This is a genomic window from Rhodoferax sp. GW822-FHT02D07 (assembly GCF_058802405.1).
Map to the genome: position 1 here is coordinate 222751 of NZ_JBXAOD010000001.1, position 57671 is coordinate 280421.

The 57671-nt window shown below is 59.3% G+C and carries 48 protein-coding genes, 1 tRNA gene and 2 pseudogenes (2 of these 51 only partly in view); 24 read left to right on the plus strand and 27 right to left on the minus strand.

What is annotated here, in order from left to right:
• Nucleotides 1-807, plus strand: partial view of an XdhC family protein gene (locus tag AC1RNN_RS01100; protein WP_493086714.1) — the 3' portion only. Its footprint begins 186 nt before the window's first position; 807 of the gene's 993 nt are visible here — the last part of the coding sequence; its start codon lies off the left edge, out of view; the stop codon is at nt 805-807.
• Here AC1RNN_RS01100 and AC1RNN_RS01105 read toward each other — a convergent pair.
• Genes AC1RNN_RS01105 through AC1RNN_RS01115 form a run of 3 tightly spaced genes read right to left on the minus strand, consistent with a single transcriptional unit; the run spans nt 804 to nt 3883 of the window.
• Nucleotides 804-1448: a Smr/MutS family protein gene (locus AC1RNN_RS01105; RefSeq protein ID WP_493086713.1), complete on the minus strand. Its 645-nt coding sequence runs from the start codon at nt 1446-1448 to the stop codon at nt 804-806. The two genes, AC1RNN_RS01100 and AC1RNN_RS01105, sit on opposite strands and share 4 nt — an antisense overlap.
• A gap of 9 nt (nt 1449-1457) precedes the next feature.
• Nucleotides 1458-2177 carry a RadC family protein gene (gene radC, locus AC1RNN_RS01110; RefSeq protein ID WP_493086712.1) on the minus strand — a complete coding sequence of 240 codons (720 nt, stop codon included), beginning with the start codon at nt 2175-2177 and terminating at the stop codon, nt 1458-1460.
• Nucleotides 2178-2182: 5 nt separating this feature from the next.
• A complete protein-coding gene (locus AC1RNN_RS01115) occupies nt 2183-3883 on the minus strand; it encodes an ankyrin repeat domain-containing protein (RefSeq protein ID WP_493086711.1) in 1701 nt (566 codons plus the stop codon).
• Nucleotides 3884-3928: 45 nt separating this feature from the next.
• On the opposite strand from AC1RNN_RS01115, the gene AC1RNN_RS01120 reads away from it, so the two are divergent.
• The 11 genes and pseudogenes from AC1RNN_RS01120 to AC1RNN_RS01170 all read left to right on the plus strand — a co-directional run bounded on the left by AC1RNN_RS01120 (nt 3929) and on the right by AC1RNN_RS01170 (nt 18384).
• Entirely contained in the window at nt 3929-4384 is a 456-nt protein-coding gene (locus AC1RNN_RS01120; RefSeq protein ID WP_493086709.1) for an FKBP-type peptidyl-prolyl cis-trans isomerase, read from the plus strand.
• Nucleotides 4384-5325, plus strand: coding sequence for a 4-hydroxy-3-methylbut-2-enyl diphosphate reductase (ispH, locus tag AC1RNN_RS01125; protein WP_493086707.1), 942 nt, complete (start codon nt 4384-4386; stop codon nt 5323-5325). Before AC1RNN_RS01120 ends, ispH begins: the two co-directional genes overlap by 1 nt.
• Nucleotides 5326-5396: 71 nt before the next feature.
• Nucleotides 5397-6707 (plus strand): serine--tRNA ligase, encoded by a 1311-nt coding sequence (gene serS, locus AC1RNN_RS01130; protein ID WP_493086705.1) that lies wholly within the window; start codon nt 5397-5399, stop codon nt 6705-6707.
• A gap of 72 nt (nt 6708-6779) precedes the next feature.
• Nucleotides 6780-6867: transfer RNA gene (locus AC1RNN_RS01135), tRNA-Ser, on the plus strand.
• A gap of 891 nt (nt 6868-7758) precedes the next feature.
• Nucleotides 7759-8022: pseudogene (locus AC1RNN_RS01140) on the plus strand (IS21 family transposase); the annotation flags it as partial.
• A 341-nt stretch (nt 8023-8363) separates the two neighbouring features.
• Nucleotides 8364-10109, plus strand: coding sequence for a ShlB/FhaC/HecB family hemolysin secretion/activation protein (locus AC1RNN_RS01145; RefSeq protein ID WP_493086703.1), 1746 nt, complete (start codon nt 8364-8366; stop codon nt 10107-10109).
• A 17-nt stretch (nt 10110-10126) separates the two neighbouring features.
• The gene (locus AC1RNN_RS01150) at nt 10127-10657 is read left to right on the plus strand and encodes a toxin-activating lysine-acyltransferase (RefSeq protein WP_493086701.1); all 531 of its coding nucleotides are present in this window, start codon (nt 10127-10129) and stop codon (nt 10655-10657) included.
• 38 nt (nt 10658-10695) lie between these two features.
• Nucleotides 10696-11322: an outer membrane beta-barrel protein gene (locus AC1RNN_RS01155; RefSeq protein WP_493086699.1), complete on the plus strand. Its 627-nt coding sequence runs from the start codon at nt 10696-10698 to the stop codon at nt 11320-11322.
• A 59-nt stretch (nt 11323-11381) separates the two neighbouring features.
• Nucleotides 11382-17423, plus strand: a complete 6042-nt coding sequence (locus tag AC1RNN_RS01160; RefSeq protein WP_493086698.1) for a two-partner secretion domain-containing protein — start codon at nt 11382-11384, stop codon at nt 17421-17423.
• A gap of 6 nt (nt 17424-17429) precedes the next feature.
• Entirely contained in the window at nt 17430-17837 is a 408-nt protein-coding gene (locus tag AC1RNN_RS01165; RefSeq protein ID WP_493086696.1) for a hypothetical protein, read from the plus strand.
• Between the two features lie 88 nt (nt 17838-17925).
• Nucleotides 17926-18384: a hypothetical protein gene (locus AC1RNN_RS01170; RefSeq protein WP_493086694.1), complete on the plus strand. Its 459-nt coding sequence runs from the start codon at nt 17926-17928 to the stop codon at nt 18382-18384.
• A gap of 194 nt (nt 18385-18578) precedes the next feature.
• Here AC1RNN_RS01170 and AC1RNN_RS01175 read toward each other — a convergent pair whose 3' ends face one another.
• Nucleotides 18579-19634: an alpha/beta fold hydrolase gene (locus AC1RNN_RS01175; protein WP_493086692.1), complete on the minus strand. Its 1056-nt coding sequence runs from the start codon at nt 19632-19634 to the stop codon at nt 18579-18581.
• An 86-nt stretch (nt 19635-19720) separates the two neighbouring features.
• On the opposite strand from AC1RNN_RS01175, the gene AC1RNN_RS01180 reads away from it, so the two are divergent.
• The 3 genes from AC1RNN_RS01180 (at nt 19721) to AC1RNN_RS01190 (ending at nt 21056) form a co-directional block, all read left to right on the plus strand.
• On the plus strand, nt 19721-20167 hold the full coding sequence (locus AC1RNN_RS01180) for an RrF2 family transcriptional regulator (RefSeq protein ID WP_493086690.1): 447 nt from the start codon (nt 19721-19723) through the stop codon (nt 20165-20167).
• 69 nt (nt 20168-20236) lie between these two features.
• A complete protein-coding gene (locus tag AC1RNN_RS01185; RefSeq protein WP_493086688.1) occupies nt 20237-20518 on the plus strand; it encodes an HU family DNA-binding protein in 282 nt (93 codons plus the stop codon).
• A gap of 94 nt (nt 20519-20612) precedes the next feature.
• Entirely contained in the window at nt 20613-21056 is a 444-nt protein-coding gene (locus tag AC1RNN_RS01190; protein ID WP_493086686.1) for a helix-turn-helix domain-containing protein, read from the plus strand.
• A gap of 135 nt (nt 21057-21191) precedes the next feature.
• Here AC1RNN_RS01190 and AC1RNN_RS01195 read toward each other — a convergent pair whose 3' ends face one another.
• The 8 genes from AC1RNN_RS01195 to AC1RNN_RS01230 form a co-directional block, all read right to left on the minus strand.
• Complete coding sequence (locus AC1RNN_RS01195; RefSeq protein ID WP_493086685.1) at nt 21192-22343, minus strand: hypothetical protein; 1152 nt, start codon at nt 22341-22343, stop codon at nt 21192-21194.
• Nucleotides 22340-25990 carry an SbcC/MukB-like Walker B domain-containing protein gene (locus AC1RNN_RS01200; protein WP_493086683.1) on the minus strand — a complete coding sequence of 1217 codons (3651 nt, stop codon included), beginning with the start codon at nt 25988-25990 and terminating at the stop codon, nt 22340-22342. Before AC1RNN_RS01200 ends, AC1RNN_RS01195 begins: the two co-directional genes overlap by 4 nt.
• Nucleotides 25987-26658 (minus strand): DUF4194 domain-containing protein, encoded by a 672-nt coding sequence (locus tag AC1RNN_RS01205; RefSeq protein ID WP_493086681.1) that lies wholly within the window; start codon nt 26656-26658, stop codon nt 25987-25989. Before AC1RNN_RS01205 ends, AC1RNN_RS01200 begins: the two co-directional genes overlap by 4 nt.
• On the minus strand, nt 26655-27953 hold the full coding sequence (locus tag AC1RNN_RS01210; RefSeq protein WP_493086679.1) for a Wadjet anti-phage system protein JetA family protein: 1299 nt from the start codon (nt 27951-27953) through the stop codon (nt 26655-26657). Before AC1RNN_RS01210 ends, AC1RNN_RS01205 begins: the two co-directional genes overlap by 4 nt.
• A 244-nt stretch (nt 27954-28197) precedes the next feature.
• On the minus strand, nt 28198-29010 hold the full coding sequence (locus AC1RNN_RS01215; RefSeq protein ID WP_493086677.1) for an ion transporter: 813 nt from the start codon (nt 29008-29010) through the stop codon (nt 28198-28200).
• Between the two features lie 17 nt (nt 29011-29027).
• Nucleotides 29028-31229, minus strand: coding sequence for a DEAD/DEAH box helicase (locus tag AC1RNN_RS01220; protein WP_493086675.1), 2202 nt, complete (start codon nt 31227-31229; stop codon nt 29028-29030).
• Nucleotides 31230-31251: 22 nt separating this feature from the next.
• Nucleotides 31252-32556, minus strand: coding sequence for an ATP-binding protein (locus tag AC1RNN_RS01225; protein WP_493086673.1), 1305 nt, complete (start codon nt 32554-32556; stop codon nt 31252-31254).
• The gene (locus tag AC1RNN_RS01230; protein ID WP_493086672.1) at nt 32553-34949 is read right to left on the minus strand and encodes a tellurite resistance TerB family protein; all 2397 of its coding nucleotides are present in this window, start codon (nt 34947-34949) and stop codon (nt 32553-32555) included. The genes AC1RNN_RS01225 and AC1RNN_RS01230 overlap by 4 nt, the downstream gene beginning before the upstream one ends.
• A 256-nt stretch (nt 34950-35205) precedes the next feature.
• On the opposite strand from AC1RNN_RS01230, the gene AC1RNN_RS01235 reads away from it, so the two are divergent.
• Nucleotides 35206-36408 carry a DUF1444 family protein gene (locus AC1RNN_RS01235; protein ID WP_493086671.1) on the plus strand — a complete coding sequence of 401 codons (1203 nt, stop codon included), beginning with the start codon at nt 35206-35208 and terminating at the stop codon, nt 36406-36408.
• Between the two features lie 25 nt (nt 36409-36433).
• A complete protein-coding gene (locus AC1RNN_RS01240) occupies nt 36434-37081 on the plus strand; it encodes a phospholipase D family protein (RefSeq protein ID WP_493086669.1) in 648 nt (215 codons plus the stop codon).
• 69 nt (nt 37082-37150) lie between these two features.
• Here the strand turns inward: AC1RNN_RS01240 and AC1RNN_RS01245 are convergent, their stop codons facing one another.
• Nucleotides 37151-37447, minus strand: coding sequence for a hypothetical protein (locus AC1RNN_RS01245; protein WP_493086668.1), 297 nt, complete (start codon nt 37445-37447; stop codon nt 37151-37153).
• A gap of 44 nt (nt 37448-37491) precedes the next feature.
• Here AC1RNN_RS01245 and AC1RNN_RS01250 point away from each other — a divergent pair.
• From AC1RNN_RS01250 to AC1RNN_RS01260, 3 genes and pseudogenes are all read left to right on the plus strand, one after another.
• A pseudogene (locus tag AC1RNN_RS01250) lies at nt 37492-37749 on the plus strand (IS21 family transposase); the annotation flags it as partial.
• A gap of 305 nt (nt 37750-38054) precedes the next feature.
• The gene (locus AC1RNN_RS01255) at nt 38055-38990 is read left to right on the plus strand and encodes a tripartite tricarboxylate transporter substrate binding protein (protein ID WP_493086667.1); all 936 of its coding nucleotides are present in this window, start codon (nt 38055-38057) and stop codon (nt 38988-38990) included.
• An 84-nt stretch (nt 38991-39074) separates the two neighbouring features.
• Nucleotides 39075-39677 (plus strand): hypothetical protein, encoded by a 603-nt coding sequence (locus tag AC1RNN_RS01260; RefSeq protein ID WP_493086665.1) that lies wholly within the window; start codon nt 39075-39077, stop codon nt 39675-39677.
• 24 nt (nt 39678-39701) lie between these two features.
• On the opposite strand, the gene AC1RNN_RS01265 is transcribed toward AC1RNN_RS01260, so the two are convergent.
• The 12 genes from AC1RNN_RS01265 to AC1RNN_RS01320 form a co-directional block, all read right to left on the minus strand.
• Nucleotides 39702-40334: an FABP family protein gene (locus AC1RNN_RS01265; protein ID WP_493086664.1), complete on the minus strand. Its 633-nt coding sequence runs from the start codon at nt 40332-40334 to the stop codon at nt 39702-39704.
• A 77-nt stretch (nt 40335-40411) separates the two neighbouring features.
• Complete coding sequence (locus AC1RNN_RS01270; protein ID WP_493086663.1) at nt 40412-41728, minus strand: tryptophan--tRNA ligase; 1317 nt, start codon at nt 41726-41728, stop codon at nt 40412-40414.
• Nucleotides 41729-41735: 7 nt separating this feature from the next.
• Nucleotides 41736-42404: a site-2 protease family protein gene (locus AC1RNN_RS01275; protein ID WP_493086662.1), complete on the minus strand. Its 669-nt coding sequence runs from the start codon at nt 42402-42404 to the stop codon at nt 41736-41738.
• A gap of 25 nt (nt 42405-42429) precedes the next feature.
• Nucleotides 42430-43053, minus strand: coding sequence for an L-threonylcarbamoyladenylate synthase (locus tag AC1RNN_RS01280; RefSeq protein WP_493086661.1), 624 nt, complete (start codon nt 43051-43053; stop codon nt 42430-42432).
• A gap of 35 nt (nt 43054-43088) precedes the next feature.
• Nucleotides 43089-43943 carry a 3',5'-nucleoside bisphosphate phosphatase gene (locus AC1RNN_RS01285; RefSeq protein ID WP_493086659.1) on the minus strand — a complete coding sequence of 285 codons (855 nt, stop codon included), beginning with the start codon at nt 43941-43943 and terminating at the stop codon, nt 43089-43091.
• Nucleotides 43944-43966: 23 nt separating this feature from the next.
• Nucleotides 43967-44641, minus strand: coding sequence for an RluA family pseudouridine synthase (locus AC1RNN_RS01290; protein ID WP_493086657.1), 675 nt, complete (start codon nt 44639-44641; stop codon nt 43967-43969).
• Nucleotides 44625-46745 (minus strand): hybrid sensor histidine kinase/response regulator, encoded by a 2121-nt coding sequence (locus AC1RNN_RS01295; RefSeq protein ID WP_493087087.1) that lies wholly within the window; start codon nt 46743-46745, stop codon nt 44625-44627. The genes AC1RNN_RS01290 and AC1RNN_RS01295 overlap by 17 nt, the downstream gene beginning before the upstream one ends.
• A gap of 87 nt (nt 46746-46832) precedes the next feature.
• Nucleotides 46833-48482 carry a bifunctional UDP-sugar hydrolase/5'-nucleotidase UshA gene (gene ushA, locus AC1RNN_RS01300; RefSeq protein WP_493086656.1) on the minus strand — a complete coding sequence of 550 codons (1650 nt, stop codon included), beginning with the start codon at nt 48480-48482 and terminating at the stop codon, nt 46833-46835.
• A gap of 5 nt (nt 48483-48487) precedes the next feature.
• A complete protein-coding gene (locus AC1RNN_RS01305; RefSeq protein WP_493086654.1) occupies nt 48488-49771 on the minus strand; it encodes a c-type cytochrome in 1284 nt (427 codons plus the stop codon).
• Nucleotides 49755-50450 carry a c-type cytochrome gene (locus AC1RNN_RS01310; RefSeq protein WP_493086653.1) on the minus strand — a complete coding sequence of 232 codons (696 nt, stop codon included), beginning with the start codon at nt 50448-50450 and terminating at the stop codon, nt 49755-49757. The genes AC1RNN_RS01305 and AC1RNN_RS01310 overlap by 17 nt, the downstream gene beginning before the upstream one ends.
• A gap of 33 nt (nt 50451-50483) precedes the next feature.
• Entirely contained in the window at nt 50484-52184 is a 1701-nt protein-coding gene (locus tag AC1RNN_RS01315; RefSeq protein WP_493086651.1) for an AMP-binding protein, read from the minus strand.
• Nucleotides 52185-52294: 110 nt separating this feature from the next.
• A complete protein-coding gene (locus AC1RNN_RS01320; RefSeq protein WP_493086650.1) occupies nt 52295-52612 on the minus strand; it encodes a 2Fe-2S iron-sulfur cluster-binding protein in 318 nt (105 codons plus the stop codon).
• A 78-nt stretch (nt 52613-52690) separates the two neighbouring features.
• Between AC1RNN_RS01320 and AC1RNN_RS01325 the strand changes: the two genes are divergently transcribed.
• The gene (locus AC1RNN_RS01325) at nt 52691-53218 is read left to right on the plus strand and encodes a GNAT family N-acetyltransferase (protein ID WP_493086649.1); all 528 of its coding nucleotides are present in this window, start codon (nt 52691-52693) and stop codon (nt 53216-53218) included.
• A gap of 39 nt (nt 53219-53257) precedes the next feature.
• On the opposite strand, the gene AC1RNN_RS01330 is transcribed toward AC1RNN_RS01325, so the two are convergent.
• Nucleotides 53258-54379, minus strand: a complete 1122-nt coding sequence (locus AC1RNN_RS01330) for a beta-ketoacyl-ACP synthase III (RefSeq protein ID WP_493086647.1) — start codon at nt 54377-54379, stop codon at nt 53258-53260.
• Nucleotides 54380-54535: 156 nt separating this feature from the next.
• Between AC1RNN_RS01330 and ahr the strand changes: the two genes are divergently transcribed.
• Entirely contained in the window at nt 54536-55561 is a 1026-nt protein-coding gene (gene ahr / locus AC1RNN_RS01335) for an NADPH-dependent aldehyde reductase Ahr (protein ID WP_493086645.1), read from the plus strand.
• A gap of 232 nt (nt 55562-55793) precedes the next feature.
• Nucleotides 55794-56567 carry a substrate-binding periplasmic protein gene (locus tag AC1RNN_RS01340; protein WP_493086643.1) on the plus strand — a complete coding sequence of 258 codons (774 nt, stop codon included), beginning with the start codon at nt 55794-55796 and terminating at the stop codon, nt 56565-56567.
• A 124-nt stretch (nt 56568-56691) separates the two neighbouring features.
• Here AC1RNN_RS01340 and AC1RNN_RS01345 read toward each other — a convergent pair whose 3' ends face one another.
• On the minus strand, nt 56692-57162 hold the full coding sequence (locus AC1RNN_RS01345; protein WP_493086642.1) for an SRPBCC family protein: 471 nt from the start codon (nt 57160-57162) through the stop codon (nt 56692-56694).
• A gap of 187 nt (nt 57163-57349) precedes the next feature.
• Here AC1RNN_RS01345 and AC1RNN_RS01350 point away from each other — a divergent pair, with 187 nt between their 5' ends.
• A protein-coding gene (locus AC1RNN_RS01350; protein WP_493086641.1) for a DUF2846 domain-containing protein crosses the window boundary here: on the plus strand, nt 57350-57671 show its 5' portion. It continues 113 nt past the right edge of the window; only the first 322 of its 435 coding nucleotides appear in the window; it begins with the start codon at nt 57350-57352; its stop codon lies off the right edge, out of view.

Below are 57671 nucleotides of genomic sequence, written 5' to 3' on the forward strand. Positions count from 1 at the left end.
TTGATCTTTCGCTTCACGCGGGCCATACCGCACGGCGCACCGCAGCGTGTGAAGTACGGCGTCACCGCTGACGAGGCGCATCGATTTGGTCTGCCCTGTGGCGGCACGCTGGAGCTGCTGCTGGAGTTTGACCCCGATGCCGCCAGTCTGCTTGACCTGGTGGGGCGCCTGGAGCAGGGCCAGCTGGTGCACCGTGTGGTGCAACTGCAGGAAGGTGTGGTGTGCCTGCAGCCCACCAGTACCCCAACGGCGCTCCGCGTGTCAGACGCCGAGCTGATCAACACTTTTGGCCCGCAATACCGCATGCTCATCATAGGCGCGGGCCCGCTCAGTGAGTATGTGGCCACCATGGCGCTGTTCAGCGGCTTTGCGGTCACGGTATGCGACCCGCGTGAGGAGCACCGCGGCGCATGGTCCGTGCCCGGTGTCACCGTGAGCAGCGGCATGCCCGACGAGGTGGTGAGCGCCTTTGCCCCCGACAGCCGCAGCTGCGTGGTGGCACTGACACACGACCCCAAGCTCGACGATCTGGCGCTGTTGGAGGCATTGCAGACCGAAGCTTTTTACATCGGCGCCATTGGTTCACGCCGCAACAACGCGGCGCGTCAGCAGCGCATGGTGGAGCACCTGGGCCAGACGCCGCAAACGCTGGCGCGCCTGCGCGGCCCTATTGGCATCTACATCGGCAGCAAGACACCGCCCGAGATTGCGGTGAGCGTGATGGCGGAAATCCTGGCGGTGAAAAATGGCGTGGCCCTGCCGCGCGATGTGGATGTGTCGCACGCCAAAGGCGGCCTGCAAGACTAGGCCCGGTTCAGCGGCTGCAACAGCACGACCAATGCACCGGCGCCGCCCTGGGCTGGCTGCGCCTGCACAAAGGCCACCACCTCGCTTTTTTGCACCAGCCACTTGTGCACTTTGTCCTTCAGCACCGGCGCCTTGCCGGGTGAGCCCAGGCCCTTGCCGTGGACCACGCGCACGCAGCGTATGCCCTGCTTGTGCGCCTCGCGGATGAAGGCGCCCAGCGCCTCGCGTGCCTCGTCGCTGCGCAGGCCGTGCAGGTCGATCTGCTTCTGGATGCTCCACTTGCCCTTGCGCAGTTTTTGTGTGACGTCGGTTCCCACGCCGGGACGGCGAAAACTCAGGTGCTCGTCGGTGTCCAGCAGGGTGGTCACGTCTACCTCGTCGCTCAGTGCCTCTTGCAGCGCGGCGGCGTCATCCAACATTTGCTGCTTGGGAATGGGTTTGGGTGGCTCGGGCGCCAGCTTGGCGCGCTGCGGCGGCTCCAGTGGTTGGACCTTGCCAATAGCGGCTTGAAACAGGTTGCTGGCGGCCGCTTTGCGCTTGGCCTCCAGCGCCTTTTGTGCAGCCAGCGCAGCTTCGCGGGCCGCCTGGGCTTCAATTTCTTTCTTGACCAGCTTCAGGTCGGAGAGGGCGTTGATCTTCATGGATGCCCTTCAAATGAGTCCAGTCTCGGCCATGGACAGCGCCTGGCCGGGGCCGACGATGATGTGGTCCAGCACCCGCACATCCACCAGCGCCAGCGCGGCCTTCAGCGTCTGCGTCAGCGCTTCGTCGGCCCGGCTGGGCTGCACGGTGCCGCTGGGGTGGTTGTGCGCCAGCACCACGGCGGCGGCCTGGTGGTGCAGGGCGCGGATAACGACCTCGCGCGGGTAGACGGAGGTTTGCGTCAGCGTGCCGCGGAACAGCTCTTCCATGGCCAGCAGCTTGTTCTGTGCGTCTAGAAACAGCACCGCAAACACCTCGTGCCCCTTGGCCGCCAGGTGCAGCTGCAGGTAGTGCTTGACGGCCTGCGGGTCGGCAAACACCTCGCGCTCCTGCAGGCGCTGGGCCATGGCGCGGCGCGCCAGTTCCAGCACGGCCACGATCTCGGCACGCTTGGCCGGGCCCAGGCCCTTGACGCGCTTGAGGTCGTCCGCCGTGGCGTTCAGCAGGCCGGCTATACCGCCAAAACCGCCCTGGCCCTCGTCAACAGTGCGCGAGCTGCTATGGTTTTTGAGTTGCAGCAGTTCTTCTGCCATCTGCAGCACGCCCTTGCCGGCCATGCCGGTGCGCAGCAGGATGGCGAGCAACTCCGCGTCGCTGAGCGCGCCGGGGCCGCGTGCCAGCAGCTTTTCGCGCGGGCGGGCGTCGGGGGGCAGGTCCTTGATGGGCATGGGGCTTATTGCAGGGTCAGGGTCACAAAGCGCGGGTGGATCAGGCGCTGGCCGTCCATGCCGCCCATGTTGACGGTGGTGGTCAGCACCAGCTGCAGCGTCTTGCCGCGGAATTGTTCCAGCGGGACCGCGATGTCACGCTCGACGGACACGTCGAAGATGCGGCGCACCTCGCGCACGTACTCGTGCTTGTCGGCCCGGATGCTGTGGAAGTCCTTGCGCGCGCTGGCGTCGGTCTGCAGCAGAAATTGCGACCCTGGGCAGGCCTCGTCGGCCTTGGCATCTGCTGGGCAGGGCTGGCCCACCAACAGGTCGTAGGAGTCCTCGCTGGGTGGTTCGGCCAGCGCAGCGGCGGAGTAGGGACGGAACATGGGGTTTCGCAGTTCGCCTTGGCGCACTTCGTCAGCCCAGGCCTTCTGGAAGGAGGCACCAAAGGTCACGCCGTTGCTGGCGGTGGGGGGCAGCACCAGCACCAGACGGAAGGGCGCGGCCTTGAGCCGCAGCGCTGCGCCGTCGGCCAGCGCCTGGCGTTTGCCGTCCTGTTCCACAAAGGCCTCGAAGCGGTAGCGCGGCGAGGTGTTGATGGCGGCCATCATGGTGGCTTCGGCCCAGGCAGCAAAGTCAGCGTCTTGGGTGGACTGGGCAGCCGCCGCCAGGTGGGACACGCCGCGGTCATTCCACGGCAACACGCTGGCACCGCGGGTGATCAGCCAGCGCACGGTGTCCCAGCGGTGGTAGGTGGCGGCCTGGTACAACGGGGTGTGCAGCACCCCGGGCACGCCGTCGGGCGAGGCGCTGGCGCGCACCAAGTCTTCGGCCAGGGCCAGCCGGTCTTGCGCAATGGCGGTGGCCAGCGCGGTATCGGCGCTGCTCAGGTGGCGGCGGTCCACGGTGTCGGGTTTGGCGCCGCGCGCCAGCAGCCAGGCCAGCCACTGCGCGCCCTGGGCTGCATCTGGCATGCCCACGGCTAGGTGCAGGGCGCAGCCCAGTACGCTGCATTGCTGCAGGTCGGCACCCCGGTCCAGCAAGGCTTGGGCAACGTCCTGCCGTCCCGCGAGAATGGCGCGTGCCAGCGGGGTGAGGTAGTTGCCGTATTCCACATTGGGCGAGAGATCCGCAGGGATGGCCTGTACGGCCTGTGGCGTGAGCGCCCACCAGTAGGCGGCGCGGGCGCGCTCCTTGGCATCGGCCAGCAGAGTGTCGGGTGCGGGCAGCAGGCCACCCGCCACCCAGGCCGCAGCGGCCCGTTCGAACTCCGGCCCCTGTTGCAGCGGCGCGGCGCGGCTGGTACGCACCAGCTCCACGACCACAAAGCCCGGCGTGCCGCCGTTGGTGTAGGGCAGGGGCTGGCTTTTCTCGCCGGGGGTGTAGAGGTTGAGCAGGGCCAGGCGGATGGCCGGGGGCACGGCGACTAGATGGGGCGCGCTGCGCACCGGGGCGCTGCGCAGGCCGCTGACGCGGGCAACGCGGGCGCGGGTGATGTCGGAGAAGAAGGCCCACTTGTATTCGTAGGCCGTGGTGCCGGCGGTGTGCTGGGCCGCGCTCCACAGGGCCTGCCATTGGGCGGGGCTCCAGGCGGGCACTGCGATGGCTGGCGCCGTTGCGGTGGGGGCCGGGCTGGTCTGCGCCCAGCCGGCCGTCGCCCAGAGCGCGGTGACGAGTGCCAGCAGCCGTAGCAGCCGGTTTGGGGGGCAGGCAAAGCACATGGAGGGCAAGGTTTCTACAATAGAGGGCAGTTTATCGAGAGTTTTATGACCAGCACGCTCCCCCGCGTCCAAGCGGGTTCCTTCCTCACCTTGCATTACCGCCTCAGTGGCCCGGCCGGTGACATCATCAATACCTTCGGCGGCAAGCCCGCCACGCTGAGCCTGGGCGCCGGCGAACTGTCCCCCGCCGTGGAGTCCTGCCTGATCGACCTGGAAGAGGGCGCCCGCGCCACCTTCGAGCTGCCCGCAGGCGCCGCCTTTGGCGAGCGCAACCCCGACATGCAGCAGTGGCTGGCGCGCAAGGTGCTCACCGACATGGGTGACCCTCACGAGGTCTATGCCACGGGCGATGTGGTGCAGTTCCCCACGCCCGATGGCCAAGGCCAGTTTGCCGGCGTGGTGCTGGCGGTGCGCGACGACGGCGCCGTGCAGTTCGACTTCAACCACCCGCTGGCCGGCCAGCCGGTGACGTTTGAAGTGCAACTGATCGGCGTGCTGTGATGAACTTGCCCAACGAGATCATCCTGGCCGAGCCGCGTGGCTTTTGCGCGGGCGTAGACCGCGCCATCGAGATCGTGGAGCGCGCGCTGACCAAATTTGGCCGGCCCATCTATGTGCGCCACGAAATCGTGCACAACACCTATGTGGTCAACGACCTGAAGAACCGTGGCGCCATCTTCATTGAAGAACTGGACGAGGTGCCCCCGGGCGCCACGCTGGTGTTCTCGGCCCACGGCGTGAGCCAGGCCATCCAGCGCGAGGCCGAGCGCCGTGGCTTCCAGATCTTTGATGCCACCTGCCCACTGGTGACCAAGGTGCACGTGGAAGTAGCCAAGCTGCACAAAGAGGGCTACGAATTCATCATGATCGGCCACAAGGGTCACCCGGAGGTGGAAGGCACCATGGGGCAGCTCGACAGCGGCATCCATCTGGTGGAAGACGTGGAAGACGTGGCCAAGGTGCAGCCCGGCCAGACGGACAAGCTGGCGGTGGTGACGCAGACCACGCTGAGCGTGGACGATGCGGCGGAGATCACCGCTGCTGTGGTCGCCCGTTTTCCGCTGATCAAAAAGCCCAAGATGCAGGACATCTGCTACGCCACGCAGAACCGCCAGGACGCGGTGAAGGTGATGAGCCCGCAGGTGGACATCGTGATCGTGGTGGGCAGCCCCACCAGCTCCAACAGCAACCGTCTGCGCGAAGTGGCCAAGAAACTGGGCACCGAGAGCTATATGGTGGACAACGCGGAAGAGTTGCAGGCCGAATGGTTTGAAGGCCGATCCCGGGTCGGCCTGACGGCCGGCGCCAGTGCCCCGGAGATTCTGGTGAAGGCCGTGATCGACCGCATCAAGGCACTGGGCGCCGTGTCAGTGCGCAAGATGGACGGCATTGAGGAAACCGTGAAGTTTCCGCTGCCCAAGGGACTGAAACTGGACGCCTGATTGCTACTTAATTGATAGCTGCTTGCGCAATAGAATAGAGGGCTAGAGCCCGATTTAATAGAGATAGAACCATGCTAGACATTACCCTGCTGCGCAAAGACCTGGATTCGGTGGTCGCACGTCTGCTCACCCGCAAGAACCCGCAAGCCTTCCTCAATGTGGAGGCGTTTACGGCGCTGGAGTCTGAACGCAAGACCATCCAGATGCGCACTGAGGAAATGCAGGCCAAGCGCAATACCGTGAGCAAGCAGATTGGCATGCTCAAGGGCAAGGGCCAGCACGCCGAGGCCGACGCCGCCATGGCTGAAGTGGCCGGGCTCAAGGCCGAACTGGAGGCCTCCGCCACGCGCCTGGATGCCATCCAGGCCGAGATGGAAAAAATGCTGCTGGCCGTGCCCAACCTGCCGCACGAAAGTGTGCCCGTGGGTGCGGACGAAACCGGCAACGTGGTGGTGCGCTCGTGGGGTACACCCAAGACGTACGACTTTGAGGTCAAGGACCATGTGGATCTGGGTACGCCGCTGGGCCTGGACTTCGAGATGGGCGTCAAGCTCACCGGTTCGCGTTTCACTGTGATGAAGGGCCCGATGGCCCGTCTGCACCGTGCGCTCGCCCAGTTCATGCTGGACGTGCAGACCACCGAGCATGGCTACACCGAGTGCTACACGCCCTACATCGTCAACGGCGACAGCCTGCGCGGTACCGGCCAGCTGCCCAAGTTCGAGGAAGACCTGTTCGCGGCCAAAAAGGGTGGTCAGGAGGGCGGCGACGAGAACGTGGCGCTCTACCTCATCCCCACCAGCGAAGTCTCGCTGACCAACTTTGTGCGCGACGTGGTGTCGGCCGAGTCCGATCTGCCCATCAAGCTCACCGCCCATACGCCTTGCTTCCGTTCCGAAGCCGGCAGCGCCGGGCGCGACACGCGCGGCCTGATTCGCCAGCACCAGTTCGACAAGGTGGAAATGGTGCAGATCGTCCATCCCGAGAAGAGCTACGAAGCGCTGGAAGAGATGACCGGCCACGCCGAGGCCATCCTGCAGAAGCTGGGCCTGCCCTACCGCGTCATGAGCCTGTGCACCGGCGACATGGGCTTTGGCGCCGCCAAGACCTACGACCTGGAAGTGTGGGTTCCCGCGCAGGGCACCTTCCGCGAGATCAGCTCGGTCTCCAACTGCGAAGCCTTCCAGGCCCGTCGCCTGCAGGCCCGCTTCAAGAACGCCCAGGGCAAGAACGAGCTGGTCCACACCCTGAACGGCTCCGGCCTGGCCGTGGGCCGCGCACTGGTGGCTGTGGTGGAAAACTACCAGAACGCCGACGGCAGCATCACGGTGCCCGAGGTGCTGCGTCCGTATCTGGGTGGTGCGGAGCTGCTCAAGGTCTGAATTGGCAGTATCGGTCGGGCAGGCCGCCGAGCCTGCTAGAATCACGCCTTCGTTTCGACCGACACGAACTCAGGAGAAGTGGCAGAGTGGTCGAATGTACCTGACTCGAAATCAGGCGTGTCGCAAGGCACCGAGGGTTCGAATCCCTCCTTCTCCTCCAATAAATGAAAAAAGCCCATGATTTCGTGGGTTTTTTTTGTCTGTATGTATTAACTATCAAATAAACTATCAATTTGTGAGGCGTTGAAAGTAACTTAAAAGTGAGTACTTTCAGCTGAATTTCCCCATACATAGACAGCTTATCCCGACCAGTCCCGCCCATAGACACCACCGGCTTTCAGGATGGCCTCAGCTCGGTACTGCGCGGAATAATTCCCTTCATTACTTTGGGCAAGGCAGAGTACGGGACTCCTCGGCATTCCAGCACCCCTGGTTGAAGATGCAAGCTCTGCAGCACATGTGACTCTCCAAGGGGACTAGATGACAGCGTGCAGCACGTTTGCCGCGTAAGGGCTCGTCCTCACAGTGATGCTCTTCACCAGAGCCTGTGAACGATGAAATCTCTCCTCTCAACCCGATCTTTGCACCGGCAACGCCATCTGCCCTGGCGCGAGGGTAGAAATGGAGATGACACTCTTTGCCTATGGGAGCATTCAACTTGTAGAACCATGATGTGCCGGTGACAACAAGGAACTCCAGAGCGGCGCCGCGTTCCCCTGTTTCCAATACGACGCTCATCCGGGTTGCCTGTGTGTCAGCGATCAGCGCTGCCACGGAACCAGGTGCCGGGGCGTGCACCGCTCCCTTGAGAAGGACTGAAAATTCCTCAACGGGTTGCGGCTTAAGATCTGCGCGCCCGAATCTTTCGAGCACTAGGGTCAGAAATTCATTGCCTTGTTCATCTAGGTGTTGGAGAAAAATTTCCAGCCTGTTGGGCACATTCGGTGTTGATTTCCGTTGAAAACTGATCCACTTCGAGCAGTTATTTCCGCCCAAATTTGATCCACGTTGGCCCTACCCTGCTAGTTTTTAAAGCAGGGGGAATTTAGGAGTGATAGACGTGGCGACATTGAATGTCATCAGGCGTTGGGCACTACGGGAACAAATGTCCATCCGCGAGATTTCCAGGCGTACAGGCCTGGCTCGCAACACCGTAAAGAAGTACCTCAGCTCAGAGGAAATTGAGCCTAGCTACCCCAGGCGGGTCAGCCCAAAGAAGCTGGATTCCTATGCCGAAAAGCTAACTAGCTGGCTGGAATTGGAGGCAACAAAATCTCGGAAACAGCGGCGCAATCTGAAGCAGATCTACACAGAATGAAGCCTGCGCAGCAAACAAGACAGTGCTGTGGTGCATGCGAACGATACAAAGAGATGCTTGTATCTGCGAGAACCAGATGTGGCCTTTGAAAAGCTATTGGACTTGCAAAATAATAAAAATAGAACGACCGTTCATATCAGCAGCATTGATCTCTGCACTCAATGCCCCGTACATTTTGTGTACAAAATCAGCTCCAGTTTTTCATGAATTCAAGACACTTTTGCATGCGATTCACCCGAATGGGGGATACCCAAACGGACTAATGCTGACTAAAGTCGTGGCCAGTTAGTGCAGTCCTCCGTTGGTTGGTGGGTGCCTTATGACAACAAGCCCCACCCATGACGGAACGTTCAATCGCTCGCAGTTACCTGCACCCGCTTAGCTCAACACTTACAGCAGTCTTACTCTCTGCCGTGACGTGTGGTGCCAGCGCCCAAGCCCTGACAGATGCCCAACGCGATGCTGCAGAACAACGCCGCATCCAGGAGCGCGATGCTCAGTTGCGTGAGCAACAAGACAAATCCAGCGACGTTCGTCTAAAGCCCGCCGCCAAGGCTGAGCAACTCCTGCCTGCATCCGAATCCTCTTGCTTTTCCATCCGCCAACTGGAGCTTCGTGGTCCAGGCGCCGGTGAATTCGGCTGGGTTCTCGACAGTTTGTCTGGTCCTCAAAAGACGGACAGCCCTCTGCGTAAGTGCTTGGGCACCCAAGGCATCAGCATCCTGCTGGAGCGTGCACAGAACGCGCTGGTTGCCAAAGGCTTCGTGACCACTCGTGTTCTGACCGAACCACAAGATATCTCCACAGGCAACCTGGTTCTGACAGTTGTGCCAGGCCGAATTCGTGCCATCCGCTTCGCAGACAAAGAAGGCAAAACTGTTGAGGCTCCCACATCGATGCGCACGGCAGTCTCTGCACGTCCCGGTGACATCCTGAACCTGCGCGATGTAGAGCAGGCGTTGGAAAACTTCAAACGTGTTCCTACGGCTGATGCCGATATCCAGATCACCCCAGCGGATCAGCCTGACCACAGCGATCTGGTCATTGCCTACAAAAGCACCACACCGGTACGTGTATCGCTGGGCCTGGACGATAGCGGCGGCAAAAGCACAGGCCGCTACCAAGCCAGTGGGACCCTCTCCTGGGACAACCCACTGGGTCTCAACGATCTCTTCTACATCTCACAAAACCAGGATGCCGGCGGCGGTGACCCTGGTCCGCGCGGAACCCGCGGCAACACACTGCATTACTCCCTGCCTTTCGGGTACTGGACGCTGGGTGCCACCTTTAGCGAAAGCCGCTACCACCAGACCGTGGTGGGCACGACTACCAACTACGTCTACAGCGGTACCAGCGGCAATGGCGAGCTGAAGCTCTCCAACCTCTTCTACCGGGATGCCACCCGTAAGAGCACCGCGCACATCAAGGCCTTCGAGCGCCATTCCAACAACTACGTAGACGACACCGAAGTTCAAATCCAACGCCGCGTCGTGGGTGGCTGGGAGCTGGGCCTGGGACACAAAGAATTCTTGGGCAGTGCCACCTTGGATGCCAACCTGGCCTACAAGCGCGGGACAAGAGACTTCGCATCTATGGACGCTCCCGAAGAATCCACAGGGCAGGGGACTTCCCGCTTCAGCATGTGGGCGGCCGATGTGACGCTGAACCAGCCCTTCAAGTGGCTCAGCCAATCCTTGCGTTACCAGGTCAGCTTGCGTCTGCAGGGCAATGAAACGCCACTGACGCCCCAAGACCGCTTCAGCATTGGCGGACGCTACACCGTACGCGGTTTCGACGGCGAAAGCAGTCTTTCCGGTGACGGTGGCTGGCTGTTGCGCCAAGACTTGGGCTGGACGCTCGGAAACAGTGGCCAGGAACTCTACATCGGCATCGATGCTGGTGGCGTCAATGGCCAGAGTACCGAACAGCTGGCAGGCAAAGCCCTGAGCGGCGGTGTGGTGGGCCTGCGTGGCAACTACCGCAAGCTGCAGTACGACGTGTTTGTCGGAGCTCCGCTGTATCAACCCTCTGGCTTCAAGACATTGGAAACCACAGCCGGATTCAGTATGAATCTTGCGTTCTAACTTACTGGATGAGCCTTATGTCGCAACTCACCTACAAGGTCATATCTCCCGCCTGCAATCATCCTGCTGCAAGTGACGCGGAGTCCTTTGGCATGGTGGCCTGGTTGTGGATGCATGCACCCAAACACAACGAGCGGCCTCTGTACGCCTTGGATCGGATGCTGATGCCTGCGATCGAGCTGGGACAGTACGTCATCGTGATTGAGACAAATCATGAAACAGGTGCCGTACGGCCGGTGGGCTATCTCTCCTGGGCCAATCTGACCCCCGAGGCCGAGGCACGATATGTCGCAAATCCTCTCATGGGACTGGGTCGTGATGACTGGAACAGTGGAGAGCGCATGTGGCTTATCGACTTTGTCGCTCCATTCGGGCACGCGGCCAGAGTGCACGCCACTTGGCGTCCTTTGTTGGCTAAGTCCAGCGCGCGCTTCATGTACCACCGCAGCCATGAGCGCGGCGTAGAGATCCGGCTCTGCATTGGCATACGAGCCCAACCTGACGAAGCACGTCAGTGGTGGGCCGAACGCCCCATCCTCGCAGCTTGACAACCATTTAACACCTCAACGTCTTGAAAGGAAACCTTATGAAACACACCACTATCGCTTTGGCTGCATTGCTGAGCACTACAGGTACCGTCTTCGCGCAGAATGCCCAGCAAAATTTTGTCGGACCCGCTGTTGGCCTCACTGTCTCTGCCGTCCAGAACAAAGTGGACTTTGAAAGCACAGTTGCTTCCATCAATGGTCAAGGCACACAAACCAACGACACCGAAGCCGCACTGATCGCTTCCTATGGTTTTGCGATGTCGCCCGACTGGGTTGGAACCGTAGGTTTCTCCTACAGCGTGAAGACAACGGATGCTGGCAAGGTGAACTACACCGCGGGCACTGCGCAATCCTTCACCGGCACCTTCAAAGACCACTTGGCCATTTCCTTTGCGCCGGGCTACCGCGTGGGCCCCAATGCATTGGTCTACGGCAAGTTGGCGTTTCACCAAGTCAAGGCCGACTACACCGATACTGCGGCGGCAGGTGGTACCAATACACACACCGGTACCGGTATCGGCCTGGGCGCTGCCTTTGCACTCAGCCCCAAGGTTGAACTTCGCACGGAGTACGAGGTCGTCAACTACTCCAGTGAAAAAGCCAATCTCACGACCGGTAAGCCCAAGGTGTCTGGCCTGACATTGGGTCTGCTCTACAAGTTCTAAGCCAGCCTTAGCGTCCACGGTCTTCCACTCCGCATTCACTCGCTGAAACCCCATTTGTTATGAACCAGAATTTATTCCGCCTCGTATTCAATGCAGCTCGGGGCCAGGTGATGGCGGTGAGTGAAGTCGCTGTTGGCAAGGGCAAAGCGGCCAGCGGGGAGCGTCGGGGACGCAATGTCGCTCTGGCGATGTTCGCGTTTGCCTTGTCTCCCCTGGCCTGGCCACAAATCGTTGCCGACCCCAACGCCGCAGGCAACCTCAAGCCTCAGATCTTTCAAACAGCCAACGGCGTTACCCAGGTCAACATCCAGACACCCAGCGCGGCAGGGGTGAGCCGCAACGTCTACAACCAGTTTGATGTAAACGCCCAAGGAGCGATCCTGAACAACGCCACCGGCAATGTCCAGACCCAGCTCGGCGGCTGGGTGCAGGGCAATAGCAACCTCGCTGGTGGCAGCGCCCGTGTCATCCTCAACGAAGTCAACTCCAGCAATCCCAGCCAATTGCGTGGATATGTGGAAGTGGCCGGTCAACGTGCCGAAGTCATCATCGCCAACCCTGCGGGTATTGCAGTCAATGGTGGTGGCTTCATCAACGCCAGTGGTGTCACGCTGACTACGGGTACGCCGCAACTGAACGGTGGCAGTCTGGAAGGCTATCGCGTCGAGCGAGGTACCGTAACAGTGAACGGTACCGGCTTGGATACGAATGCGGCGGACTACACGAACATCATCGCCCGGGCCGTGCAGGTCAATGCCGGCATTTGGGCCAAAGACCTCAAAGTCACCACGGGCGCCAATACGGTCAACGCGGCCAACACCACCGCGACAGCGATAGCCGGGACCGGCGCAGCCCCAACCGTTGCCTTGGACGTCGCCGCCTTGGGGGGCATGTACGCGGGCAAGATCACTTTAGTGGGTACTGAAACTGGCGTGGGCGTCAACAACGCTGGCTCCATCGTGGCCCGCGGCGGCGACCTGGTCCTGCAAGTTGATGGCACGCTCACCAATCGCGGCTTGATTGATGCTGGCAACACGGGGGGGACTGCGCAGACGCGCATCACGGCCACCACCGTAGACAACCTGGGAACCGGCGCCATCTTTGGTGACAAGATAGCCATCAGTGCCACCACCTTGAACAACCTGGCTGAAAGTTCTGGAGGCACGGTTACTGGTGCCACCATTGGCGCACGCACCAGCCTGAACCTAGGTGTGCAGACCCTGAACAATTCGGACGCGGGTCTGGACACACCTGGCAACCCATCCACGAACACGACAGCCACTCCCAGCGTCAATATCCTGAGCCTGGGGGATATCAACATTGGCGGCAGCATCGATGGATCGGGGCAGGCGCAAGGTACGGCCGCAAGCATCAACAACACCTCCGCCACCATTCAGGCCGGTGGAAACATGAGCTTGAATGCCACGGCTGTGAACAACACAGACGCGCACTTCGCATCTGGCCACCAGAACACCACTACCGCGATCAGCGAAACCATTGGTTCTGCCGGCGCTGGCTATTACGTCAACGTGACACAAGAAACCGTTGATGGTCCTATTGTTACGGCTGCACTTCCCGGAACCATCTCCGCCGGAGGAAACCTCACGATCCAGGCGAACACGGTAGATAACGCCAACAGCCGCATGTTGGCTGGCGGGACAGTCAGTATCCCGGTTAGCGTCAGCATCAACAACGCCGGCGTCACCGCGACCAAAACCACCACCAAATCCGGAACGGCCTACTCCCTGAGCCATGACAGAAGCTGCCAAGTTCTATACAAGGGTAGTTGCCTGGCCTGGGGCCCTTGGTACGACGTATGGACGCCATCGGGCTACTCCAGCCCTGTCGTAGAGACGGTAACTGCAGGTGCGGGCAGCGCCACCAGTAACGCCAGTACGACAGCGCCCAGCACGCCCGGTGCCAACGTTGCAAATAGCAGCCTCTTCCAGATCAGTACCAATCCGTCGGCCAACTACGTAGTGGCCACCAATCCGGCCTTTACCAATTACAGAACTTGGCTGGGCAGCGACTACATCACCAGCCGCATCAGCCTGGACCCCAGCGTCACTCAGAAGCGCCTGGGTGATGGCTTTTATGAGCAGCGCCTGATCAACGAACAGGTCGCCCAACTCACCGGCAAACGCTTCCTGGGCAATTTCACCAGCGACGACGCGCAATACCGCGCGTTGATGGATGCTGGCGTTACCTATGCCCAAACCTTTAACCTTCGCCCGGGCATTGCTCTGACAGCGGAACAGATAGCCCGCCTCACCAGCGACATCGTCTGGCTGCAGCAAGAAACGGTAACCCTGCCCGATGGCAGCCAAACGGTAGCCCTGGTCCCCCAGATCTACCTGAAGCCTCGCAGCGGGGACCTCTCCCCCAGCGGGGGCCTCATCAGCGGTGCCATTGTCAACATCAACACCGCAGACCTCAACAACTCCGGCACCATCCTGGGCCGTCAAGTGGTGCAGATCAACGCCGACACCATCAACAACCTGGGTGGTCGTGTGGGTGGCGATGCGGTAGCCCTCACCGCTACGCAAGACATCAACAACACCGGTGGCACCATCACCGCCAAAGACCAACTGGCACTACAAGCTGGGCGTGATATCAACATCACGTCCACCACAGCCACGGCCAGCTCTGGCGACAGCCGAAACGGCATCACCAACACTACGGTAGACCGGGTGGCCGGCCTGTATGTCACTGGGGATAACGGTGTGCTGTTGGCAAGCGCCGGGCGTGACATCAACATCATTGCCGGCCAGATCAAAAACACAGGACAGGATGGTCAAACCGTCTTGGTCGCCAAGAACGACATCAACCTGGGAACCGTGCAAACCAGCCAGGTCAACAACCTGGAGCGAGACAGCGGTAACTTCCGCCGCGCCACCAGTACCGCTGAAGCGGGTAGCACGATTGAAGGTATGGGCAGCGTCACCCTGCAGGCAGGTAACGATGTCAACGCTCGCGCAGCCCAAGTTGCGGCAGGCAAAGCTCTGGATGTAGCCGCAGGCAATAACATCATCCTGCAAGCCGGCCAGGCCACTACACAAGTGGATCAGATGGCCAGTGCCTCTGGCAGAGACCTAATCTACTCCAGCAGTATCCAGACCCGGCGACAGGAACAGAGCGCTACGGCCCAGGTCAGCAGCTTTACTGGCCAGACCACCAACATCGTGGCGGACAACAACCTGGTCAGCATTGGTGCCAAGTTTGAGGCTACGGGTGTAGACACAGGTACGGGTACTTTGCGCGTTGAGGGTAAAAACAATACTGCCCTCTACGAAGTTCAGAACTTCAAGCAGGTCACCACCACTACCCAGACCAAGATAGGCCAAGGCATCATGTTCGATGCCCTAGGCATAGAAGTGCCATGGGAAGACAAGACCGTCACCGATGCCCGCGCGACCAGCACCGCGATTGGTACCAAGCTTGTTTCCACACAGAAGATAGAGATTGGCGTAGGCAACAAGACTGAACTACGCGGCACTGAGGTCGAGGCTCCACAGATCGCTTTCGTGAAGACGGACGCGACCAAGGCGGGTGAGCTCGTTCTGAGTGGTAGCACCAACACCACCCAGACCAGCCATACCGAGAAGGCTGAGTATGCGGGTGTCTACCAGGAGATGAAGGGCAGCGGCAGTACCGTCGAAACCTTGAACCAGACCATCCTCAAGGGCAATGTCAACTTCGACGCGGCCTTGAAGATCACTGCCCAGATCCCGGACACCAAGGGCGGTCAGGAACTTCAGAAACAGATCGTGGCGCTTGTTGGACAAGGTGGTAACACTGGCCTGGAATACCTGAATCAACTTGCTGCAAACCCCAACGTCAAATGGGATCAGGTTGCCTTGGCCCATGAGAAATGGAGCTACGACCAAGGTGGCCTGACGGGCGCAGGTGCGGCCCTCCTGACCATCGTAGTGGCCTACTTCACGGCGGGGACGGGTACGGCAGCGTTGGGAACTACCACCGGTGTGGCCGGTGGTGCAGCTGGCGCCACTGTGACCACCTTGGGTGGTGTCACACTGACCAGTACCGCAGCAGGACTTACTACTGCAGGCATCGCTATTAACGCCGGCTTCGCGGCTTTAGCCAGCCAGGCGGCGGTGGCCATGGTCAACAACAAAGGTGACATTGGCAAAACCTTAGAGCAGTTGGGCTCGGAAGATAGCATTAAGAGCTTGGTGTTGACCATGGTGACGGCTGGGGCTTTGGACAAGCTCAATGCCAGTTACTTCAAGGGGGTAGATGCCAACAGCACATTCGGGACACAGCTACTTAAGAATGTAACTAATAACCTTGCTAGTAGTGCGATGGATGCGGCTATCAATGGCAAGGCGTTCAATGAGGATGCAATCTCCCGAGCTCTTTCTAGTGCGCTGGTGACTACGGGTATGGCGCAGGGGGCGGACGCCATTGGAGATGCAAAAGACCAGAAGCTCCTGAATGACTTTACTCAGAAGATCGCGCATGCTGCCTTGGGCTGTGCGGGTGGTGCTGCTATCGCGGGTAACACAAGTGGTTGTACATCGGGTGCCATAGGGGCAGTCGTCGGCGAAATGACTGCTGAATACGCTGCTAAAAGTGGCATGAACCATACAGATGCATTGGCTCTGGCCAAGGTAGTTGCTGCAGCTTCAGGTGTACTCACTGGAGGCGGTGGTGACAACGCCGCAGCTGTGAACATTGCCGCTAGCACTGGCGCAAATGCCGCAGAAAACAACTATCTCAATCATGCAGAAGCCACACTTCGTGAGTCACTGAGAGACAAAGTTCGAAAAGGTGAAAAACTAAGTAACTCGGAGCAAAAACAGCTCACGGATTTGGAAATTTTGGACATTGCACGCGACATGATGCTGCAGAGCGCGTGTTCAAAGCCAAGTAGCGAATGCGATTTGGCACGTAGGGATCTGAACCAGGCTATTTCCTCGTATCTGACTACTCCGGGAATGTGGAATGCAAGGCTGAGCAAAGAAGCAAACAACCAGCTCATTGCTGAACGCACGGACGCTATCGCACTATCTAACAACCCGAATTTGGCTCCTCAGTCTTACACGGACGCCTTCAATGAATTTGCCGGACCTCAGATTGCTGGGTACGCGATCGGAGGCGCTTTGGGGCTATACCTCAATGAAGCCCGCGCTATTTATGCCGCCATAAAGGCAGAGGGCAAGGTGACATCAGTTGCCAGCGCGGACGTAGCGGCGTTTTGCGCGGGCAACGCCTGTTTTGTTGCTGGCACGCTGATTGAAACGACTCAAGGGCTCAAACCCATCGAGTCTTTCATTGGCGGAGAGCTGGTGCTTTCTCGTGATGAGCAGACGCGGGAGCTGGGATTTAGGCCAGTTCGTGGAACCAAACAAACTCATGGCCAGGCTCTCTATGAAGTGGTGGTGGCCAATGCTGATGGCGAAATAGATACGCTGCACACTACTAGCGAACATCCATTCTGGGTGCAGAGTCTAGGTTGGATCAAAGCCTCCGCGCTGTCCGCTGACATGGTGCTATTGGATCGCAATGACCATAGCCTACGTGTCGTGAGTCAGACTGCTCTCAATCAGAGTGCTACGGTTTACAACATTGAAGTTCAAGAGCATCACACGTATCACGTTGGTGGCTTGGGTGTTTGGGTACACAACGCAAATTGCTGCAATCTTTCTGTATCCGAGCCAGTCCCCGTCTCAGGATCAAGAGCGATCGATAAATCTAAAACATATGAAAATGCAGTACGGGGTATGTATAGCGACGCCACTTATGCAGAGCGGCAGTACACAGCCATTGTCAATGGGCAGAGAGTGAATGGGGTCGCAGATGATGTTGCGATAATTGGAGGAAAACAGACCGCCGTAGAGGCGAAGTTCGTTGAAACTTGGGACAAATCCCTGCGGAATCCGGAGGTAGCAAAAGGTTCAACGCCTTGGGCGCTTGACGAACAAAAAAGAATGATCGAACAAGCGACAAAATATTCTCAGGGATTCGAAGGCGGTGTTATATATCACACCAATAGTGCTGAATTGGCGGCTCTATACACCAAGTTATTTAATGATGCAGGAATAACGAAATTTAAATTCATCATTACTCCTATCAAGTGAAAGCACATGGCTACCGTACTAAATCAACTTGAAGCAATATTGGGCGAGAAAATTGAGCGTAAGAATCAGCGTGAAATTCCCGGCTTGATCGCAGGGGATGGTGTTGAGGTGCTCTATTTTTCAGTGGATAAAAAAGCCAGTGCTAGAAAATTATTTAAATCAATAACCAATCACAACAATCCACCCCTTGCTCAGTCGGGTGGGGCGAATGAGCGAGGCTGCGTTATCACTGTGCCTGATGAGATCGATTTTCATGCGCTTAGTTATCACGGGGATTTGAACGGTTGGCGAAAAGATATCGAAATTGGAGCGGCTGCTCTTGGAGTGTTACTTGCAAAGATTGAATCATTCTCAATAGTGCTTGAGGACGGACGATCGTTTTCTTTAGATCAGTGCATTGTTAAATTTTTGTAGCAAATCTGAATAGGCAATGTTTTGAGATCTCTCTCAGTGCTTTTCGGAATAAATTACGTTAGACCTCAAGAACTTATTCTCAACCCACATGGCGCAACTCTCAAAGCTGTCTGTCGGCTGGAGCGGTCTGTTACCGAGCCTCACCACGTTCCTTGAACAGTGGCGACCTCCAACCCTTCGAGGCGAGACGAAATACAGAGATCATCTTCTCAGCGCTTTGCGAGCAGCTGTACCCCACGACTCAAAGGTTGAGAAAGAGTATCGCCACCGAGGAACGACTATTGATGTGTGGCTCAAATGGCAAGGAGTGTTCGCCAGCGAAGAGGTAGCCTTCGAACTGAAGGTCAACCTTCTGCGAAAGACCGACTATGACCGTCTTGTCGGGCAAATTGAAGGTATGGAACCCACGAAGTACAAGACCGTTGTTGTGCTCATTGGCGAAACAGATCCAACGTTTCTAGGCCGACTGCGAGACCGTTATGCTAAGTACATTCAAAATGATCTCGCACAAACAATGGCTATTGTGTGTGTCCCTGTAGAGCCCTAACTCTTCCTACAAACGGACATGCCTTCGACATGCCTCTTAAGTCCAATGTTGAACGTCCGTTCACTGCGTGCCCGGACGTCCGCTTTGGGCATTTGGCGCGCATTTCTTGGCGGTCGCTCTACCCAAAGCTGACTGATTGAACTGGCCAGTAGCACCCCGAATCGGTGGTCAGTTCAATCGAAATACCTCTGGGCTTAAAGCTTCCCCAGAAACTCAACCAGCAACTGAGAAACCTCCGCCGACCGCTCCTGCTGAAGCCAATGTCCCGCACCCTCCAGCACATGCGATCCACGCAGCCCCGGTACCAAACCCGGCATGGCCGCAACGATCTGGTCCATGCCGGGGATGCTCAACCCGGTGTCACGCTCACCGATCATGAACATCGCCGGCACCTGGATGGTCTGACCGATATAGGCCTGTTGCAGCTCCCAGTTGCGGTCCAGGTTCCGGTAGTAGTTCAGCGCAGCTCCGAAGCCAGTGGCCTTGAATTGCGCCACCAGATGCTCAAAGTCCTGCGCAGGCAACCAGTCCGGCAACTTCACAGGCTCCGGCAGACTCGCCAGTAAGCCCTCCTTGCGTGCCACCATCCCAAAGGGATTGGGCGTGCCATCTCCAGGTCTGCGCGGTCCTGCCTCCCCACTGGCCGCATACATCAATTTGCGTAGTGCCAGGCTCACATCCCGGTTGAACTCCGCTTCCGCTCTACCTGACTCCTGGAAATAAAGCGTGTAGAACTGGGCCTCATCGTTCTGCGGGAAGATCTTTGATGGAGGAACAGGTGGCTGCCCCATCATGGGAACGCTTAGCGCTGCAACGGCCCGGAACCTGTCCGGCCGCATCAGTGCTGCCTGCCAGGCAATGGTGGAACCCCAGTCGTGACCAACAATCACTGCCTTCTCTTCTCCCAAGGCATCCAGCAGCGCCACCATGTCGCCAACGGCATGCACAACGGTGTACTGATCCACCTGGCTGGGAGACTCTGTTTGGCCATAGCCCCGCATATCCGGTGCCACCGCACGGTAGCCTGCACTTGCCAATGCCGCGACCTGATGCCGCCAGGCATGCTTGGTCTCGGGAAACCCATGGCACAGAATCACCAAAGGCCCAGAACCACCCTCCAGAATGCCCATCTTGAGGGTCCGGGTCTGAATGGTCTTCTCGTTCATAGCAAACTCCTTGCTGACTGCCTGGATACTGGTAGTGGAAGCGACCAAAGCTGCAGAAGCGAGGAAGAACTGGCGGCGCAGCATGGCAACTCCTGTTTGGGGTGACCTCAATCGCTAACAATAAGGTCCAAGGCATTACTGTAACACCAATAGTTACTGAAAGAGTTTCAATGAAAACGGATGAGCGACTTGCCCGGATGCTGCATGTGCTGGTGCACATGGGCCTGCTTGGTGGCAAGGAGACCTCGGAGACCATCGCGCAAATGCTCAACACCAATCCCGTGGTGGTTCGCCGCACCCTGGGCGAACTACGGGAGCACGGCATTGTTGAATCGGAAGGTGGTCGCGGCGGTGGATGGAAGCTGATCAAGCCACTGGACGAAATCACCGTGCTGGATGTCCAGCGTGCTCTGCGCGAAGGATCCGTGCTGCCAGCACCTGTGTCCAGAGATCACCCCACGTGTCCGGTTGAGCAGGCATCCAACGCCGTGCTGGAGACGGCACACGCTGCTGCGGAGAGTGTGCTTTTAGAGCAGTATGCGGCGACTACCTTGGCGGACATTGCTGCCACCGTAATGCCCGAACGGCGCGCCAAGCCAGGTGCGCGTAAACGATGAGTTCGTCACCCGCACGTCATTTATGGGTGTGCCAGAATCCGCGCTCCCACTTTTAACTGGAGTACGAGATTGAACAAAGCTGAACTGATCGAAGCCCTGGCCAAAGAAACCGATGTATCCAAGGCCGCCGCTGGCCGCTCTATTGAGGCTCTGGTGAGCATCATCACCAAGGCCGTGGCCAAGAAACAGGACGTGCAGCTGATCGGCTTTGGAACCTTCAAGGCTGCCAAGCGCGCTGCTCGCACGGGCAAAAACCCTCGTACTGGTGAAGCCCTGAAGATCGCAGCCGCCACTGTGCCAAAATTCACAGCTGGTGCAGCCTTCAAGGCTGCGGTGAACAAGAAGAAATAAACGGCCAGTTTCAAACAGAGAGGCGGCAGTGGTGCACTACCACTGCCGCCTTTTGTTTTGGTGGCTTACAACACACAGGACTATCCTTCGCCCTATGAGCTCATTGATCAACTCTCTCAAGTCTGAAATCGCCCGTGTGGCCCGCAAGGAGCTCAAAGACGAGTTGCTGGCCCTACGCAAAGCTACCACTGCGCATCGCTCTGAGATTGCTGCGCTCAAGCGCCAGGTCAAGTCTTTGGCAACTGCACTTCGAGCTGCGACCAAGACGTCCAAGACAAACAAACCTACGGTCGAGGTAACGGAGGCGTCAAAGGTACCTGGTTTTCGTTTCAGTCCAGAGCGTCTGACAGCCATGCGTGAGAAGCTGGGTCTTACCAAAGCCGAGTTGGCTCTACTAGTCGATGCAGCTTACCTCTCGGTGCACAAGTGGGAAACCAGCAAGGCTAAACCCAGGGCTGCGCAACTGAGCAGGATCGCCCTCATCGCCAAGCTTGGTAAACGTGAAGCACAAAGGCGTTTGCAGGAACTGCAGTCCTAGTAAACCCCAGAGCAGTTACATGCTAGCAACTCGTTCGCCAATACTTGAGAATTTCCGCTGTCTCTAAAGTCGAGAAGGTTTACTCAATGCACTGGTTCTCGGAGGGATGAAACAAGGATTGTCATGGTGCTGTACTCAAAGATGAAATAGCTCTTGATCTATGAATCGCTGACTCTTTTGCATTGCGGGGATGAGGTACTCATCAACGTAAGGAATTCCAATACCCTGCAAGGGAAGTTGTTTCTCCTTGCTGCTCTCCACTGCGGAATGCCCGTTGCCAGCAAGCAGAGCTTCCAGCATGGGTTGATATCCTGTCTTCCAAGCACTTATGTCCATGAAGTTTTGCTTCATAGTGGCCAGAATTTGCATGCCAGACCAGTCTAAGTCACCCCAGAAACAGACATCTACCGCTGTATTTTTGCCAAACAACCAGCTTTCGAAGTAATCCACGCTGTCTCTATCGGTTTCTCCAAGACTGGAGAAGTACAGGGATACGCAGTCTGGCTTGCGCAGCCTTGCCGCACTGCTCTTGAAACCGGATGCAAACACGAGTGCCAGTTTGTAGTACGCGGAACTTTGCGATCGAATTGCACGTTCGAAGCTCAACAAGTTCTCTATGAAAAGAGTCCCATTGAATCCGCCCTTGGGTAGGAAAACCTGAAGCGGTACCGGTGTTTCAGGAAATGGGCACTCTTCTGTTTCCAGAACGGCACAAACCAAACCGGCCCGATGGTCCAAGACTTTGGACATCCCCCAGAACAGTCGTGCCGAAACCTCTCGAAGCATCAGAGGTTCTCGCACTAGATCTTTCAATTGGTTCAATCGCTTGACCACATCGACCATGTCTCTGTCGACCAGGTCAATGCAGTACCAAGCTGCTGCATCCTTGGCGGCATCCGAAGCATGGAGATGCTCCCGTATGGCATTCCTCCATCGCTCGGAAGCAGTCTTCGTTCTTTCGGAACGATGAACGGCTTGACGGATGGCTGCAGTATTGACGGCTTTGACCTTCGGTCGCTGGCCATAGCCTTGGTTGCTTTTGAGTGCAAGGACAGGGGATATATGGAGCCAACTCGCTTTTTCGAGTTCGAGTACCTGCTCCCACAAGACTTCCTTGTCCGATTCAAAAGGTGCTTGGTAGAGTGCCGGCCAGGTGAGATTGCTTAGCGCAAGTGCCTGTACACTAGCACTCCCTCTGGTCTCCGCAGAGTCCAGTTTGTCCACCAGTTTGTTAAGTAGCTGCTGAATGGCCGGAGTTTGGAGCCAGGGAAAAACTGGTAGCGTCATGCTGGTATGGGGGGCTCTGTTTGATCCTCGGCGATCTCTTCGGGGTACGAGGCATCGAAGAGTTGTTTGGCTTTTTCTCGTGCAACCTTCCGTTGGCGCTCCCAGAGTTCACGCATCTTGTCCGCCTTGAAAATGCGCTCGTCGCATTCAGAGACAAAGTCGAGCTCGCCGTTGGTGACACCCTTGAGACGGGTGAAACTGTATTCGCGGTTGAACTCATCCTTGAGGGCACCGGCTTTCATGGTGGGCATGGCACTGATGATTTGCAGATCCAGTTTGTCACGCAAGAAGCTGAGAACGGCCCGCGCCCGAGGCTCATCCATTTTGGCGAAGGACTCGTCGTTGACCAAGAGCTTCAGGCTGCCGCCTTTTTCGAACAGCTTCAGCCGGTTCGTAACGACTGCTGCTCGCACGATATAGGCGGGAGTTTCAAGCTGGCCACCGGATCCAGTTCCCCATTCGGATAGCCGAACGCGACTGCCACTGGTGGTTTCGTTGATGATGTCGTAGCGACGGTAGTTGCGATAGTCCGCGATTCGAAGCAGTTCTTTGGTGGCCTTTTCCTGGTCCTCGTCCAGCAGGAGTTTGACTAGGCGATCGCGTATGAAGGCGTGTTTTTCACTGAGCTCACTCTCTCCAAAGAGATCGACTGGCTCTACGGAGTCCGCAAGCCGGGTGACCGCCTCAAAGAAGCTGAGATAGTCCGCGTACTCGGGTTCAAATTTGGTGTATTCGATCATGAAGCTGTCGGCACCGAACTTGAGGTTTTTGAGCTCGTGATTCATTTGCCGCAAGGTGCGAACACCTTCGTCGACACGACTCTTGATCTCTACGCAGAACTGCTTGGTGAACACGTCGTGGAAGGATTTTTCCGCTTCATCAAGCTCCTTGCTGCTGTTGTACAGGCCGACTCCTCGGAGGTTCTCAAGGGTTTTGGAAACCGACTTTTCCAGGGCTACCAGCGCCTGGTAGTTGGCCTCGAAAGACAGACTGTCGTGTCGCTGTTGAAGGAGGACGGCCAAGCGATCGTCGGCCTCAACATGGCTGTTATAGGCAGTCAACGCTTCGCGAACATCAAACAGGCGATCGTCTGGCCTGGGCGCCAAGATCTCCAATTGGCTTTTGGCAGCACCGATGGTCAGACTGGTGTCTTCCAGCTGTTGTTGGATGGTGTCCATGAGCCTCTGATAGACCAATGCAGGATTGGTGTCGATCAAATGCTTGATCTTTTGAATCTGGGCTTCCAAGTCCTGCAAATGCACTTGCTTTTGCGCCAGGATGGTTTGAATTGCAGTTTCTGCCGTGTGGATCGCGTTTTCGTACTGGACTTCCCGACGGCTGGCGTTGTTGATGAGTTCGTTATTTGCCTTGATGTTGCGGACAACTTGGGCGAGTTCCTCCTCCAGCGATTTCACCTCCCTGATATCCAGACTTGCCAGGGCCTCCCGGTTAGTTTGGATGCCCATGGCTGCATCTCGCAAAGGGGCCGCATCGAAGCGGGGTGTCCTTAAGCCGTGAAGCGAGGAACGGATCGCTTCGATTGTGGTTTTGGCGGTCTGAAGTTTGCTCACTTCTATGGTTGCGGCCTCCAAGTCCTTGAGGACCTTCTCCAGTGCAGCCTCCCTTGCTCGCGATCCAAAGACATTGCTTACACGGTCCGGTGTGAACATCGTGCGGCTGCCTGAGGCAATGCCGTCCAAGGTCACGCCACGCTCGATCTCACGCAAGGCTTCCGTGTCTGCCGCCTTGATCACACTGCCAAACTGATCCACCAAGTACGCCCAGGCAATGGGGTTGGCGGATTGAAGTTCATGAACAATGGAGTCGTCGGGCAAAGTCTTGCGCTCGGCGCGTCGCAAGCACAGCGTGCCTTGAACCACCTTGGCATTGAGTTTTTGTGCTTTGAGGTAGTCCACGCAGCGACGTTCCCATGCAGGGGCCACGATCAAGTTGAATCGTGCACCGCCTAGATAGCTTTCAATGGCGTTCTGCCATTTCAGTGATCTGGGCTCGACCAGTTCGCAGAGAACCTGGGTATTGGCTTCCGGGAACTCTTGGTTCAGGGCAAGCAAGGCACGATCTACCGGAGTCGGATATACGACTTTGCCAGAGGCTAGCCGTGCACGCTGGGTATCCAATTCCTTGGCCTTGATTTCCGCGCTGCTAAGGCTCAATGTGAGGTGAGCAGCCTCCGAAACGGCCGCAATCAGTACCCCTTGGTCTTGACCAAGCAGCGCTTCATGCAACACGCCAATCGTGTCGTTGATGCCACGAAAGGTTTCGACCAGGTCTTGCAGTTGGTCTACATTGAGATCAGCTTCTCTGGACGCGGCTTCCACCAAATCGGCGCACATTGCCAATCGGGTGAAATCTATTTTCCTGTGGGCTTTTTCAACGCGGGCCACCGCATCCTTCAACTCACGGAACGTATCCGGGACAGGCCGTGCAACGAGCTCTCTGGTCTTCTGGTCCATCAAGCCGGCGGCCAACAGTGCCGAATCCAAGGATCCAAGGCATTCTCTGGCTTGTCGTGTGGCATTGGACAGCTTGGTCTCGAGATCAATTTTCTGGTTGTGTACGGCAATGCCTTGGAGCCTGGCGGTAAGGTGGATGCGCTTGGTGTCCAGGCCTGATCCTTTTGCTCGCCAGCCAAGAATCTTTTCTTGCTCATCGCGTTGGTCTTGCTTCGCGTGCAGGATCACACGTCGTTTGCCTTCGATTGCTTCATCATCTGTTCCTAGTTGCAGTTTTGCGACCAGCAGGCCTTGTAAGAGATGCGCTTCGTGGGCATGGTTGGCCTCTTGGATGCTGGTCTGCAGTTCTGTCAGCTTCTTGACGCTTGCTTTTAGGCGCTGACTTTTTTGCCGAAGGTTGCTGACCTGGCGCATCAGGCCGCTGATGCGTTCGATGTCCTGTTGGAGCTGTTTCTCATCAAAGTCCAGAATTTCATCGCGTACCAGCTCATGGACTGAGCCGATAGGGCGATAGGCGATGGACTGCACCCAAGCCTTGGCAGCGTGGATCGCTTCATCCTTGGTCACCCCCGATTTACCGCGGAAGCGTCCGTAGAGTGCACACAAATAGTCTGTCTTTTTGTCGTGAAAGTCGTTGACCTTGCTGTACCTGGTTTGCAAGTGCCTTGCGATGCGGTCTGCAGGCATGCATTCGCCGGTTTCGACATCGCGCATGAAGTCTTCAAAGGTGAGGGCGGCCTCGTCGACAATGACCAGAGACAGGCTCTCCAACTTGGGTTGTCGCGTATCACCGGTCCCTTCGACGCGGGCAGAGGCAGCGACTAGCGCGGTAAACGGCTTGAGCCCTTCCTCTCCTTTGTCTGGACGGAAAACCGCAGCCATGAAACCCTGTGCACCATCGCTGCGAGAGAAGTTGTTGTACTCCGCACCCACGATGTAGGACTCCAGCGTGCGCTTGGTCTTGCCGCGCCGCTGACCTTGGGCGACTTCATCCTGCCCAGGGTTGTAGTTCATGACTCCTTTGTAGGCCGCCGTCATGACGGTTTGCAAAGCATCCAGCATGGTGGATTTGCCTGACCCGGTTTCACCGGTCAGCAATGTCATGTCCCCCATCTCGAAGTTTCCGGAGCGCAGTTGGCCCCAGTTCACCAGAATCAGTCGATCAAGCTTCATTCTTGTGTCTCCACAGCTTGGGGTACTTCTTCCAGGGCTCCATCGGCATCCAAGGCCGCTGCGAGCGCTTCATTGCTGACAATGCCCAAGATGGTCGGGCGAATCGCCAGATAGGCGTCTTCATCCTTGATCGAGAAGGTCGACTGGAAGCGCAATAGGCGATGGCGCTTGAGTTCGGCAAGTAGTGCCATGCGATCCCCATCACCGTCAGGGAGTGGCCGTTTGAGCTGGGTTTGAAGCGTGGCTGCCAAATCCTCGAAACTGATCAAGGCTTCTGCCACGGTGTCGATGAGGCCCTGGTTCAGCTTCTCCTGGTACAGAAACCGCAGCGCAATGGCGCAGGCCACAAAATCGCTGGAAACACGGACTTTCATGGATGGAACGGGCTGCAAAGAATCCTCAGGCAAACCGTCCACGACGGCGCCTGGCCCATAGAGGCGAAAAAACTGCGCGTTCAGATCGTGGTGGAGTGAGAGCCCTGCAATCTCAAAATACTCCGCCAAGAGTGCCTCAACCCGCCGGGCATCGTCATACAAAAGCTGCTCCGTCCGGTCTTCGTCCCGGACCAGAGTGCCGTAGGTCAGCAGCCGCACAGCGACTTCACGGAATCTGTCCATGGAGAGGTTGGCCTCAGCGAGTTTTTCTCGCAGTTCCCTAGTGATGCTCATGTCTTCTTCTTGAAATCAAATTCGTAATCGAACCCACTGTAGAACTCGTTTTCCACGCGGTGAGGGAGGCGGTGTGCGACCAGGTCACCCGCTCTCGCACTGCGAATGGCTTCGACGGCCTGCATATTGCTGATTAAGTCACGTGCGCTGTCGGGGGGGAGTGCGGAAAGGCGGATGGGGTGTTTGAACAGTGCCAGGTCTTTTCGCAGCTTGTCAGCCAAGTCTTCATTGGAGACTGCGAAGGCCTCCGATTCAGCGCGATTCAAAAATGCCTCAAGGCGAGCCGCACGACTGGCTCGAGGTTTCACAGAAATGGTGGATGCTTTGCGGCGTTGGGTCGCGGACCGGAGTTTGAAGCTGGCCGGATCCAACAGGCGAAGTTCGACAGTGGTGATCTGTTCCCCGATCGACAGCAGAAGTCTGTCTTGGCTGGCTCGATCGCGCTCGGCAAGTTTAGCAATCACGCTCAAATAGGCATGGCGGTTTTGACCCGTGCGCAGCATCATGGATTGCTGCACAAGTCCGGTGACACGGCGGATATAGGTGTCCATCGCGCGCACGAATGTCGGCTGTTTGGTCTCACAGGCTGCATTCACAATCTCATCGATGCGATCGAGAAGCCATTCCAGTACTGAAGGACCGGAGTGTTCTTTGACTGCCCATTGGGCGATGTCTTTGAGCTGATCCTCCATCCGCTGAAATCTTGGTCCGTCCGCCTCCTGTCGCAGGCTATCAATCTTGGCTCGGATTGATTGGCGATTGAGCGTGGCGCTGTCCGCTGTGAGTTGCTTGGAGTAGTCCCTCTGAAATCGGTCCAGGAACTCCACGAAGCCTTCCCATTGGGAGTGGACTGTGGCTTCCTGCATGAGTTGGCGGATGCGTTCCTGGAGATAGTCGATGCCATCCGTAAGGTCTTCAATGACTTTCTCGGCATATTCGTAGGCGTCGACGATGTCATGGGCGTCGCCACGATCCGACAAGGCCGCCTCCAGTGCATTGCGGCAACCGCGCATATTGCGCTGCCTGCTGCGACTGGGACGGTAAAGTGACCAGAACGCTTCCGAGAAGAGCTTCCCCGGACGAGAGAAGCGAAAGGCTGTTACTAGGCCATGCCTGTCAGGGAACTGTTCCAGCCAGCCATCACGGAGTAGGGCGCGGATGATGGCGGCAGTCAGGGACTGGGGGTCCGAGGTGTCTAGGGCGCTGAACTCGTCCTGCCCGACTTCCACATCCAGGTCGTTCTGGTACTCCCGCACGACTGGTGTGATGAGTTCTCGAAGGGACTCTCGGTTCAAGTTGTGTGCGTAGTCTGCAGAGGGACCGTGAAGTCGCTCGTAAAGCGCTCGCAGGCATGCGGAAATCAACTCCCGTCTGGAGCTATTCAGCGGACGAAAGAAGCGGTGTCTTTCTGCCTCAAAAAAGACGGGTGTACTCAAAATCTCTCCCTTGCAATGGGCATATTTTGCAACTGAATAGGAACTGTTTGAGGAGTGCTATGGGTTCAAGCCAGGAGAAACGCTTTCCTGGTTCACAGACTGTCTATCCATGTGACGTCTCTGCGTGCTCTCCGGTCAACTTCTTTCCGCATTGGGGACACATGACGGGTGTGTCATCACTTGCTCCCGCTTCAACAATGGCAGCGGTCACGATGGCGGTAGGAAGTGCAAAGACTCCAATCCCAAATACCGACACTAGGCCTGCGCACAGCTTTCCAAACGGTGTCATGGGCACCATATCGCCGTACCCGATGGTCGTCAGCGTGGTCATCGCCCACCACAAGGTAGCCGGAATGCTGGTGAACACTTGGGGCTGGGCAGCATGTTCGATTTGATAGAGGATGGCTGCTGAGGCATAGATCGACAGCACCATCATGACGACAGCCACCACCAGCAACTCTTTCCGCCGGCTCAGCGCGGCTCCGATCCGTCTAAGTGACTCTTCGAAGTGCGCCATGTTCAACACCTTGAGCAGGCGGACCATACGCGCTACCCGCAGGAAGCGGAGATCGACTGGCGCCCAGAAGGTCAACACAACAATTAAGTCCAGAATGGGAAGAGGGCTCAGCGCATATCTAAGGCGGCCGACTACGGGCTGTGCGTACCGTTTCTGTTCTACGCACACCCAAATCCGTGCCAGATATTCCAAGGCAAACAGGGTGGTCGAAAGCGCCTCGAACGCGATGAAGGCTGTGTGGAACGCAGCCTTGATGGATGGGACGGTTTCAATCGCCACCAACAAGGCGTTGGAAACTATAAGCGCTGCCAGGAGATAATTCACATACCTAGCCCACGGGTTCTGCCTAGAGGGCTTGTGCAGTATGTGGAACAGTCTTTGTCTGAGTTGGTTTTTCATGAAAAGCTTTGAAAAAATCAAGCAACAGGCAGGGCCTGTCGGACCCAGGCGAGCGCTTCGTCCAAGTCAAGATTCTGGCTGGCATAGGCTTTACGCAAAAGGCTTGGTGGCAATGCCCAATCCCATTTTTCTCGCTGAAGGTTCTGAACGTCCTCCAGGAGAATGTCGATAGCTGGGGGCTCGCCAGTTGCCGCCTCTCGCAGCGCGTCAACGATCGTTTGCTTGGGATGCTTTCCCTTGAGGATTTCCACTCCAGGGCCTGAAGGCGTGGCGGTAAAGCCGTGTCGTATGAGTAGACAGGAGATAGCCTCATTGGCGGAATCACCGAGCCAGGTCAGGAGTAACACCTCTGCGCCTTGGTCAAGAAATACGCGATTCGCCAAGTCTCGTCGTTGGTAGCCGCTGCGAGCTTCTGCAAGGAACGTCTGTGCAGGGCTATCCAGAAAGGTCGGATGGATGGTTCCCTCTAGGATTTCTCGCATGCGCTGTCGCACACGTGTGTGTGTCCGACCGCCACCGCCAGAGAAAGAAGGAGGCACACCACCGGAAGTGCGGGTGACGTAAATGGTCTTTTGTTCTTCATCAACCTCTTCAACGCGCCAGGTCTTTCCGGCAAAAAGAATCCGCTGGCCTACAGTGAGCATCTGCGTCACCGGCAAGGACCCCAGCGTGTGGGCCCCTGTGACGATGCGAAACTCCTCCTCGGCCGCAAATGCGGCATAGAAGGTGTAGTGATTGACATTTTTTTCACCCACCCTACCGTGGAGCAGTAGACCTGAAGAGTCTTGCTGCAAGAACTCTATACGCCCAAGGTGTCTCAATAGCTCCAGAAACTCTCCTTTGGAGAGATGAGGGAAAGGGTTCCCGTTTCCACATAGCAGGGCATACAGCTGCGAGGCATTGGCGCCCCCCGTCTGCGCGACGGACGACAGAATCTGTTGAACCAGGGTAGACAGATGGGCGCCCTGGGACCGGGGTGGCTCAAACCACTTTTCCAATAGCAAGGTAATTTGCGCCGCCATTTGGATGGTGCCCAGCCTCAACTCGGTGCTGAATGGGGCGTCGACTCCAATCGCATCCTCAATGCAGTACCCACGCAGAATTGCGGGCTCACCTTTGCGCCTACCAGAGCGGCCCAGACGTTGCCGCAAGCTTGCGATGGACGGGGCGGCTCCGATTTGGGCAACGCTTTTGACGGATCCAATGTCAATTCCCAGTTCCAGAGTGTTGGTACAGATCGCAGATGCGGGGACTTCTTTTTGCTTTAACGCGGCCTCGGTTTCTGTCCGGATTTCTCTGGAAAGGCTGCCGTGGTGTGGCCAGAATTCCTTAGGGACTTGGCTCTTTTCGCACAAACCGTTGAGTAGGAAGGTGTAGCGTTCCACCTCGCGCCGCGAGTTGGGAAAGATCAGGTTGTTCGATCCACGCAGGGTGTTGAACATGTGCAGTCCGACTTGCCCAGGCGTGATGGGATCGGGCGGATCTTCGGCGCCATCTTGTTGCACAACCAGAGGCTCTTCATACCCTTTCACCAATACACGTAGTTCTACCTCCGAAGACTGCGATACCACCAGGGTGACTTCGGAGGCGTAGCCAGGTCGGAGGAAGTCGGCCGCGAGGCCCATGTCGCCGAGGGTGGCAGAGAGGCCGATTCGAGGTACTCGTCGGCTCAGGGCATTGTCGATACGGTGCATCAGTGACTGCAGCTGTTTTCCACGTTCAGAGCCGATGAACGCATGAAGTTCATCGACGATGAAGAAGGTGGTTCGGCGGAAAATGGCGCCAATGGAGGAGCCCCGGTTGCACATCATGGCCTCCAGGGACTCCGGGGTAATCAGCAGTACGCCTTGGGGTTTGGAGAAAAAACGGGTCTTCCGGGACGCTGCGATATCTCCGTGCCAGGGCCAGACCGGTATCTCAAGCGATTCGCATAGGCGGTCCAGTCGACCGAACTGGTCGTTGATGAGCGCTTTGAGAGGGCTGATGTAGACAATCAGCCCATCTGCGTTTGCTTGGAGCAAGTGGGTGAGTGCGGGAAAGAAAGCGGCTTCGGTCTTGCCTGCAGCGGTCGCCGCTGCAACGATGACATCACGGTCTGCATGGATGACATGGGGAATCGCCGCTTCCTGGGCATCTCTAAGCTCCTCCCATCCTTCTGCCCAGATAAACCGCTGAATCTGCTCATGAAGCAGGAAGAAGGAGGCGCTCTCGTCTGCCATGTCAAATTGGGGGCAACTGCGCTCAGAGCTTGAAAGAACTCAACTCATCGTCCCCGGAGACTTCGACCTTGAGGTCTTCTGCTGCTCTGTTGTCTGCTGTGATCTCAAGTCCTCCCAGCAGGGTCTCCCACTGTGCGCCTGGGTTTTGCTCCAGGACCGCCAAGAGGTTCACAAAAGACGTGATGGTGGTTCTTGGCGTACGGAAGTAGGTGTCTCCAATCCGCTTGGAGCAGTGTTCCATGAAACTGAAGATGCCGTTGTCAGGGAGTAGATGCTTGGTGGCATCACCACTGGCAAAGACGTGACGCACCTTTTGTAGAAGCACATAAAAGTCTTCAGGGGTCAGACTGGATAGTCGTACGACGGGGCCACTGAAGTCCACCAAACCTTCTGTGGCGAACGTGTTCTGTGAAAGGCGACTCTGCAAGGCCGGGTAGCTGTAGAGCCCTCGGCGGGTGTCCAACAAGAACTCGGGCGTCCCACCCAGAATGAATCCCAAGCCCACAGCGGTACCCTGGAGGGAGTCGTTCAGGATCCGCAATATCTGCTCGTAGTTTGCGTTGCGTGCCTGTGTATTTGCCAGCTTGTAGAGATTCACCAGTTCGTCCAAGCTGACCAGCAGTCCCGCAAATCCAGCTAACCTGACGAATCGGGCCATCAGTTTGAGCTGGTCATACACGGAGGCGTCATCGACGATGGTTCGAACGCCCAAGGCTTGCCTGGCATCCGTCTTGGTGGTGAATTCACCTCGAAGCCAGCGCACGGCATCCGATTTCAGCTGCTCGTTGTCTTCTTCTACACCGCGGCAATAGGCCGCGATGACATCCGCGAAGTCATAACCGTTTACCAGTTCAGTCAGTTGTTCGAGCTTCTGACGAAGAACCACTTCGGTCGACAGCCCGGCTGCTTTGGCTTCCGTTTTTGCCGTCGCGATGAACTTCTCTACGATGCCGGCCAGTGCGCCACCCTCTGGTTTCGTGCGGGTGGAAATGTTGCGCATCAGTTCTGCATAGAGTGAACGCGCTTGACCACCACTGGCATGCAGCCGTCGATCAGGGTTCAAGTCTGCACTGGCAACAACCAGCTTCTTCTCCATGGCGACCGCGCGAACCAAGTTCAGGAAGAAGGTCTTGCCAGCCCCGTACTCCCCGATGACCGTCCGAAAAGCCGAACCTCCATCTGCAATGCGTTCAATGTCGCTGACCAGCGTTTCAATTTCTCGGGTTCGTCCCACCTGGATGAAATGCTGTCCTGTACGTGGAACCACGCCGGCACGCAGGGACTGAATTACCGCGTCACGGTCTTTAGGGCGGATAGGGGTTGTCATGCTTCCAGTTTCTCCAATACGGCAGTGTTTACTTCGATAGGGTCATCGCCCTCGGTCAGCGGGAGGTCATAGGCGTCAAAGGCCGCCTCGTTGATTTGCTCCAGCGCTCCGTCAAGCATCAAGTCAAGGTCTGCTGCGGCATCGTTCAAGTCCGCGCGACTCCACTCACTTCGTGTCAGAAGCAGTCGTGCGAGTGCGCTGTGGGCGATGTCCAGTCCCAGGAAGCCCTGTTGCGTCTGTTCCTCTGCTTCGTCCGTCGACGGTGGTTCGATCGTGGGTGGAACTGGGGGTGTTTCATCGACAAAAATGCCGGATAGAAGCGCCGAAACGCGTTCGGTGTCCTTTTGCAAGGCAGCAATCCGCGCAGCGTCAAGCTTGAAGCCTGTCTCACCTGAAGGTGCTGCTACCTTGTTGGCCTCATTGCCGGCAGAGGCCACGGCATGGAGGTCGCTAAAAAGGCGCTTCGGATCGAGGTCTAGGGCCTTATAGACCTTCTCCAAGGTCTTGATCTCGGCTGGGCTGACATCGCCATCTGCTTGGGCGACTGTTGCCATGAAAGACGCAATCGCTTTTTTCGATGCGGGTGGCAGGGGCGCCAGCTTCTGCTTGAGCGAGAGCAAGGTGACCGGGGTGTCCTTCAAGAGTCTCAAATGAGCGAAAAGTCTCTCGCGGTGGGGTGTACTCAAGTGTGCCCAGGCCTCAATCTGGGCCCTCAAGTGAGCTAATTCGGCCGCGGAAAAGTCCCCATCCGCTGCAGCGATAGCCGAGGCAGTTTGTAGAGTGAATAGGGCCGTTTGGTAGGCGATGGATGTCCGTTGCAAGGGGGAGCCACTATGCGTAGCGAACAGGACGATATTGCCGTCTGCTTTGGGGGGCTTTGCTCCTCCGATGACATCCGGTTCCATCCCAATTCCTATACCCTCCAGAACCTTGGCCAGTCCCACCAGCTTGTCTTTTGCGACAGCGGTCGATGCTTCGAAAGCACCTAGCAATTCGGTGAAGGGCAAGGTGACGATTCCGTCTTCGAATTTGTCCTTCAAGGCGTGTAGTTTTTTCTGGACCTGCGCAGGCCAGACGGAGTGAGGCAGCAACAGCAGGGCATCCAAGGATGCATTTAGTCCAGGATTCCGCCCGAGGTAGCGGCTATAGGAGTCCAGGTCTTCGCAGGCCAAGTCCGCGATTTTCTTCAGTTCGGCTATTGGTTTGGTAAGCGCAGTGGCGTCAGGCAGGTTATCAAACGTGAGTGTGATGTCCCCTCTGCCATGGAGGGCCGATGAGGCTGGCTTGTAGACAAATTTAAGCTTCGTTTTGTTTACCGGAATGACGAGTCCAGTGTCGAAGGTGTTGGTGTATCGCTGTACAAAGAGCTGCTGGAACTCCTCCGGGCATCGTGTAGCAGGCGTCCGAAAGAAAGTGTTCGGATCATGCTGAATCCATGCAAAAGCCAGCTGTGCCGGAAGTGGGGTTTTGTCAACCATTGCTTGGCCAATGGCTACCTTGAGGTATAGGGGAACTTCCCAGGTTTTGGGAAGTTCTGGTATTGGACTGTGATAGAGCTTGCCTGAGTAACTGGCGAGTTCCACCCAGTTGAGTAGATCTGAGGCATAGCGGCGGAATGAGTGTGAGCTCTCGCCATATATTGATAGCAGCCTTCGGAGTTCTGTCGCAATGACCGGCCAGTCTGTGCGTGTAGCTGTATCCTTTGCTCCATCAACGACTGCTCGCCGTTCAAGGCCGTAGAAGTACAAGAAAACGTAGCCAATATCTGCGCTGGGTGATTTCCTGCCCTCTGCGAGCCAGTTGAGATAAGCGTGGCGATCGCTGGGGTTGATGCCGGCGTAGCTTGGCCAGTAACCTGAAAGGGGTGTGGTGTAGCGTCCATCCGACACGACCTTTTGGGATGGGTCGATGAGGCACGGGTCGTTGCCACCGCGCCCAGTGGCCAACGTGGTCCCGACATAAATCAGACCGCCAGAAATCTTGAAGCCGGCTACTTCAACAGACTCAGTTTGTGGAATCCATCGTCCTGGTCCGAAGCCGGGAGGGGCGGTTGGTATACGCCTGCCAGAAGACGCCTGCTCTGGGTCTCTCACTAGGAATGGAGGTTCTTCGTCCCGTGACGTATTCCGAGACTGCGATGCGGTAGTGTCAAAAAGTCCGCTAGACCCGGATGGTGGTGCCACCTCAGCATCTGCTCGGTGCGTGGCAATGGCTGTGTCAGCCCCCTGTCTCGCTTTGGAGAAATACGCGGCGCACTTGCCGATGAGCACGAATACGCCGACAACTCCAAGGAAATACCAGACCTCCTTGGGTATTGACATCAAAAATGCTGCCACGGCAGCGATTCCGATCAGTGCCAGATCGGATTTGGAGCCTTTTTTCTTTCTTCCCATCTCTTCCTCCCGGCCCCAATATACAGAATGTTACAGATGGGTGGCGTAGAGAGTATTCCGCTTGGTGTTCGCCAAGTACTACCCACCAGCATCGTCCTGGTGTCAGAAAACGGTCGAATCTCGCTTTGCAATGAGAGTAATTCACTCGAACGGGGGATGGTCGTGTTCAGCGTAGTCCCGGAAAATCCGATTCACCACTGCTGGACCGGCACGTGGACCAATTTATCAGTGTGCGGGGAGAGCGATCTTGGGTTTGATGGAGTTGTTGACGGGGAATCTTTCCCAGCAGGATTTTGCAAAGAAGTACATCAAGGAGCTTCAAGTCCAATCACCATGTTCAGTGCAGTTTGACGAGGCCCAGTTTTGCTTGCGGGTCGGCGAAGAAGATGGTGCGGGTTGGATCTTTCTCGCGAACTTTTACGCGGAGTACATGCGGAGTCCCCGGTTGAAACGCGATCAGGCGTTACGAACCATGGTTTCCAACCGTACGAGCGAAATACAAAGCTTTGCCGAGAACCCGCCCAGCAAAAAGACTTTGCTGCCGGTGATACGTGACCTCTCGCATGCGTGGATCAGCGACATGCAGATCAAAAAGTTGAAGCTCGATGCACCAGGCACCCTGCCAGGTACTCCGCTGGGGGAGGACCACAGCGTCCTGCTAGTGCTGGATACACCAACCTCAATGCGCTACCTTGGGCAGAAGGAACTGGCCAAGCTCGAACTGAACTATGAGCAAGCGTATGCGGAAGCGATCCACAACTTGCGCAGCATCTCTCCGGAAAAATGGTTGAGCCTGGGAAGCCAAGCCTATGCAAGCCAGTGGAATGACAACTACGATTGCTCACGCCTGCTGTTGACGGACCTGATCCACCGACTTGATATCTCGGGCCGCCCGATTGCCATCACCCCGTGTCGTGGCGTGCTCATGGTTGCCAGTGAAAACAACGTAGATGGACAGCGCGCCATCATGCAGTTGGCTCTGGGTATCCTGGAAGAAAACTCACGCTGGACTTCGCCTGAGGTCCTCGTGTTGGAAAACGACCGTTGGGAGCCATTCACACTCACCGATCCAATGTGCATCGCTGTCCAGCAAGAAATGACCGTGCGCATGCGCAAGTCGGTCTATGACCAGCAGAAGCACATTCTGGATGACTCTCACCAAGGCGCTGGGCAGGACATCTTTGTTGCCAACTTCATGGCCTACAAGAAGTCCGACGGTGTTCTGTCCGTTTGCACCTGGGGCAAGGATGTGGATGCGTGGCTGCCTCGCACCGAGTACATCGTTTTTGTGGACGCTGCCAGCGAAGCCTCTTCGAACATGATTCCTTGGGATCTGGCACTTCAGCATGTGGGATCCCTGATGACCCAGGTTCCAGATGTACTGCCAGTGCGGTACCACGTGAGCGGGTATCCAGATGGGGAGAGCTTGCAGAAGATGGCTGCAACAGCTGCGGTTTGAGTGCTGGTAAACCTAGAGGTCGCTCATGCCTATAGCCCTCATCTTGAGAAAGAGCGCCGCAACCTCACTGTTCCGCGACTGCATGATTGCCGCTCTTAACAGCGGTCAGGGCAATCAGCTACTTTTGTGCTCCGGCTTCTTTCAAGAAGGGGCCGTGGGTGAGTACCGGGCAACTCAAGAGCCTGGGTTCATTGATGCGCTGTTGAACCACGACATTGAAGTCAACCTAGTCGGCGTCTATTCTGGCGTTTGGATGCCACGTTTAACGGCATTCCGGGATGAGCTGCTCGCGGCGGGCGTGAATGTGCAGGGATGGCGAAAGTCTGGATATGGATGGCATTCCAAGATCTGCGTGCTGTCTCGCAACGGAAAGCCTTTCTTTGCCATTGTCGGCAGCAGCAATCTCACACGACCTGCATTTGGCGCCGCAACGAGCCCAGTACAGCCCCCGGTTGACACCAATTCGGAGTGCGACGTCGTATTGTGGCGCTCAGGTCGTCGCTATCAGCGGACAGAGACTGCACTAGAGTTGATCCTGACCAACGATGCATATGCGGGGCAGATTATTCGAGCACCGTACCATCGAAAATGGAACTTTGGACAGACCCTCAAGCAGCGCCTTCAAGGACTCATCCACGAGGTAGAAGCCTCCAAGCTGATCCCCATTCCGTAACACGATCGCGAGGCGAACAGTGCTTGATGGCGTGTTTGCATAGGGGGCTGAATAGGGCAGGGCACGCGATCACTTCAGTGTATTGAGCACCTGCGCCAGTCGATACCCGGCTTGCGCGAGCTGATACGCCATCACTGGCATGTAGCTCTCCACATAGGCCGGCGTCACCAGCCGATCGGGATAAAAGTCTGGCCTGGAAACAATCCTGCAGGACTCCATGGCTATGGCGGCAGCGTCAAAGGACGTTTTCTGACCAGGCAATGAGCGAACCAACAGGCTTTTCACAATGGCCTCGTTCTCCTGCTGTTGATTTCCGTTGAAAACTGATCCACTTCGAGCAGTTATTTCCGCCCAAATTTGATCCACGTTGGCCCTACCCTGCTAGTTTTTAAAGCAGGGGGAATTTAGGAGTGATAGACGTGGCGACATTGAATGTCATCAGGCGTTGGGCACTACGGGAACAAATGTCCATCCGCGAGATTTCCAGGCGTACAGGCCTGGCTCGCAACACCGTAAAGAAGTACCTCAGCTCAGAGGAAATTGAGCCTAGCTACCCCAGGCGGGTCAGCCCAAAGAAGCTGGATTCCTATGCCGAAAAGCTAACTAGCTGGCTGGAATTGGAGGCAACAAAATCTCGGAAACAGCGGCGCAATCTGAAGCAGATCTACACACTGAACCCAAAAAGGAGAAGATCAAGAACTTATCCACAACGTGAGCACTTTGTGCATATAAATCGTGTGGATCAAAATTGGGTGGAAAGCTCGGGTCAAGCTTCAACGCAATTCAACACAAGCCTGCATTCTTCAAGAATGCAGGCTTTTTTCTTGTTCTGGTGACTGACTTGTCACGGTGCTGCAATGTGTTTGTCGCACAGTGTGCGTTTGCTCGATTCTTCTTGGGGTGTTTCATGGTGATGGTCCGCACAATTTCCCGCCGCCAGGCTCTGGTGGCTGCTGCTGTAGCGGCAACAGGCTTGACCAGCCCATCTGGCTGGGCCCAGGGCGGCAACGGCGTGTTTCCGGACCGCCCCATCAAGATCGTTGTCCCCTTCGCCCCCGGCGCCGGCACTGACGCCATGGGCCGTCTGATGGCGCAGAAGCTGGGCGAGGTGCTGGGTGGCAGCGTGGTGGTGGAAAACCGCACGGGCGCCTCTGGCGCCATTGGCACGCAGTATGTGGCGCAACAGCCCGCAGATGGCTACACGCTGCTGCTGGTGGCCTCCCCCTTCACCACGGTGGCCGCCTCGCTGCCCAACGCGGGCTATGACCCGCTCAAGAGCTTCACGCCGGTGGGCATGATCGCCAGCGGCCCCCTGGTCTGGGCGACCAACCACCAGACCGGCATCCAGTCCATGCAGGCCCTGGTGGCCTACGCGAAGCAGCACCCCGGCGTGCTGAACTACGGCTCGGCCGGCGCGGGGGGCGTGAACCACCTGGTGCTGGAGCTGCTCAAGTCCAAAACCGGCACCTATATCACCCATATTCCCTACCGTGGCGTGGCGCCTGCCGCCATGGACATGATTTCTGGTCAGGTGCAGCTGGTGACGGGGACGATTCCCGCGCTGTTGCCGCTGGTGAAGGACGGCCGCATCCTGCCACTGGCGGTGACCAGTGCCAAGCGCTCCAGCGCCATGCCGGATGTGCCCAGCATGGCCGAGGCTGGCTTCAAGGGTTTCGACGTGCAGAACTACTTTGCCTTGGCCGCACCTGCGGGTACGCCGGCGGCGGTGATCGAGAAGCTCAACGCGGCCATCAACAAGGTGGTGCTCCTGCCCGATGTGCAGGCCCGCTTCAAGCTCGACGCCGTGGAGGCCACGCCCGGAACTCCGATGGCGCAGGCCAAGTTCATAGAGTCTGACTACCGCGCCTGGCGCGATGTGGTGCAGACGCAGAACCTCAAGATCGAATAAGCGGCCGGAACAGGGTGGATTTTGCCGCCTTGTTGGGCTGTTCGCCGGCTGGCTTGCGCAGCGCCTGCGTGGAACAATGGCCGCATGCGTTTCCTGATCTCCTCGCTTCTTGCGCTGGCTTGCGGCCTGTGGATTCCGCTGGCCCATGCACAAGCCCAGGCCAAGCTGCCACAGCGCGACCTGACGGTGGAGCTGCGGCAGATAGAAGATCGGCAGGAAGAGGGAAGCAGCTACCGCGCCGGCCCGGCCGACGGCACGCAGACCTTCGCACCCCAGAAAATCCAGGTCCGCAACGGACAGAAAGCGCAGCTGCGCATGCAGCTGGCGGTGCCCATGCAGTGGGTGGCGGCGGTCCAGGCCGCGTCAAGCAACAGCGGCGCCGGCGTCAAACAGTCGTTGCCGTGGTTTGACGTGGGGCGGAGCGTGACGGTGACGCCGCGCTGGCCCGGTGGCAACAAGGCCGCTGCTGTGGAATTGGAGGTGCTGCAGACCGATATGGTGACCCGTGGCAACTCGGACCTGCCCAGCCAGCGCCGCAACCAGTTCAGCAGCACGGTGACGGCACCGCTGGCCGAATGGGTGACGATTGCTGCCAGTGGCCCACCGCCCATGCGCCAGGGCAGCTACAGCAGCGAAGGCAATGGCGGCGTGCGCCGCCTGCTGCAAATTCGCGTGATGGTGCCCTGAACCCGGTTTAGGGGCTGCTCAGGCCTAGGCGCGTGCCAGCGGGTTGGGGGTGGGCTCGGCCACCTTGTGCAGGGTGTTGCGGTCGGTGTGGTGGAAGGGCTCGTCGCGGCCCAGGATCTGCAGCACCGTGTCTTCGTCGTAGCTCCAGGTGCCATCCGCGTTGATGGTCACCTTGATACGGAACTCCGTGGTCTTGAAGGCGTGTTGCAGAAAGGGCGCGGAGCAGATGCCATAGGTATCCAGCCCGTGCGTGGCCACCAGTTCAAACTCAGTCGCGTCAGCCGCTGCCTGACCCGCTGCCATGGCCACCTGGCCGCGCGGAATGGTCAGCGTGTGGATGATGGTGCCAGTGGCCGGCTCCCACAGCCAGTAGCCCACCTGGTCGTGGTAGGTCTTGACCTGCTCGGGCTTGGTGACATGCGTGTGGTAGCGCAAGCCGTAGAGCAACTGGGGGCCGTTGGTTTGCGGGTCAATCGGCTGCAGCTCGATGCGCTCGTGGAAGGCCTGTTTCTTGGGACCTTCGGCTTTGGGCTTCACATCCAGGCCGCGCTGGCCTTCCCAAATGCCGGCCATGGCACGCAACGGGCCCAGGTTGGCCAGGGTGTCCACATCCATGGGATGGGGTTCGGTGTAGATGTCCTTGGGGAAGTCACTCATGCAATCTCTCCGCTTTCAAATAAAAACAGGCTCTAGCCCTCGTGGATAGGGCGCAAGCAGCTACGAATTCAATAGCGTCATTTCTTCGCCGCAGCTTCGGCCAGTGCGGCCAGTGCAGCGCCTGCAACAATGGCTGCTGCGCTGTCCAATGCTTCCAACTGGCTTTGCAGCGCTGCAATACCGACTGAACCGTCGCGCTGCAGCTGTGCCACGGCCTGGCCCGCATCGCGGCCCGAAGCAAAGGCCTTGCTTTGCAGCAGCAGCGTGCCGTCGGCGGCCTGCAGCTTGAAGTAGAACTGCCCATCTTTCTCACGGTACTGCTTGAAGGACGCCAGTGCCACCTTGTCGGCCTTGGCGGTTTGTGCGGTGCTGGTGGCGCTCAGGGTACGCAGGCCCACGGCGCTGCGCAGCTGGGTCATGAAGGGCGTGGCAATCGCTCGGGCCTTCTTCGCACCGGCCAGCAGCAGGGCTTCCACCTTCTCGGGGTGGGCCATGTAGTCCTCATAGGCCGCGCGCATGGGCGCGATCTCGCGGTCAATGCGCTCAAACAGCAGGGTCTTGGCATCGCCCCAGGCAATGCCTTCGGCGTAGGCTTTGCGCAGTGCCTCGGTTTCTTCCTCGGAGGCGAAGGCCTGGTAGATCTGGAACAGGGCCGAGCCTTCGGTGTCCTTGGGCTCACCGGGCGCACGCGAGTCGGTCTTGATGCCGGAAATCAGCTTTTTGAGTTGCTCGCGGCTGCTGAACAACGGAATCGTGTTGTCGTAGCTCTTGCTCATCTTGCGGCCGTCCAGGCCGGGCAGCGTGGCCACGGACTCTTCAATCTCGGCCTGCGGCGGCACAAAGTGTTCGCCATAGCGGTGGTTGAAGCTGGCGGCCATATCGCGCGCCATCTCGATGTGCTGGATCTGGTCGCGCCCCACGGGCACCTTGTGCGCGTTGAACATGAGGATGTCCGCGCCCATGAGCACGGGGTACATGAACAGGCCCACGTTGACATCGGCATCGGGGTCCTCGCCCGTGGCGGTGTTCTTGTCCACGGCGGCCTTGTAGGCGTGGGCACGGTTGAGCACGCCCTTGCCGGTCACGCAGGTGAGGAACCAGGTCAACTCGGGGATTTCGGGCACATCGCTCTGGCGGTAGAAGGTGACGTGGGCCGGGTCTAGGCCCGCAGCCAGCCAGCTCGCAGCGATTTCCAGCGTGCTGCGCTGGATGCGGGCGGGCTCGTCAATCTTTATGAGCGCGTGGTAGTCAGCCAGGAAGTAGAAGCTTTCCACACCGGGGGCCTTGCTGGCACGCACGGCCGGGCGGATGGAGCCCACGTAGTTGCCCAGATGGGGGGTGCCGGAGGTGGTGATGCCGGTGAGGAAGCGGGTCACAGAAGGGGTGGTAGCCATGGACGGTTCAGTTCAACAGAAAGGAGAGCGGGGCAGTGAGCACATTCAGCAGGATCAGTGATACCTGGATGATGGGCCGCAGCCACAGTGGCCCCAGCACGCCAGCCACGGCGAGCAGCAGGATGATCCAGACACTCCAGCTCTCTATTTTGGCAAAGGCTGCCGCTTGTTTGTAGGGCAGGGTGAAGAGCAGGATGCGTCCGCCCGCCAGCGGCGGCACCGGCAGCAGCTGGAAGGCAAACAGGCTCAGGCAGACAAATACGCCAGCCTTGCACACGCCCAGCACAAAGTCTTCGGTCACGCCCGCCGCAGTGCAGAACTGCAGGCCCACGTACCAGATGAGGGCCATGATGAACAGGGCCAGCGGGCGCGACAGCTCCAGCCAGACCGCATTGCGCTTGGAGTTGCCCAGGTTGCGGTAGTCGATGGGGATCTGCTTGGCATTGCCGAAGATGAAGCTGCCATTGGTCGCAAAGTACATCACCATGGGGATGACGATGGTTTCCAGTGGCGACACATGGTTGGCCGGGTTCCAGCTCAGGCGGCCCATGCTCCAGCCCGTCTTGTCGCCCAGCCAATAGGCCACGCGGCCACGTGCGGCCTCGGAGAGGGTGATGGCAAACAGCAAGGGCAGCGCGAGGATGGCGGCTTGCTGGATCAGGTTTCCAAAGTCCATGGGGGGTGTTCTTGTTGTGAGAGGTTTACAGGCCGATGGCGGCCAGATCGCCACCGCCCTGGCGCACCAGTTCGGGGGACTCGCCGGTGAGGTCAATCACGGTGGTCGGCTCGGAGGGACAGGCGCCCGCGTCGATGACGGCAGCGATCTGGTGCTCATAGCGATCGCGGATCTCCAGCGCATCGTTCATGGGTTCGGTCTCGCCATCTGCTATCAAAGTCGTAGCTAGAAGCGCAGATCCGTGGAGGGCTAGCAGCTCCTGCAGCGTTTTGTGCTCGGGTACGCGCAGGCCAATGGTCTTGCGCGAAGGGTGGCTTACGCGGCGCGGCACTTCCTTGCTGGCTTCCAGGATGAAGGTGTAGGCACCGGGCGTGGCGGTCTTGAGCAGGCGGTACTGCGCGTTGTCCACACGCGCGTAGCTGGCCAGCTCGCTGAGGTCGCGGCACAGCAGGGTGAGGTGGTGCTTGTCATCCACGCAGCGGATGCTGCGCAGCTTGTCGGCCGCAGCCTTGTCGTCCAGGTGGCAAACCAGGGCGTAGCTGGAGTCGGTGGGCACGGCCAGGATGCCGCCTTTTTCCAGCAGGCCCACGGCCTGTTTCAGCAGGCGGGTTTGGGGGTTGTCGGGGTGTACTTCGAAATACTGCGCCATGGCACGGCAAACGCTTGCGCGCTTGTCCTCTTTTTTTATTGGATACGGGAGCCCAGCAGTTCCCACACGGGGGTCAGTCCGGCGGGCAGGGCGGGCAGGGTGCCCAGCTCGGTGTGGCTCTCGTCGGGGCTGTGGAAGTCGCTGCCACGCGAGGCGGCTAGGCCGAACTCCTTGGCGGTTTCGGCGTAGATCTGGTACTCGGGCACCGAATGGCTGCCGGTCACCACCTCCACGCCCTGGCCACCGTAGCCCTTGAACTCGGTGAACAGCGCGAACTCTTCATTGGGCGTGAATTTGTAGCGCGCGGGATGGGCAATGATGGCCATGCCACCGGCCTGGGTGATCCAAGTGACCGCGTCCTTTAGTGTGGCCCAGCGGTGCGGCACAAAGCCGGGCTTGCCTTCGGTGAGGTACTTGCGGAACACCTCGCTGGTGTCACGGCAGACACCGCTCTCCACCAGAAAACGAGCAAAGTGGGTGCGCGAAATCAGCTCGGGGTTGCCAACGAATTTGAGCGCGCCCTCGTAGGCGCCGTGGATGCCCACCTTGGCCAGTCCGTCCGACATTTCCATGGCGCGAGCGCCACGTCCGCCGCGCGTCTGGCGCAGGCCCTCGCCCAGGGTGGTGTTGTCGGCGTCAAACCCCAGACCCACGATGTGCACGGTCTGGTTCAGAAAGGTGATGGAGATTTCCACGCCCGTGAGGTACTGCATGCCTTGGGCATGGGCTGCATCACGCGCGCGCTGCAGGCCGCCAATCTCGTCATGGTCGGTCAGTGCCCACAGCTCCACCCCGTTGCCTTTGGCCCGTTCAGCCAGGGCTTCGGGCGTCAGGGTGCCATCGGACACCACAGAGTGGCAATGGAGGTCGGCGTTGAGTGGGGTAGTCACGGGACCATTTTAGGCCCAGGCCTTCAGAAGGCAGGCGCTACCGTGAATTCCTGCACCGCCCCGCTGACAGGGTGCGGAAAGCTGAGCAGGCCCGAGTGCAGCAGCAAGCGGTCGGCCTGGGCCTGTACCTCGGGTGGCGAATACAGCGTGTCGCCCACCATGGGGTGGCCGATGGCCTGCATGTGCACACGCAGCTGGTGGGTACGCCCGGTGACGGGTTCCAGCTCTACCCGCGATGTGTTGGCTTGCGCATCCACGGCCGTGCAGCGCCAGCGCGTCAGCGCGCTCTGGCCCTCTTCAAAGTTGATGGTGCGCTTGGGGCGGTTGGGCCAGTCCACCAGCATGGGCAGGTCAATCTCGTGCCAGTCGCCGTCCATGGCATCCAGCGCGAGCTGGCCTGTCACCACGGCCGTGTAGCGCTTGTCCACGCGGCGCTGCTCAAAAGCGAGGTTGAGGGCGCGTTGCGCGGGCAGGCCGCGTGCAAAGGCCACCAGGCCTGATGTGTCGCGGTCCAGTCGGTGCACGATGAGGGCGTCAGGGTAGTGTGCCTGCACGCGCTTGCTCAGGCAGTCCTGCTTGTCCGGGCCACGGCCCGGCACGGTCAGCAAGCCCGAGGGTTTGTTGAGCACCACGACGGCAGCATCCACATGCACCACCTCCAGCGGCAGGGCGGCAAAGTCTTCAGTGGACAGAATCATGGTGGGACAGCAGGCGCTGCACGGTTTCGCACAGCTCGTTCACGTCATTGGGTTTGTAGATGAGGGCGCTGGCACCTTCCCGCAGCGCACGCTGTTCGATTTCGGGCGTCACATAGCCCGACGCCAGGGCCACCGGCAGGTCGGCCCGGATCTGCTTGGCTTCGCGCAGCAGGTCCACGCCGCTAAAGCCCGGCATGTTGTAGTCCGTGACCAGCAGGTCGTAGTGCTGGGGCTGGGCCTGCAGCGCGGCCTGGGCTTCGTGCGGATCGGTGAAGGTGGTCACGGCAAAGCCCTTGCGCGTGAGCACACGGGCCACCAGGAACACCAGTGCCTGGTCATCGTCCACATACATCACGTGGCGCCCCTGGCCCTTCACGTCCAGCACGGGCTCGGGCTCGGCCGCCGCTTGGGGCGGCTGCTCCGTGGCGGGGAAGTACAGCGTGAACACGCTGCCCTTGCCCACTTCGCTCTGCACGTCGATGGCGCCCTGGTGGGTCTGCATGATGCCGTGCACCACCGACAGACCCAGGCCCGTGCCCTGGCCCACCTGGCGGGTGGTGAAGAAGGGTTCAAAGATGCGCTGCATGGTGGCTTCGGACATGCCGCCGCCCGTGTCACGCACGCGCACCGTCACATAGTGGCCCGGTGACACGCCGATGCGGTCGCTGAAGGGCAGGGCGATCCCGGCTTGCCCGAGCTCGATGGTGACGGAGCCTTTGGTGTTGCCAATGGCCAGAAAGCCATTGGTGCAGAGGTTGAGCAGGGCTTGCTCCACCTGGGTCGCATCGGCCAGCACCGAGGGCAGGTCCTCTGGCAGCAAGAGCTGCAAGTCCACTGCCGGTGGCAGAGCCACCTTGACCAGGCGCGCGGTCTCCTGCACCACCTCGGCCAGCTGCAGTGGGGTGCGTTTGGGCGGTTCGTTGCGGCTGAAGGTCAGGATCTGGCGCACCAGGTCGCGCGCGCGCCGGCCCGCTTTTTCGATCTCGCGCAGGCTGACCAGGGAGGATGCATCGGTGGGCGTGTCCTGCTTGGCCAGTTCCACATTGCCCAGGATGGCACTGAGGATGTTGTTGAAGTCGTGTGCAATGCCGCCTGCCATCGTGCCCATGGCCTGCATCTTCTGGGATTCGCGCAGCTGGGTTTCCAGCGCTGCACGTTGGGTTTCCGCCAGTTTGCGGGCGGTCAGGTCGCGCGCAAAAATCGTGGTGACCGTACCGTGTCCGCCGTGCTTTCCCCGCCGGACAGTGGGGTTGGCATCGGCCGACTGCAACGGCGCGCGGGTGCGCAGGCGCCGTTCCAGCGAGACGCTGATCTCCACATAAATCTGCTTGCCCAGCATGGTGGTGGCGGTGAACTCGCCCAGCATGGCCTGGGCCGGGACAGCGCCATTCTCCAGCGCTTCCTCCACATCGGGCAGAAAGCGTCCCAGGCGTGCGCCAAAGGCCTGGTCGGCTGGGCACTCAAAGAGGGCCGTGGCAGCGGGGTTGAAAACGGTGATGCACTGCTTCTCGTCGATGCACAGGATGGCGTCCAGCGAGGAGTTGATGATGGCCGCCATGCGGTTCTCGCTGAGCAGCAGGTCTTCGTTGCGCTGGCGCAGCACATCGGCACTCTCCTGCAGTGCGGCCCGCTCGGCCAGCAGGGGCCCCTGGTCGATGATGGCGCAGATGAAGTGCGCCAGCTCGTCGAGCGGGTTCTCGATGCGTGCAATGTGCAGATCGCCTGTGAACTGCCCGCGCGAGCCGGCCAGGAAGGCAACCTCGTGGACTTCGCTGGTGCCGTCCTGCTTGGCGCTGGAGAAGGCCACGGCGACTTCGTCAGTGTGCTCGGGGCCCACAAAGGGCAACAGAAAGTTCAGCGGTGCATCGCTTTCCAGCGGCTGGAACAGGCGCAGCGCCATGGCATTGCTGGCCAGGACCAAACCTTCTTCGTCCACCACCATCAGGGCCAGTGGCACATTGGAGAACAGCGTAGCAAAGCGCTCGGAGGCACCCTCGGCCTCTTGCTGCGAGTAGCGCAGCGCCTTGTTCTGGATTTCGAGTTCGGCCTGGTATTTGCGCAGGTCTTCGATCATCTGCGCCGGCGCATAGCCGTCGATGATCATGTGCTGCCCGGCACGCCCCAGGCGTGTGGGCACGGAGGCTTGGCGCTTGGAGGTGGGCTTCTTGGGTCTGCGTGAGAGTCGGGCCATTTACTTCCGGACCACGCTGTTGCCGGGCGCATAGGCCTGGGACTTGAGCGGGCTGTTGGCTGCAATGTAGGCGCGCAACACATCGGCGTCCACAAACCCCGTATCCACATAGCCCGGGTGCGTGGTCAGCTTGGGATAGCCGTCGCCGCCCGCCGCCACAAAGTTGTTGATGGCCATGCGGTACGTCTTGGCTGGGTCAATGTCCTGGCCGGCCACTTTGGCGCTCTGCACCTTGCCACCTTCAATGACCAGTTGAACTCCGGCAAACTGAGGGAAAGCACCCGAGCCGGGCGTCATCTTTGCGGCAGCGTTCAGGTAGTCCATGACTTCCTTGCCGTTGAGCGTGACCACCACAATGGTGTTGCCGAAGGGATGCACGGTCAGCACGTCCTTGTAGGTGAGCTTGCCTGCAGGCAGAGAGTCGCGCACGCCGCCAGCGTTAACGATGGCGAAGTCAGCCTTGGCTTTTTCCATCATGGACTGGCCAATCATCACGCCCAGTGCGGTCGGCTGGCTGCGTACCACGGCGCGGTCGCCTTCGAGCTTGCCGTCGCTACTGCCCACTTCCACCAGCAGTTTTTGCTGGCCAAAGTCCTGGAAAGGCTGGAGCAGCTTGAGCATCTCGGGCGACTCGGCAATCTCTGGCGTGTAGGTCTGCAGCACGGTTTTGCCGTCAGCCGTCTTGACCGGCTTCTTGAGGTTGATGGGGATCAGGGCGTACTTGACCAACTTGAATTCGCCGTTGCGGTAGGTGAAATCGGCGCGGCCCACGTACTTGCCCCACTCATGGGCCTGGACGATCCAGGTGCCGTTCTGCTGGTCGGGCTTGCACTCGGTGCCGGGCACATAGGCGCGGTCCAGTACGTTCTCGGCCTTCATGCAGGCCGGGTTCTGTGTATGGCCACCCACGATCAGGTCAAGTCCCTTGACGGCTCGCGCCAGTTCCACATCGCCGGGCGCCTGTACGCCGTGCTGGCCGTTTTCGTAGTGGCCCATATGGGTAGCGGCAATCACCACGTCGGCCTTCTGGCGCAGCTCGGGCAGCAGCTTGGCGGTTTCGGTCTGTGTGTCGGCAAAGGTCACGCCGCGCACATTGTCCGGGTGCACCATCTTCTGCGTGTCTTCGGTCGTCAGGCCCATTACCCCCACACGCACACCACCCAGGTTGAACACCTTGTAGGGTGCGAACATGCGCTTGCCATCCTTGTAGATGTTGGCCGACAGCATGGGGAAAGTGGCCAGGTCGCGCTGCATTTGCAGCACGACGGGGGGCTTGTCGAATTCGTGGTTGCCCACGGCCATGGCGTCGTAGCCCAGCAGGTTCATGCCGCGGAAGTCGGGCACCGCGTCCTGCAGGTCGGATTCGGGCACGCCGGTGTTCACATCGCCGCCGTCCAGCAGCAGGCTGTAGCCGCCGGCCGCCTGGACCTCCTGGCGGATCTGGTCGATCACGGTCTTGCGCGCCGCCATGCCGTACTCGCCATCGCGGTTCTTCCAGAAACGGCCGTGGTGGTCGTTGGTGTGCAGGATGGTGATGGCATAGGTCTTGTCTTTTTCAGGCGCCTGCGGGCCCCATTGGGCGCAACCAGCCAGGGCCAGTACCGAAACACCGAGAAGCAGCGGGAGTATGCGCATGGGAGAGGTTCTCATGGGGATCAAGGGGCCTGGAGATTGCGAAACTTGTTTATATCAAACTCGCTCACGGCCGGGGCCTGGTTGCCCCAGGCATTGCGGATATAGCTCAGCACCCCGGCCAGCTCGGTGTCGCTGAGCACCAGCTGGAAGGGCGGCATGCCATGCGGCTGTGGCAGGCCGCGCGTGGACGGGCCAAAGCCGCCTTGCAGCACCCCCAGCACCAGGTTCTGCGTTTGCGGCATCAATACCGCACGGTTGCCTGCTAGCGCAGGGTAGGCGCCAGGCCGGCCCTCGCCCTGCTTGCCATGGCATTGCGCGCACTGCGCTTCGTAGACGCGAGCACCCAGCGTACGCGCGCCGGGGGGCACTGCGCCGGGCGCCGCCACAGGGCTCTCCACGGGCGTCAGGCCGGCCAGGTAGCGCGCCATGGCCTGGGCGTCGGCCGGGCTCAGGTGCTGGGTGCTGTGGTGCACCACCTCGGCCATGGGGCCGCTGGTGACTGCGTGCGCGTTGGCGCCGGTGGTCAACAGGGCCACGGTGTCGTCCACGCTCCAGGCCGCCACGCCGGCCTCCCGGGCCGAGCGTAGCGAGGGCGCGTACCAGAGGCTTTGTGGCAGCGTCGCGCCCCCCAGAGTCTGGCGCAGGTCGGGTGCGCCCCAGGCGTTGCGCGCGCCGTGGCATTCATTGCAGTGCGCCAAGCCGTTGACCAGGTAGGCGCCGCGCAAGTCGCCTGTGGGGGCTGTGGCGACGGTGGGTGCAGGCTTGAAGTTGACGACGCGCCAGACCGCCAGCGCCCACTGCGTGCGGTAGGGCCAGCGCAACGTGTGCTCGCGGTTGGGCGTGTCCACGGCGGGCAGTGTTTGCAGGTAGGCAAATAGCGCGTCGCTGTCCTCGCGTGCGAGCTGGGTGAAGCTGGTGTAGGGAAAGGCCGGGTAAAGCAGATGGCCGTCGCGCGAGCGACCAGTGTGCATGGCCTGCCAGAAGTCCTCGGCATTCCAGGCGCCCAGGCCGGCCTGGGCATGGGGCGTGAGGTTGCTCGTGTAGACCGTGCCAAAGGGTGTGGGCACACCTTTGCCACCTGCATAGGGCGCACCGCCCGGGGCGGTGTGGCACAGCGCGCAGTTGCCGACCTGGGCAAGGTAGGTGCCGCGTTGTACCGCCTCCATGCTGGGGACGCCGGCAGGTGCGGCCGGTGTTGGTGGCTGCAGCTCGCGCCAGACCAGGGCAGCCAGCAGCAAGGCCAGGCCCAAGGCCAGCGCGGCGAGGGTGGTGAGTGCGCGCCGCATCTCAGGGCGCGCTGCCACAGGGCGGCAGCGTCAAGGCGCCAGCCAGCGCGATGGGGCGCTGGGGGGCGGGGTGGGTGTTGGCCGGCAGCGGCTGGGAGGACAGCCACTGGCTCGCCGCATTGAGGTCCTGTGTGCTGAGCTTGCCTGCGATGGCGGCCATGCAGTCGGGCGCATGGGCCTTGCGCTGGCCGGTCTGCCAACCACCCAGCTGGGCGTTGAGGTAGTCGCGCGGCAGGCCCAGCAGGCCCGGTGTATTCGGCACCACGCCAGTGAGCGCCTGGCCGTGGCACTGCACGCAGGCCGGCACGCCCAGGGCACGGTCGCCCTGCAGCACCAGGGTGCGTCCGCGCTCCAGTACGGCGGCGGGCGCATCACTGCGGGCGGGCGGCGGGTAGGGCACATCCAGTGAAGAGAAGTAATCTGCCATCTCGCGCAGGTACTCGGGCCCCAGCGGTGCGAGCAGGCCCTGCATCGGCGTGTAGTGGCGGCGTCCGTCCTGGAAATTGCGCAGTTGGTTGTAAAGGTAGCCGGCCGGTTTGCCGGCCAGGCGCGGGTAGTAGCCGTCGGGCCCGGCTTTACCCTGGTTGCCGTGGCAGGCGGTGCAGGCCGCCGTGCGTTCGGCCATGGGGTGGGCGGGGCTTTGGCCCCAGGCCGGCAGGGCCAGCAGGAGCGGAGCCAGAAATCTCCAGAAGTGCATGCGGTGAGCTTACCGCAGCCCCTTGACTGCTGCTCAGGGGCTGTCGGTCCAGACCACGGGCGTGGCGCGTGCCAGCCAACTGGCGAACTGCGGGCCGTAGGTGTCGTCCACCTTGTTGCGCTTGACCTTGAGCGTGGGCGTGACAAAGCCGTTCTCGGGTGTCCAGGCGGTTGTGACGGCGGCCAGGCATTCCAAGCGCTCATGCGGCTCCAGTGCCGCGTTCACGGTATGCAAGTGGTCCTGCAGCGATGCGGTGAGGGCTGCGCGTCCGGCGGCGTCACGGCTACGCGCCACAGCCTCCTGAGAAAGCATGACCAAGGCCAGGGGTTGCGCCAAATTGGCGCCGGTGACAGCGCAGGCTTCGATGTCGGGGTGCAGTACCAAACGGTCTTCGATGGGGGCGGGTGCCACGTACTTGCCTTTGCTGGTCTTGAAGATGTCCTTGACGCGGCCTGTGATGCTCAGAAAACCCTGCAGGTCGATCTGGCCCTTGTCACCGGTGCGCAGCCAGCCATCTGCAGTGAAGGCTGCCGCAGTTTGTGCTTCTTCGCGGTAGTAGCCCTTCATGAGGGCAGGGCAGCGCATCTGGATTTCACCGGTTTCGGGGTCTATGCGGCTTTCCACACCCGCATAGGGCAGACCGACCGAACCGATTTGGCGAGAGCCTGGCAGCGTGGAGTGGGAGACGCCGCTGTTCTCTGTCATGCCGTACACCTCGATCAGGTCCAGTCCCAGGCTGCGGTACCACTGCAGCACATCGGCTGGCATGGGCGCGGCGCCGCCGGCCGCGATGCGGCACTGGTCCAGGCCCAGGCCCTTGAGGATCTTGCGGCGTACCAGAAAACCCAGCAGCGGAATCTTCAGGAGGCGCGCGAGCTTGGGTGCGGGTACCTTGCCAAATACACCTTGCTGGAACTTGACCCAGAGGCGGGGCACCGAGAAGAAGATGGTGGGCCGGGCGCGCTGCAGGTCTTGCAGAAAGGTGTCCAGCGACTCGGCAAAGAAGACACGCCCGCCGTAGCGCAGTGAAGCCTGTTCGATCAACATGCGCTCGGCCACATGGGCGAGCGGCAGGTAGGAGATGTAGCGGTCGTGCACATCCATGCGCACACGTTGGGTGGCGCTGGAAACACCCCAGGCCATGGTGTCGAAGGTGTGCACCACGCCCTTCGGTTTGCCCGTGGTGCCAGACGTGTAGATGATGGTGCTGACCTGGTCGCCATCGGCCACAACCTGTCCGGCCAATGGGGCGATAGCCTGGACCAGGTTTTCCCACTGTTGGGTGGCCAGTGAGCGCAAAGCCGGCGCCAGCGGCAACGCAATGAGCGGCAGTCCAGCGGGTACGCCGGTCTGCAGGTTGTTGGTGTCGTCCATCTTGCCGATGAACAAGGCTTTGGCCTCACTGTGCGCGAGGATGTAGGACAGTGCCTCGCCGTTGAAGGTGGGGTAGATGGGGACCGAGATATGGCCGGCCATGACGATGGCCAAGTCGGCCAGGATCCAGTGGGCGCTGTTTTTTCCGATGATGGCTATGCGGCTGCCCTCGGGCCAGCCCTGAGCCTGCAGCCAGGCTGCCATGCTGCGCACCTGGGCGGCTGCCTCGGCCCAGGTTATGTCCTGTACCACGCCTCCGCCCATGGGTTGGCTCAGATAGATCTTGTCGGCACGCTCCTTCTCCCAGCGGTACAGGCATTGCAGTGGCAGGTCACTGGGTGAGACGGTGATGGCAGACATGAAAACTCCCGGGTTGAGGTGACCATTCTTCAAGCCTGCAGCGCAGTGCAGCAATGGTGTTCACCCTAGGTGACGTGGATTTGCGAGCTTGGTGTTTTTACCGTGTGCGATCAGGGGCTGGCTGGCCAGGCCATGGGTTGGTCCACGACTAGATCGCTGCGCGCCTCCGCCACGCATGGGAGAAACCAGCCCTCGGCCCTTTCTTCGGCGCTCACGCCGGGCCAGTCGATGCGGTAGGCCACCTCCCCCTGCGCCAACCGGCACAGGCAGGTTCGGCAGGTGCCGTTGCGGCAGGAGCTTTCCATCTCCACACCTGCAGCCAGGCCGGCCTCCAGTACGCTCTGTCCGGGGGCGCAGGCAAAGGTCCAGCCATCGGGCTCCAGGCGAACCTGCGGGGTGTTTGTCGCGTCAATTTGAGGGGTGTCCATGAAGGGGCGGGGAGGGTTTCTACGAATGCTGCGACAATCACGCTCTTTTTTTCAATTTTGCGTGAGTTTGCGTTAGACATGTCCGATACGACCACCTATAAGGTTCGCCCCGCTACCCTGCGCGATGCCAAGGCCATCGCCGAGCTTCATAACTCCACTGTGCGCGAGGCCTTCAAGAGTATGTTGGCCGACACCCCCATTCCTACCATGCCCCTGGATAAGCGCCAGGCCTACTGGCGTGAAGCCATCGAATACGCAGAGCCCCAAGTCCAAGTCGCGTTGGACGACGACAAGATTGTGGGTTTTGTCGGCTTTGACCGTTCCCGTGACAAGGGTACACCGCCCACCATGGGCGAGATTTGGGCCATTTATGTGAATCCCAACTACTGGGACAAGGGCGTCGGTCTGGCTCTGTGGGATGCCGCCCGCGAAGGCCTGATCGAAGAGGGCTGCTCCAATGTCAGCGTGTGGCTGCCCATTGCCAACGAGCGCGCCATGCGCTTTCATGAACTGGCCGGCTTCAAGCGGGAAATGAACACCGCCAAGACAGTGCAGGTCGGTGCAGTCAAGATCGAGGAAATGCGCCTCAAGCGTCCGCTCAACTGATAGAACCCCACGCTCCGCCGCAGCGCGGAGCGCTGTTGGTTAGTGCAGGCGTCGTGCCACGACGCTGCCGATCGAATAGCCGGCGCCAAATGAGCAGATCACGCCTACCTCACCCGCCGCAATGTCGGCGTGGTGGCGGTGGAAGGCGATGATGGAGCCGGCGGATGCGGTGTTGGCAAACTCATCCAGAATCACCGGCGCGTCATCCGCCGTAGCCTCGCGGCCCAGCAGCTTCTTGGCGATGAGCTGGTTCATGCCCAGGTTGGCTTGGTGCAGCCAGAAACGACGCACCTGCTGCGGCGTCAAATCCAGCGACTGCAAATGTTGCTCTATGTGCTCTGCGGCCATGGGACATACCTCTTTGAACACCTTGCGGCCTTCCTGGCGGAAGAGCTGGTCCCGGTCCTCGGGGTTGCGGTCTTCGGCGCGCCACATGAAGCCGTGGTTGTTGCGGATGTTGTTGCTGAAAGTGCTTAGCAGCTTGGTGCCCAGCACTTCAAATGCGCCCGCCGGAGCCAAGTCCAGCCGCTCCACCAGTATGGCGGTGCACACATCGCCAAAGATGAAATGGCAGTCGCGGTCTATCCAGGCCTGGTGGCCGGAGGTGATTTCGGGGTTGACCACCAGCACGGCGCGGGCACTGCCGCAGCGCACCGCGTTCACTGCCTGTTCCAGGGCAAACGTGGCAGACGAACAGGCCACATTCATGTCAAAACCATAGCCTTGTACGCCCAGCACGGTCTGGATCTCCACTGCCATCGCGGGATAGGGGCGCTGCATATTGGCCGCGGCGCAAATCACACCGTCCACATCGGCGGCCGTCTTGCCGGCGGCTGTCAGCGCGTCCTGGCAGGCCTTCACGGCAATTTCGGCCATTAGCGAAATCTCGGTATCAGGGCGTGGCGTGAAATGCGGGCGCATGCGTGTGGGGTCCAGCACGCCGCTCTTTTCCATCACATAGCGGCGCTGGATGCCGGAGGCCTTTTCGATGAATTCCACATTGGAGTCCGTCAGCGCGGTGTGGGTGCCGACCGCAATCGCGTCGGCGTGCTTTGCGTTCTGCAGCGCGGCGTAGGCGTTGTAACTGGCCACCAGCTCGGCGTTGGTGATGACCTCGGGCGGGGTGAACAGGCCTGTACTGCTGATGGCGACACGGTGCATGGTGAATGTCTGGTTCGGTTGGGGCGCGGCCGCTGCCAGCGCCGGGCGCATTATCCGCCGAAGTGGTGACAGTCCCGGCGGTTACAGCCGCCCTGTGCAAGCGCGGTGCTTCGCGCTACGCTGTGCCCCTCTTTGCCCGCAATCAGGAGCGCACACATGACCCATTTCCGCGGCTGGGCCGCCCACAGCAAAACCGCCCCGCTGGAACGGCTGGACTTCGACCCCGGCCCCATGGACGCCGAGGACGTGGAGATCGCCGTGGAGTACTGCGGTGTCTGCCATTCGGACCTGGCCATGGTGGAGAGCGAGTGGTTTCCCACCAGCTACCCCGTGGTGCCGGGCCATGAGGTGGTGGGCACCATCGTGGCCTTGGGTCCCAATGCCAAGGGCCGCAGCGTGGGCCAGCGCGTGGGTCTGGGCTGGCACAGCAAGAGTTGCCTGCACTGTGCGCACTGCGTGGGTGGCGAGCAGAACCTCTGCGCCACCCGCCAACCCACCATCATCGGCCGGCATGGCGGCTTTGCCGACAAAGTGCGCGCCCACTGGAGCTGGGCCCTGCCCATTCCCGCTGGGCTGGACCCGGCCAGCGTCGGCCCGCTGATGTGCGGTGGCGGTACCGCCTTTCTGCCTTTCGTCATCCACGACATCAAGCCTATCGACAGGGTTGGCGTGGTTGGCATCGGCGGTCTGGGCCACCTGGCCGTCAAGTTTGCCAAGGCCTGGGGGTGTGAGGTGACGGCGTTTACCTCCAGCCCGTCCAAGCGCGAAGAAGCGCTGCTGCTGGGGGCACACCGCACGGTGTCGAGTGTGGATGTCAAGGAGCTCAAGGCCCACGCCGGCCAGTTGGACTTTTTGCTCGTCACCGTGGGTGCCTCGCTGGAGTGGGATGCCCTGCTGGGCACGCTGGCGCCCAAGGGCCGCTTGCATCTGGTGGGCGTGGTGACCGAAGCGATGAAGGTGCGCACGGGTGGCCTGTTGTCCTGGCAGCGCAGCATTTCCGCTTCGCCCACGCCGTCACCTGCCACGCTAGTCAAGATGATGGACTTCTGCGCCCGCCACGGCATTGCGCCGCAGGTGGAGCATTTTCCCATGTCCAAGGTCAACGACGCGCTGGACCATCTGCGCAGCGGCAAGGCACGCTACCGCGTGGTGCTGGATGCGGACTTTGCTCAGGTTCTGTAACGATCTGGCTGCTGTTGCTTATGGACAGGGCGCTGGCAGCTATCGATTCGGTAGCATCTTCCTGTTGCGCTGGTTGATTGACGCGTATCGCTTCCCATACCAGAATGGTGTGTATCTGTGCTTCCCTGGCTGCCAGGTGCAAGCCTCGTGACACGGGACGTTGATAAGCGTGGCTTCGACTGCCGTGAGTGGACACCTTCCACGTGCACCCAAGTAGACAGGCAACCCCCTCATGTTCCAAAAACAGTTCCGTTGCGACAGAAGAAGCGTCCTGCTCGGGGCGGGCTATCTGGTGGGCTGCACTTTGTCTGCGGCGCTATGGGCCGATGAGAAAAAAATCAGCGTCGTGACTGAGGAATGGGCTCCGTACAACTACAGCGAGGACGGCGTTCTGAAAGGATTCTCGGTGGAGGTGGTTCAGGCCATCATTGAGCGGCTGAACCTGAAAATCTCGATTGATGTGTACCCGAGCATGCGGACCACCTTGATGTTGGGCAGTGTGCCCGGAACCATGATGATCACCATGTTGAGGACGCCAGAACGTGAAGAGAAATACAAATGGATTGGCCCCCTCGGGGATGGCGCCATTTATTTTTACAAGAAGAAAGGCAATCTGCTGGAGATTGCGAGCTTGGAAGATGCCAAGAAAGTCCGCCTGATTGGGTGCCGACATGCCGGACTTGTTTTCAATACCCTGAAGGCTGCCGGTTTCACGAACCTGGATCCAACGTCAACAGACGGGGAGTCTGTCTACAAGAAATTGTTGCTGGATCGGTGTGATCTCGGCATCAGCGATACGCCGTTGGGCGTGAAGCACATTTTGAAGAAATTGAATTTGCCCGCCGACGCACTGGTTCAGACGTCGGTCAAACTGGTGGGAGCACCGTTGTACATTGCGTGCAGCACCGACATACCTGATCGCGACATTGCGCTGTGGCAAAAGACGCTGGACGGACTGAAGGCCTCAGGCGTGTTTGCCACCTTGCAAAAGAAGTACGGCGAGTAAGCCAACGCGCACGCAACGGAATCTTTATTCGGAATAAAAGAGCCGCTAACCCTTGCCAGTAGGGCGCTAGCAGCTCCTTTTTTATAGCGCGATCCCGCGTTACGCAGAATTCCGCAAACCGGGTTTACGCCTCTCCACCAAACCGCTTGGTGAGGTTCTCGATGTACTGCTCCACCATCTTTTCAAACTCGGCTTCCGCCACGGGGCCCGCCACCATCTTCATGAGGCCGGGCAAGGGCAGGGTGAGTTCGCCCTGGATTTCGAGTTCGATCTTGGTGGACTTCTTGTTGTCGGTGATCTTCCAGCTGCCCGAAACGAGGGCATTGCCTTCGCCCTTGACCGGTGTCCAGGTCACGGTGCCTTTGGCCTTGTTGCTGGTGTACTTGGAGGCATAGATGGTTTGCAGGCTGATGGAGGCGATGCCGATTTTTTCCATCTCCCAGCGGTAGGCGCCGCCGCCCAGGTCGGTGAGCTTGTCGACCTTGGGAAAGTGGCTGGCCGAGGTGGGCACGTCCGACAGGACTTCGAACACTTCGCTGGCCTTGGCCTTCACATCGAATTCGTAACCCAGGTTGATCTCTACGGTAAGGGCCATGGTGTCTGTCTCCTCTTTGTGGTTGGTGTGTCGGCGCATGTTACTGCGCTTGTCCAGGCTTTGACTGGGGGTTGTTGTCTAGAGCCTTATTGTTTCCCATGGGTTTGCTGATTGGAGTATGGCTGCCCGCTTACACTTCGCGCGCTGCGCTTTGCAGTTTTTAAGAGATTCCCCAAGGGAGAAATACATGAAAAAATTCGTTCTCATTGCTTTCATTTCCGCCAGCCTGGTGGGGTGCGCATCGGTCAAGATGGGTGATGCCAGCCAGGATGCAGCGAACAAATCGTTTGCCGTACCCGCAGACAAGGCTGCTCTGTATATCTATCGCAATGAGTCGATGGGCGGGGCAGTCAAGATGGATGTGGAGGTTGACGGAAAGGCAATTGGCCAGACTGCTGCCAAGACCTATTTGTACAAGGAGGTGTCTCCTGGCAAGCACGTGATCGCCTCCAAGGCCGAAAACACCGATACCTTGGAAATCGATGCCAAGCCGGGTGTCGCCTACTACA

Coding starts and splice junctions, on each gene's coding strand:
- AC1RNN_RS01230 (WP_493086672.1), bottom strand. CDS start 34,949: ATGGGAAGAAAGAAAAAAGGCTCCAAATCCGATCTGGCACTGATCGGA.
- AC1RNN_RS01165 (WP_493086696.1), top strand. CDS start 17,430: ATGGCTACCGTACTAAATCAACTTGAAGCAATATTGGGCGAGAAAATT.
- AC1RNN_RS01325 (WP_493086649.1), top strand. CDS start 52,691: ATGTCCGATACGACCACCTATAAGGTTCGCCCCGCTACCCTGCGCGAT.
- AC1RNN_RS01270 (WP_493086663.1), bottom strand. CDS start 41,728: ATGGCTACCACCCCTTCTGTGACCCGCTTCCTCACCGGCATCACCACC.
- AC1RNN_RS01180 (WP_493086690.1), top strand. CDS start 19,721: ATGAAAACGGATGAGCGACTTGCCCGGATGCTGCATGTGCTGGTGCAC.
- AC1RNN_RS01160 (WP_493086698.1), top strand. CDS start 11,382: ATGAACCAGAATTTATTCCGCCTCGTATTCAATGCAGCTCGGGGCCAG.
- AC1RNN_RS01315 (WP_493086651.1), bottom strand. CDS start 52,184: ATGTCTGCCATCACCGTCTCACCCAGTGACCTGCCACTGCAATGCCTG.
- AC1RNN_RS01320 (WP_493086650.1), bottom strand. CDS start 52,612: ATGGACACCCCTCAAATTGACGCGACAAACACCCCGCAGGTTCGCCTG.
- ushA (WP_493086656.1), bottom strand. CDS start 48,482: ATGAGAACCTCTCCCATGCGCATACTCCCGCTGCTTCTCGGTGTTTCG.
- AC1RNN_RS01205 (WP_493086681.1), bottom strand. CDS start 26,658: ATGAGCATCACTAGGGAACTGCGAGAAAAACTCGCTGAGGCCAACCTC.
- AC1RNN_RS01310 (WP_493086653.1), bottom strand. CDS start 50,450: ATGCACTTCTGGAGATTTCTGGCTCCGCTCCTGCTGGCCCTGCCGGCC.
- AC1RNN_RS01260 (WP_493086665.1), top strand. CDS start 39,075: ATGCGTTTCCTGATCTCCTCGCTTCTTGCGCTGGCTTGCGGCCTGTGG.
- AC1RNN_RS01195 (WP_493086685.1), bottom strand. CDS start 22,343: ATGACGCTACCAGTTTTTCCCTGGCTCCAAACTCCGGCCATTCAGCAG.
- AC1RNN_RS01330 (WP_493086647.1), bottom strand. CDS start 54,379: ATGCACCGTGTCGCCATCAGCAGTACAGGCCTGTTCACCCCGCCCGAG.
- ispH (WP_493086707.1), top strand. CDS start 4,384: ATGAACTTGCCCAACGAGATCATCCTGGCCGAGCCGCGTGGCTTTTGC.
- AC1RNN_RS01150 (WP_493086701.1), top strand. CDS start 10,127: ATGTCGCAACTCACCTACAAGGTCATATCTCCCGCCTGCAATCATCCT.
- AC1RNN_RS01115 (WP_493086711.1), bottom strand. CDS start 3,883: ATGTGCTTTGCCTGCCCCCCAAACCGGCTGCTACGGCTGCTGGCACTC.
- AC1RNN_RS01280 (WP_493086661.1), bottom strand. CDS start 43,053: ATGGCGCAGTATTTCGAAGTACACCCCGACAACCCCCAAACCCGCCTG.
- radC (WP_493086712.1), bottom strand. CDS start 2,177: ATGCCCATCAAGGACCTGCCCCCCGACGCCCGCCCGCGCGAAAAGCTG.
- AC1RNN_RS01240 (WP_493086669.1), top strand. CDS start 36,434: ATGCCTATAGCCCTCATCTTGAGAAAGAGCGCCGCAACCTCACTGTTC.
- AC1RNN_RS01290 (WP_493086657.1), bottom strand. CDS start 44,641: ATGATTCTGTCCACTGAAGACTTTGCCGCCCTGCCGCTGGAGGTGGTG.
- AC1RNN_RS01105 (WP_493086713.1), bottom strand. CDS start 1,448: ATGAAGATCAACGCCCTCTCCGACCTGAAGCTGGTCAAGAAAGAAATT.
- AC1RNN_RS01295 (WP_493087087.1), bottom strand. CDS start 46,745: ATGATCATCGACGGCTATGCGCCGGCGCAGATGATCGAAGACCTGCGC.
- AC1RNN_RS01225 (WP_493086673.1), bottom strand. CDS start 32,556: ATGACAACCCCTATCCGCCCTAAAGACCGTGACGCGGTAATTCAGTCC.
- AC1RNN_RS01120 (WP_493086709.1), top strand. CDS start 3,929: ATGACCAGCACGCTCCCCCGCGTCCAAGCGGGTTCCTTCCTCACCTTG.
- AC1RNN_RS01345 (WP_493086642.1), bottom strand. CDS start 57,162: ATGGCCCTTACCGTAGAGATCAACCTGGGTTACGAATTCGATGTGAAG.
- AC1RNN_RS01200 (WP_493086683.1), bottom strand. CDS start 25,990: ATGAAGCTTGATCGACTGATTCTGGTGAACTGGGGCCAACTGCGCTCC.
- AC1RNN_RS01190 (WP_493086686.1), top strand. CDS start 20,613: ATGAGCTCATTGATCAACTCTCTCAAGTCTGAAATCGCCCGTGTGGCC.
- AC1RNN_RS01145 (WP_493086703.1), top strand. CDS start 8,364: ATGACGGAACGTTCAATCGCTCGCAGTTACCTGCACCCGCTTAGCTCA.
- AC1RNN_RS01155 (WP_493086699.1), top strand. CDS start 10,696: ATGAAACACACCACTATCGCTTTGGCTGCATTGCTGAGCACTACAGGT.
- AC1RNN_RS01215 (WP_493086677.1), bottom strand. CDS start 29,010: ATGAAAAACCAACTCAGACAAAGACTGTTCCACATACTGCACAAGCCC.
- AC1RNN_RS01235 (WP_493086671.1), top strand. CDS start 35,206: ATGGAGTTGTTGACGGGGAATCTTTCCCAGCAGGATTTTGCAAAGAAG.
- AC1RNN_RS01170 (WP_493086694.1), top strand. CDS start 17,926: ATGGCGCAACTCTCAAAGCTGTCTGTCGGCTGGAGCGGTCTGTTACCG.
- AC1RNN_RS01220 (WP_493086675.1), bottom strand. CDS start 31,229: ATGGCAGACGAGAGCGCCTCCTTCTTCCTGCTTCATGAGCAGATTCAG.
- AC1RNN_RS01275 (WP_493086662.1), bottom strand. CDS start 42,404: ATGGACTTTGGAAACCTGATCCAGCAAGCCGCCATCCTCGCGCTGCCC.
- ahr (WP_493086645.1), top strand. CDS start 54,536: ATGACCCATTTCCGCGGCTGGGCCGCCCACAGCAAAACCGCCCCGCTG.
- serS (WP_493086705.1), top strand. CDS start 5,397: ATGCTAGACATTACCCTGCTGCGCAAAGACCTGGATTCGGTGGTCGCA.
- AC1RNN_RS01340 (WP_493086643.1), top strand. CDS start 55,794: ATGTTCCAAAAACAGTTCCGTTGCGACAGAAGAAGCGTCCTGCTCGGG.
- AC1RNN_RS01265 (WP_493086664.1), bottom strand. CDS start 40,334: ATGAGTGACTTCCCCAAGGACATCTACACCGAACCCCATCCCATGGAT.
- AC1RNN_RS01175 (WP_493086692.1), bottom strand. CDS start 19,634: ATGCTGCGCCGCCAGTTCTTCCTCGCTTCTGCAGCTTTGGTCGCTTCC.